Source organism: Trabulsiella guamensis ATCC 49490 (assembly GCF_000734965.1).
GTDB classification, from domain to species: domain Bacteria; phylum Pseudomonadota; class Gammaproteobacteria; order Enterobacterales; family Enterobacteriaceae; genus Trabulsiella; species Trabulsiella guamensis.
In genome coordinates, this window is the sequence record NZ_JMTB01000063.1 from 1 (window position 1) to 57671 (window position 57671).

Here is a 57671-nt window from a genome sequence, read left to right on the forward strand (position 1 = left end):
AGCAGACACAGCAGGGAGGCGATGATCGGCGCACCCATGGCTTCAATCAGGTCGAGAATGTTCGGGTTGGCATACGCCACGACCCAGGTGGAGCCCATGATGAAAATCATGCTGATGGTGTTCAGTTTGCCCATCGACACCTTTGTCTTGTCGCCTTTATAACCGAACTTGAGAATCAAGCCGTTCAGACCTTCCAGCGTCCCCAGGTAGTGGCCGAAGAAGGATTTGAAAATAGCGACCAGCGCAATAATTGACGCGCCAAACTCAAGCACGACAGCAAACGTGGATTTCGTACCGGACAGCGACGCGAAGTGGTTTGCCAGGTAAGACAACACCGGAATGTTCTGCGCTTTGGCTTCCGCCATATTGGCCGGGGACAGCGTGAACAGGCAGCTGAAGGCGAAGAACATGACTACCGCCACCATCAGCATGCTGGCGCGAGAGATGATCTGAGAGCATTTACGCTCGGTGAACTCTCTGCCGAAATCCTGCTCATACTCTTCACGCTTGGACACCACGAAAGAAGAGACGATCGGTGAGAAGTTGAAAGAGAAGACCATGATGGAAATCCCTAACCAGACGGTGACCAGAATGCCGTCATGACCGGTAAAGGAGAGATCGCTCAGGCTCACCTGATCAATCACCGCCGAGTTCCAGTAAGGGATCAGCGACAGTGAAATCAACACCAGGCTGGCAATGAACGGGAAGACCAGATAACTCATGACCTTGACCATCAGATCCTTACCAAACCAGATGACAAATGCCATCAGGAGCAGCAGGAATAAGGCCACTACGCCACGGTTAAGGGCAGCGTAACCCAATTGGTTTTCCCAGAACGTCATGAACGTGTTGGTGATGGTGACACCATAAATCCACAGCAATGGACAGATTGCGAAGAAGTACAGAAAGGTAATCACCACACCGCCAGTTTTTCCGAAATGTTCTTCTACCGTCTCAGTAATGTTGCCCGACGGGTTAGCCCCTGACAGGCACAGACGCGCCAGGGCACGGTGGCATAAAAACGCAATCGGATACGCCAGCACCAGCATAATAAGAATCGGAATTAAACCACCGTAGCCTGCGCGGATCGGGAAGAACAATACCCCGGCGCCGATAGCGGTACCGAACAGGCCAAGTGTCCAGGTCGTATCTGATTTTCGCCATGCCGAGGGCCTTGCCTGGCTGGCAATAATAGTTTCTGAGTTACTCATATCGAGTCCTTAGCAATAATAATTAAGCACCAACAAAACCGGTAATTTGTGAAACGCGGGACAGATCGATATTACCGCCAGAAATAATACTGACGGTTTTACGTTTCTGAATATAATCGTCAAGTTTACCACTCAGTAATGCCGCAGATGCCAGCGCACCAGCTCCTTCGGTAATTACTTTATTTCGCTGAATAAGTGCAATCATGCTGTCGCGAATTTCGTCTTCCGTGACCAGAACAATATCGTCAACCAGTTCAGTCACAATTTCGAACGGTAAAATACCCGGGCGTGACACATCACAACCGTCTGCTAATGTGCCAGTAGTACGATGGTGGGTAATTTCACCGGCATAGAATGACGCTGCCATGCCATGAACATTTTCTGACTGGACGCCAATAATTTTTATTGTCGGGTTAATGGATTTAATCGCTGTCGCAATGCCAGCAATTAAACCGCCACCGCCGATGGGTACAATGACGTTATCAACGTCATACAGATCCTGCAGGATTTCCAGACCGATCGTTCCCTGACCCGCAATCACATGCGCATCGTCGTAAGGCGGAATAAAAATTCGGCCTTCCATTTCGACGATTTCACTGGCTTTGGCGATGGTGTCGTTGAAGCTGTCGCCGTGCAGGATCACTTCGGCGGAGTAATCCTGTGTCGCTGCGACTTTTGACTTCGGCGCGCCCTTCGGCATCACCACTTTGCCATCAATGCCGAGCATCGCGCAGGAGAGGGAAACCCCCTGTGCGTGGTTGCCCGCGGAACAGGCAACCACGCCCTTACGACGTTCCACTTCAGTGAGTGAACTCAGTTTATTGAAGGCACCACGAATTTTAAAAGATCCCGTGCGCTGCATGTTCTCAAACTTGAGATAGATTTCCCCTTTACAACGTTCACTCAAATAATTAGAACGCGGCATGCCCGTCTTATAAATTTTGCCAGCGAGTCTTTGTTTCGCTATTTGAATATCATCAAGAGTGACCGGGAGATCGTATGTAATATGCATTTCATCCTCCACTCATAAAGAGTGATACTAAATTCAGATAATACCGGGCCATCAGAGATTCGTTATAAATCCCCGGGCGGTGTTGTTTTAAATAAAATTAATCAAATGCTTTCTGCAAATCGCCTTCGCCTTGTGCAGTCCTGCGCTGAATATTGTTTTGCTAATTCAACTAATACTGATGCTGATTTTTTAATTCGGTAATTTTTAGACCATATTGCTGCATAACGTGCTACCGGTAATTCATCCTCAACGGGTAAAGTAATAAACTGATTCGATCCAAAGGGTGCGGTCATATCACACGGGATCACCGTCAGGAAATTGGCATTGAGAACCAGGTTATAGATAGTGACGACGGAATCGGTTTTTACTATGTTGTCGGTGCTGATGTGATGGCTTTGGAGGGTGGTGAGCAGTTCTTTGTAGTATCCCATATTAGTGTCCGGCAAAACCCACTGTTCGTTTTTCAACGACGCCAGTGAGGTCGTACCGGTGCATGTTCGGGACTGACTGGCCACCACGGCAAACTCCGATTCAAACAGCGATTCGACATGAAGATCCTGCAATTGCATATCTTCACTTAACGTCCCGATAGCGAAATCCAGCCGCCCGTCGCGAAGCGCGGGCAGGAAGGACGACAGCTGGGCTTCATACATCGAAACCTGGGCTTTCGGGAACACCTCTTTAAACGTCTTCATCATGCCGGATAAAAACGTAAAACCAATGAGTGACGGATAGCCAAACGACACATCAACCACACTGCTGCAGCTGAGGCTGTTCATTTCGCTCACCATATTCTTCATCTCTCGGGTAATGGACTCCGAGTAAGTCAACAACACCTGACCGGCACTGGTCAGTGTGACGCCGGTATTTTTACGGATCATTAACTCGATACCAAAATTGGATTCGATGTCGTTAATGATCTTACTGACCGCAGGTTGAGTCAGCCCAAGCTGTTTGGCCGCCGAGCCAATTGAGCCGCTTCTAATGACTTCCTGAAAAACAACAAGGTGTTGTGTCTTTGGCAGAAGAACATTATCCATATCACTCTTCCTATATTTCATATTTCGGCCGGAATTCTATTAAATAATGCAACCGCGGGTATGTGCGATCACTCACAATTTGCCAGAGCGTATGTTTACCTTGCGTTTAAAAAACATATTAAACGCTTTAATATCAATGTGTTGAATTATTTTTTAAATGACTTTTGTCTGACTTTTATCAATAAAAATAGCGGGAATAACTTTATTTTATGGCAATAACGGTCACTTCCGAAACTATATTTGCACAAAGGAAAGAAGACTATATTTCAATCGATTATCGTATAAATCCTAAACGATTTCAGGTGCATTTATTTTTTAATTTATAAAATAATCTAAGAAAATATATCAATCACGACAATTAAATTCGGCATACGTCACATAAAATTGTTAAATATACATTCGAGTTAATAGGTCATTATCATTTAGCTATGAATTCACCCAACAAAAACGAAACAACACAAACAAGTATGCAACACCTGTTTTTTTGCCATTTTCAGGTAATTTCCAGGGTGACTTCGCGGGCTTGCAGAATAAGAAACTGCGAAAGAAGGTGTTGACGACAGATTTGTGGAGTTTGTCGCAAATGCGGCAAAAAGTCTGAAGGGGAAATGAAAAACCCCGCCGAAGCGGGGTTTTCAAAATGTTCGAAGCTGACCGGTAAGCCGGGTTCTGTCGTGGACAGTCATTCATCTAGGCCAGCAATCGCTCACTGGCTCAAGCAGCCTACCCGGGTTCAGTACGGGCCGTACCTTGTGAACCCCTATTTGGCCTTGCTCCGGGTGGAGTTTACCGTGCCGCGAACTGTTGCCAGCCGCGCGGTGCGCTCTTACCGCACCCTTTCACCCTTACCTGATCCCGCTTGCGCGGGCCATCGGCGGTTTGCTCTCTGTTGCACTGGTCGTGGGCTTGCGCCCCCCAGGCGTTACCTGGCACCCTGCCCTATGGAGCCCGGACTTTCCTCCCCTGCGCCCGTCTCCCCGAAAGGACGACGACACAGCGGCGACTGTCTGGTCAGCTTCGGCGCGCAGTATAGAGGGTTTGCACGCCAATGTCACCCTTCTGTCATCATCCCTACGCGCAGCGTGGCGGCGACATTACGCGACGCGCGATAAATGTTATCAAATGCCCCACGGAACGCCTCTTCCAGCGTGCTGATGCTGGTCAGAACGCTGAATACCGCATCGATGCCGTGTTGATGTACCACGCCCACATCGTGCGTCAGGCTGCCCGCAATACCAATCACCGGCTTATGGTACTTTTTCGCCACGTTCGCCACGCCTACGGGGACTTTGCCATGAATGCTCTGGCTGTCGAGACGGCCTTCGCCGGTAATCACCAGAGAGCAGTCATGTATGTGCTCTTCCAGATTCAGCGCCTGGGTGACAATCTCAATACCGCTTCGTAGTTCCGCACCTAAAAACGCCATCAGTGCCGCACCCATCCCCCCCGCCGCGCCAGCGCCGGGCACCGCTTTCACATCAATGCGCAGTGTTTTTTTGATCACGTCCGCATAGTGTTCGAGGTTGCGATCCAACTCAACGATCATCGCTTCAGAAGCCCCTTTCTGCGGACCGAAGATCCTGGATGCGCCACGATCGCCCGTTAGCGGATTGGTGACGTCACAGGCCACACGGATCGAACAGGTTTTCAGCCGGGCGTCTAACTGCGAAAGATCGATCGCATTCAGGCTCATCAGGCAACCGCCGCCAAAACCGATTGCTGTCCCGTTTGCATCGCACAGCGACGCGCCTAACGCCTGCATCATACCTGCGCCACCGTCATTGGTGGCGCTACCGCCAATGCCGATAATAATGTTCTGCGCGCCATGATCCAGCGCCTGCAAAATGAGCTCTCCCGTTCCGTGCGATGTCGTGAGCAGCGGGTTACGCAGCGCGGGCGGCACCAGCGCCAGTCCGCTGGCGGCAGCCATTTCTATAAACGCCGTATGCCCATCGCCGGAAATGCCCCACACCGCCTCAACGGGTTCACCCAACGGGCCAGTGACACGTGCGCTCATTGCAGTACCTTGCGTGGCGGCAATCATCGCCTCGACGGTACCTTCCCCACCATCGGCGACCGGCACTTTGACATACTGTGCATCAGGAAAGATTTCCCGAAATCCTTTTTCTATTGCCTGCGCTACCTCAGTGGCAGAAAGGCTTTCTTTATACGAGTCTGGGGCGATGACGATTTTCATAGTGAGTAGCCTGTTACCACACAACGCCGAAGGGCGTTTTACTTTTCCGACCTGGCTGTTGACCCGGTAAACGTAGCTCTACCGGGTCATTCGCGCTTAACGCGTAATTTCCACTTTTGCCAGTTTTTCGTAGTAGCACGCCAGCGCGCTGTGGTCGGCGGTGCCAAGACCATCGGCACGCAGCGCCTGCATCATTTCCATGACAGCGGCAGTCAGCGGCAACTGGGCACCTACACCGTGCGAGGTATCCAGCGCATTCGACAGATCCTTAATATGCAGGTCAATGCGGAAGCCCGGTTTGAAGTTACGATCCATCACCATCGGCGCTTTCGCATCCAGTACGGTACTTCCTGCCAGTCCGCCGCGGATCGCCTGATAGACCAGATCAGGGTTAACACCCGCTTTCGTCGCCAGACTCAACGCTTCAGACATTGCTGCGATGTTCAGTGCGACGATGACCTGGTTTGCCAGTTTGGTGACGTTACCCGCACCGATGTCGCCGGTATGCACTACCGAACCCGCCATCGCTTTCATCAGATCGTAATACTTGTCAAAAACAGCTTTATCACCGCCCACCATTACGGAGAGCGTGCCATCAATGGCTTTTGGCTCACCACCGCTGACCGGCGCATCAAGCATCTCAACGCCTTTTGCTTTCAGCGCTTCACTGATCTCACGGCTGGCCAGCGGAGCGATGGAGCTCATGTCGATCAGCACCGTCCCCGGACGCGCGCCTTCGATAATACCGTTTTCACCCAGCGCCACTTCTTTCACATGCGGCGAGTTCGGCAGCATGGTGATAATCACATCGCATTGTTCGGCGATGGCTTTGGGCGTGGCGGCGGTTTCCGCCCCGGCGGCAATCACATCCGCGATGGCGTCAGAATTACGGTCAGAGACCACCAGCGAGTACCCTGCTTTCAGGAGGTTTTTGCTCATGGGTTTTCCCATGATACCGAGGCCGATAAAACCTACTTTCGTCGTCATAACTGTCTCTCTCTGTTTTGTCGGTGGTTATTTTTTGAAGGCATCTGCCAGCTTTTGCGTGGCGGAACGGAACACGCCTAAATCGCTGCCCACGGCCACAAAGGTGGCACCCCATTCCAGATACCGGCGTGCGTCAGCATCCACCGGTGCCAGAATGCCGGATGGTTTTTCGTGCGCTTTGGCGCGGGCGAAAATGTGCTGAATGCACTTCTGCACATCCGGGTGCGAAGCATTGCCAAGATGGCCCAACGCCGCGGCTAAATCACTTGGGCCAACGAAAATGCCGTCCACGCCAGGCGTCGCCGCGATAGCATCAACATTGTCCACGCCGGTCTGGCTTTCAATCTGCACCAGTACCGTGATGTTCCGGTTTGACTGCGCGAAGTAGTCCGCCACGGTGCCAAACATATTGGCGCGATGAGAAACGGAAACACCGCGAATCCCCTCTGGTGGATAACGGGTCGATGCCACCGCGCGCACCGCTTCCTCTTCGGTTTCAACAAACGGGATCAGGAAGTTATAGAAACCGATATCCAGTAAACGCTTGATAATGACCGGCTCATTGGTCGGTACGCGTACTACCGGCGCGCTGGTGCTTCCCTTGAGCGCCATCAACTGCGGAATAAAAGTGGTGACGTCGTTCGGTGCGTGCTCGCCATCCAGAACCAGCCAGTCAAAGCCCGCCAGTCCCAGTACCTCGGTACTAATGGGGTTCGCCAGCGCAGACCAGCAGCCAATCTGTATCTGCTGCGCCGCCAGTGCCGCTTTGAATTTGTTCGGGAAGATATCGTTGTTCATCATCTGTACCTTTTGCTTATTCCTGCAATTCCATACGTTTAATGTCGCCCACCACGAACAGGTAGCAGACCATCGCCATCAGAGCAGAACAGCCGACGAAGACCAGCGCCATGTTGAACGAGTGCAGTTCACTGACCAGATAGCCAATCACCAGCGGCGTGACGATGGAGGCGACGTTACCAAATACGTTAAACACACCGCCGCACAGGCCAACAATCTCTTTCGGCGCGGTATCGGAAATCACCGGCCAGCCCAGTGCGCCAAAGCCTTTACCGAAAAACGCCAGCGCCATCAGAGTCACCACCAGCGTGGTATTATCGGTGTAGTTACACAGAATGATCGTTGATGCTAACAGCATTCCCAGCACAATCGGCAGCTTACGGGCCAGCGTCAGGGAAGCGCCGCGTTTCAGCAGATAATCCGAGAACACGCCGCCCAGCACACCACCGGCGAAGCCACACAGTGCCGGAATCGAAGCAACGAAGCCGACTTTTAAAATCGACATACCCTTCTCTTGTACCAGGTAAATTGGAAACCAGGTGAGGAAAAACCAGGTAATGGTGTTGATAAAGTACTGACCGAAGAACACGCCCAGCATCATGCGGTTGGTGAGCAACTGGCGGATGTAATCCAGTTTTGGGCCTTTTGCCGCGCGCTCACCCGGTTTCTTGTGGTCCATATCCACCACCGCACCGCCTTCAGAGATGAACTTCAACTCTTTTTCCGACATCCGCGGGTGTTCGGTTGGGTTATGAATGAACTTGATCCACACCGCTGTCAGCACAAAGCCAATGACCCCCATGACCGTAAAGACATGTTCCCAGCCCCACGCGAAGGTCAGCCAGCCCAGCAACGGCGAGAAAATAGCCAGCGAGAAGTACTGCGCTGAGTTAAAAATCGCCGACGCCGTGCCGCGCTCTTTGGTCGGGAACCAGGCGGCGACAATACGGGCGTTAGCCGGGAACGACGGCGCTTCGGAGAAGCCGAGCATAAAACGCATGCAGAACATCGAAACGGCGGCCCACGCCATCGGGAACATATCGACGAACCCCTGCAGGAAGGTAAACAGCGACCAGAAAAAGAGGCTCCAGGTATATACCTTTTTTGAACCAAATTTATCGAGCAACCAGCCGCCGGGGATCTGCATCAGCAGATATGCCCAGCCAAACGCGGAGAAGATGTATCCCATTGATACCGCGCTCAGTTGCAATTCTTTCGCCACATCGGTGCCTGCAATAGACAGAGTGGCGCGATCGGCATAGTTAACCGCTGTTACAATAAAGATAATCAACAATATTAAATAACGGGTGTGCATGCCTTTTTTAGTATCTACTTCAGTATCCAGCATCATTTATTTATCCTCGGGTACAACACACCTTTTATTATTTATGTATTACTAAGGTGCTGCTTTTCAGATTATTTATCGATAGCAGGTAATATCTACGTGTAGAACAAAAACCATTAAATCGTGATTCAGTATAATCAGCACCGGCGAGTAAAACACTGTGCAGGTACACAATAAACATGAATATTAAGAACGGGTTTTATGGCAACTGCACACACCTGTGGGCGCTGTTCCACAGATCCAGTGATTGCTCGCCTTGCGGGACATAGCGTCGCCACAATAGGTGATCTCGCTCACACTATTAGCCTTCAACTCCTGACATTCTTATTTTAAAAATACAGAGCCGTTATTTTTAGACATTATATTATCTACCGCTTCGCTGGAGAATACTGGACAATGGCTGATATTGAAATTCGACAAACGCCACCCACAGCGTTTTATATAAAAGTGCACGACACCGATAATGTGGCAATTATTGTCAATGATAATGGCCTGAAAGCAGGCACCCGTTTTTCCGATGGTCTGGAATTAATTGAACATATTCCGCAAGGCCATAAAGTCGCCCTGGTTGATATTCCGCAACACGGTGAAATCATTCGCTATGGTGAAGTGATTGGCTACGCGGTGCGGCCCATCGCCAAAGGCAGCTGGATTGACGAATCGCTGGTCGAGCTCCCGAAAGCGCCGCCGCTGAATACCCTGCCGCTGGCGACCCGCGTGCCGGAACCGCTGCCGCCGCTGGAGGGCTTCACGTTTGAAGGCTATCGCAACGCCGATGGCAGCGTGGGCACGAAAAACCTGCTCGGTATTACCACCAGCGTGCACTGCGTGGCAGGTGTTGTTGATTACGTCGTGAAACTCATCGAGCGCGATTTATTGCCGAAATATCCAAATGTGGACGGCGTTGTCGGGCTGAACCATCTGTATGGCTGCGGTGTCGCCATCAACGCGCCTGCCGCAGTGGTGCCAATTCGCACCATTCACAATATCGCCCTCAACCCTAATTTTGGCGGCGAGGTGATGGTCATTGGCCTGGGTTGTGAAAAGCTACAGCCGGAGCGTTTGTTGCAGGGTACGGAAGACGTTCAGCCCATTCCCGTGGATGACGCCAGTATTGTACGTTTGCAAGATGAACAGCACGTCGGCTTCCGATCAATGGTCGTCGATATTCTGCAGGTGGCGGAACGGCATCTGGCGAAACTCAACCAGCGCCAGCGTGAAACCTGCCCGGCCTCTGAACTGGTAGTAGGGATGCAGTGCGGCGGCAGCGATGCGTTTTCCGGCGTTACCGCCAACCCGGCGGTGGGTTATGCCTCCGACCTGCTGGTTCGTTGCGGCGCCACGGTGATGTTTTCGGAAGTGACCGAAGTACGTGACGCTATCCATTTGTTGACGCCGCGCGCCATTAACGAAGAGGTCGGCAAGCGCCTGCTCGAAGAGATGGCCTGGTACGATAACTATCTCGATATGGGGCAAACCGACCGTAGCGCGAACCCTTCGCCCGGCAACAAAAAAGGCGGTCTGGCCAACGTTGTTGAGAAAGCGCTGGGTTCTATTGCGAAATCGGGTAAAAGCGCCATCGTCGAGGTGCTCTCCCCGGGCCAGCGCCCGACAAAACGCGGGCTGATTTATGCCGCCACACCCGCCAGCGATTTTGTCTGCGGCACCCAGCAGGTGGCGTCAGGCATTACCGTTCAGGTGTTCACCACCGGTCGCGGTACGCCATATGGCCTGATGGCGGTTCCCGTCATCAAAATGGCGACACGCACTGAACTGGCAAACCGCTGGTATGATCTGATGGATATCAACGCGGGAACTATCGCCACCGGTGAAGAAACCATTGAGGATGTGGGCTGGAAGCTGTTCCATTTCATTCTGGATGTGGCGAGCGGCCGCAAGAAAACCTTCTCGGATCAATGGGGCCTGCACAATCAACTGGCAGTGTTTAACCCGGCGCCAGTGACCTGATGATGCTTCGCCGGGTGGCGCTGCGCTTACCCGGCCTACAATCATGACGCCCGGCAACCTCTTTGCCGGGCGTTGCGCGTTTACTCCCGCACCAGCACCACTTCTATTCCTACCCGCTGCAACTCTTTCAGGCTTTCCGCCGGAACGCCATCATCGGTAATGACCATGTCGATGCGCTGCGTATCGATAATCTTATGCAGGCTGGAGCGGTTGAATTTGCTGGAGTCAGTGATCACGATGATGCGATCAGCCACTTCGCACATGCGGCGGTTAAGCCGCGCTTCGTCTTCATTATGGGTGCTCACGCCGCGCTCAATATCAATGGCGTCGACACCAAGAAACAGCATGTCGAAGTGATAATTCAGCAGCGACTGTTCCGCCTGGTCGCCATAAAAGGAGAGCGACTGGCGGCGCAAATGCCCGCCGGTCATGAGCAGTTCCACGCCTTCCGCTTCCAGCAACGCCGTCCCGACGTTCATGCCGTTGGTCATGGCGATAACGTTCTGGTGATGGCGCATGATGCGGGCAAGTTCATAGGTAGTGGTCCCGGAGTCGAGGATCACCCGGTGACCCGGCTGGATCAGCTCCGCCGCAGCGCTTGCGATGCGGCGTTTGAGGGCAGTATTCAGCGAGCTTTTATCTTCAACGGAGGGTTCTATTCCCGACGTAGTGCTGTCGCAAATCAGCGCGCCACCGTACGCGCGAACCGCAATACCTTGTCTTTCAAGAAACGCCAGATCGTTACGGATCGTCACCGTTGATACGCCGAACTGCGCAGAAAGATCGTTCACCTGAACGCTTCCCTGCTGGCGCAATCGCTGGATGATCTGTTCCCGCCGTTCACTGGTCCCGGTGATTCGCTTATCTGCGGAAGAATCGGTGTTACTCATAAATGATCCTTGGGTAGTATCTTTCGTTTCATTTCGTTTTGCCTATTAACACCTTTCCTTTGAAGGAATGCAAGTCCTGAAATCCGGTTTCAGAGCCATTCTCGTTATGCTGAAAGCTTTCATTATGTTTCTTTTGTGAAACAGATCGGAAAATCAGTATCTTTCGTTTTATTTTTTTGGACCTCTGACGCAGTATTAAATGAAACAAAACGAAAGACAAATGCCGAACCCATCCTAAATGGAGAGGAAAGTGAAACATCTAACCGACATGGTGGAACAGCACAAACGCGGGAACGCCAACGGCATCTATGCCGTTTGTTCAGCACATCCTTTAGTGCTTGAATCCGCATTACGCTTCGCTCAACAAAACCAGACCCCCCTGCTGATTGAAGCTACTTCAAATCAGGTTGATCAGTATGGCGGTTATACCGGCATGACGCCCGCCGACTTTCGCGGTTTTGTCTGTCGACTGGCCGACCAGCTTAATTTTCCCTCGTCCATGCTGATCCTGGGCGGCGACCACCTCGGTCCAAACCGCTGGCAAACGTTGCCCGCTGCGGAAGCGATGGCGCATGCCGATGATCTGATCAAAAGCTACGTCGCGGCGGGCTTCAAGAAAATCCACCTCGATTGCAGCATGTCATGCGCTGACGACCCGATTCCGTTAACCGATGCTATCGTCGCCACCCGCGCCGCGCGACTGGCAAAAATCGCCGAAGAGACCTGCCGCGAACATTTTGGCGAATCCGACCTGGTGTATGTCATCGGTACGGAAGTTCCCGTTCCTGGCGGCGCGCATGAAACCCTGACCGAACTGGCAGTAACCACGCCGAAAGCCGCTCAGGATACGTTACAGGCCCACCAGGACGCCTTTGCGGCGCTGGGTCTGAGCGACATCTGGCCGCGGATTATCGCGCTGGTTGTGCAGCCAGGCGTCGAATTTGACCATACCAACGTCATCGATTACCAGCCACAGAAAGCCGTCGCGCTCAGCAAAATGGTCGAAGCGTACGATACGCTCATCTACGAAGCGCACTCTACGGATTACCAGACGCCACATGCGCTGCGTCAGTTAGTGATTGATCACTTCGCCATTCTGAAGGTTGGCCCGGCGCTGACTTTCGCGTTGCGTGAAGCGTTGTTCTCACTGGCCGCTGTAGAAGAAGAATTGTTACCGGCGAAAGCCTGTTCCGGTTTGCGCCACGTACTGGAAAACGTGATGCTCGATCGCCCCGAATACTGGCAAAGCCACTACCACGGCGACGGCAACGCCCGGCGTCTGGCCAGGGGTTATAGCTATTCTGACCGCGTTCGTTACTACTGGCCGGACAAACACATTGATAGCGCCTTTGAAAGCCTGGTGCGCAACCTGGCCGATGATCCTATTCCGCTGCCGCTGATAAGCCAGTACCTGCCGTTGCAATACGCCAAAGTGCGGGAAGGCACGCTGAAGGCCACACCACGGGAACTCATTATCGATCACATTCAGGACATCCTGCGCCAGTACCACGATGCCTGTCAGAGTCGTCATAACCCATAACAAATAAGAGGGAAAAGCTATGCCAAACATCGTCTTAAGCCGTATTGACGAACGTTTAATTCACGGTCAGGTGGGCGTGCAATGGGTTGGATTTGCTGGCGCAAACCTGGTGTTAGTGGCCAACGACGAGGTCGCGGAAGATCCCGTACAGCAAAACCTGATGGAGATGGTGCTGGCCGAAGGGATCGCCGTTCGTTTCTGGACGCTGCAAAAGGTGATCGACAACATTCACCGCGCGGCCGATCGCCAGAAGATCCTGTTGGTCTGCAAATCACCGGCGGATTTCCTCACGCTGGTGAAAGGTGGCGTGCCGATCACGCGAATCAACGTCGGCAACATGCATTACGCCAATGGCAAGCAACAAATTGCAAAAACGGTATCTGTCGACGCCACGGACATTGACGCACTGAACGGCCTGAAAACTGCCGGTGTGGAGTGCTTCGTGCAGGGCGTTCCAACAGAACCCGCTGTCGATATTTTCAAACTTCTCTGAGGGATACGCGATGGAAATCAGTCTGTTACAGGCTTTTTCTCTGGGCTTACTCGCCTTTATCGCTGGACTGGACATGTTCAACGGCCTGACACACATGCACCGTCCGGTAGTGTTAGGTCCGCTGGTGGGTCTGATCCTGGGCGATCTGCATACCGGTATTTTGACAGGCGGTACGCTGGAACTGGTATGGATGGGCCTTGCGCCGCTGGCCGGGGCGCAGCCGCCTAACGTCATTATCGGTACGATCGTCGGCACCACTTTTGCCATCACCACTGGCGTTAAACCGGAGGTGGCGGTAGGCGTTGCGGTACCGTTCGCCGTTGCCGTGCAAATGGGGATCACCTTCCTGTTCTCGGTGATGTCAGGCGTCATGTCACGCTGCGACCGAATGGCTGCCAATGCGGACACTCGCGGTATTGAGCGGGTTAACTATCTGGCGCTGCTGGCGCTTGGTATCTTCTATTTTCTCTGTGCGTTCCTGCCCATCTACTTTGGTGCGGAACACGCCAAAACCGCTATTGATGTGCTGCCGCAGCGTCTGATTGACGGCCTGGGCGTCGCCGGGGGCATCATGCCGGCTATCGGTTTTGCCGTGCTGCTGAAAATCATGATGAAGAACGTTTACATCCCGTACTTTATTGTCGGTTTCGTTGCCGCCGCCTGGCTGAAACTGCCGGTCCTGGCGATTGCCGCCGCGGCACTGGCGATGGCGCTGATCGATCTCTTGCGCAAAGACCCGGAACCTAAAGTGTCTCAGCCACAGAAAGAGGAATTTGAAGATGGCATCTAATCAAACCACCCTGCCGGGTGTTCCGGCGCAGGAAGAGACGCTGCTGTCTGGCGTAAACGAAAATATCTATGAAGATCAGTCCATTGGTGAGGAACTGACGAAGAAAGATATTAACCGGGTGGCATGGCGTTCGATGCTGCTTCAGGCGTCTTTCAACTATGAACGTATGCAGGCATCCGGCTGGCTGTACGGTCTGCTACCCGCGCTGAAAAAGATCCATACCAACAAGCGCGATCTCGCCCGGGCGATGAAAGGCCACATGGGGTTCTTTAACACCCATCCGTTCCTCGTCACGTTCGTTATTGGCATCATCCTGGCGATGGAACGTTCCAAGCAGGATGTGAACAGTATTCAGAACACCAAAATTGCCGTCGGTGCACCGCTGGGCGGGATTGGCGACGCCATGTTCTGGCTGACGCTGCTGCCGATTTGCGGCGGTATCGGCGCCAGTCTGGCGCTGCAGGGTTCGATTCTCGGCGCGGTCGTCTTCCTGCTGCTGTTCAACGTGGTACATCTGGGCCTGCGTTTCGGTCTTGCGCATTACTCTTATCGTATGGGTGTCGCGGCAATCCCGTTGATCAAAGCCAACACCAAAAAAGTGGGGCATGCTGCTTCTATCGTCGGGATGACCGTGATTGGTGCGCTGGTCGCCACCTATGTGCGGCTGAACACCACGCTGGAAATCACTGCTGGTGATGCTGTGGTTAAGCTGCAGACTGACGTTATCGATAAGCTGATGCCTGCTTTCCTGCCGCTGGTTTATACACTGACCATGTACGCGCTGGTGCGTCGTGGGTGGAGCCCGCTGCGTCTTATTGTTATCACCGTCATACTGGGTATTGTCGGCAAGTTTGCCCACTTCCTGTAAGTAAAAAGGAGTCATGATGATAGGCATTATTCTTTGCGGTCACGGTGGGTTTGCCAGCGGTCTGGAAAAGGCTATGAAGCAGATCCTCGGTAGTCAGCCGCAATTCATCGCCGTTGATTTTCCGGAAACCTCGAGCACGGCGTTACTGACGTCGCAGCTGGAGGGCGCAATGGGCGATCTCGATCCAAATGAACAGATCGTGTTCCTGACCGATCTGCTTGGCGGTACCCCTTTCCGCGTCGCCTCAACCCTTGCGATGCAAAGACCGGGTTGCGAAGTGATCACCGGGACCAACCTGCAATTACTGCTGGAAATGGCGCTGGAGCGTGACGGACTGAGCAGCGAAGAGTTTCGTATCGGCGCGCTGGAAAGTGGTCATCGTGGCCTCACCAGCCTGGCCGATGAGTTGAGCCGCAGCCGTGAAGAAACGCCTGATGAAGGAGGCATATGAGCTTTGTGCTACGCGCCAGGCGGCTGTTGAGCGAACAGGGTTGGCTTGACGATCATCAACTTCGCATTGAGGACGGCACAATCGTGGCGATTGAGCCCATTCCGGCAGGCGTCACCGTACGTGACGCCGGGCTGCTCTGCCCAGCGTATATCGACATTCACGTTCATGGCGGCGCAGGCGTTGATGTCATGGATGACGCTCCGCAAACGCTGGATAGTCTGGCAATGCATAAAGCACGTGAAGGGGTGGGGGCCTGGTGCCCCACCACCGTCACCGCGCCGCTGGATGCCATTCATGCAGCCCTGAAGCGCATCGCGGAACGACGCCAGCGCGGCGGGCCGGGCGCGCAGATCCTCGGCAGCTATCTCGAAGGCCCCTACTTTACACCACAGAATAAAGGTGCTCATCCGCCGGAATGGTTTCGCGAGCTGGATATCGCCGAGCTGGATGCGCTCATCGCGCTAGCCCAGGGCTCCCTGAGCGTGGTGGCGCTGGCACCAGAAAAACCGGGTGCGCTGCAGGCCATCAGACACCTGAAACAGCGGGGCGTCCGGGTCATGCTCGGCCACAGCGCGGCCACATGGGCGCAGACCGTCGCGGCGTTTGATGCCGGTGCTGACGGGCTAGTGCACTGTTTCAACGGCATGACGGGGTTACATCACCGCGAGCCGGGCATGGTCGGCGCCGGGCTGACCGACCAACGCGCCAGGCTTGAGCTTATCGCCGATGGTCATCACGTTCATCCTGCAGCGATGCAGCTCTGCGCCCACTGCGCCGGAGAGCGGATCGTGCTCATCACCGATGCCATGCGGGCGGCCGGGATGCCTGACGGGCGCTACGATATTTGCGGTTACGATGTTGAGATGCACGACGGCATCGTACGCACCGCCGCGGGCGGGCTGGCAGGAAGCACACTGTCGCTTGATGCCGCGGTACGAAACATGGTGCAGCAGGTGGGCGTCAGCCCGGAAGAAGCTATCGCTATGGCCTCGCTGCACCCGGCAAAACTCCTGGGCGTTGACGACGAGTTGGGATCGATCCGTCCTGGCAAACGCGCGAGCCTGATCGCGCTCGACAGTAAGCTACATTTGCAACAAACCTGGGTTCAAGGCCTGGCTATTCCCCTATAGCCCTTTCAGTGTGTGTCACTTTAGCCTGCAACGTCTCCATTGCGGGCTTTTTTTTCCTTTCCTCTGCGGAAAAGAGATCCGTCTTTAACAAAATAAAATTGTTTATTTATCAAAACGAAAGCTTTCACAGTCCCCTTTGCGATCACATTTTTCGTTTTATTTTCTTTTCTCACATTGAACTTTCGTTTTCTTTTTTGTAGATTTCAATTAGTAGATTATGCAATTAAGTGAAACGAAACGAAAGAAAATGGCAGATGCCGATTCGTCTTCGGCTTTCACCCGACTAAGGATTGAGTTATGCCTGATACCAACACACTTTCTCACACCCATACCGGAACCTGGACTGAAAAAGAGATCCGCCAGCAGCCTGTAACCTGGCTCCGTTCGCTCGGCCATATCGACAGCATTCGCCGGGCGATCGACAACTTTCTGGCACCACTGCTGCGCAAAGACGATCTGCAAATTGTCCTCACCGGGGCGGGAACGTCGGCATTTATTGGCGATATTATTACGCCGTGGCTTGCACGCCACACCGGGAAAAATTTCTGCTCCGTCCCGACGACCGATCTGGTCACCAACCCCATGGACTATTTCAAAGCCGACAAGCCGCTGCTGCTGGTGTCGTTCGCCCGTTCAGGCAACAGCCCGGAGAGCGTAGCGGCGGTGGATCTGGCAGATCAGTTCGTGCCGGAAAGCTACCATCTGGTGATCACCTGTAACGACGCCGGCAGCCTGTATCAAAACGCGCAACGCAGCGACAACGCCTTTGCCCTGCTGATGCCAGCCGAAACGCACGATCGCGGTTTCGCAATGACCAGCAGCATCACCACCATGATGGCCAGCTGCCTGGCGGTGTTCGCGCCGGAAATCATCAACAGCCGCACCTTCAAAGACGTTGCTGACCGCAGTCAGGCGATCCTCGACTCGCTGGGCGATTTCAGCCACGGCGTGTTTGGTCATCAACCATGGAAACGCATCGTCTATCTCGGCAGTGGCGGTTTGCAGGGCGTGGCACGGGAATCAGCACTGAAAGTGCTGGAGCTGACCGCCGGTAAACTGGCGGCATTCTATGACTCTCCGACCGGTTTCCGTCACGGACCGAAGTCGCTGGTCGACAAAGAAACATTGGTGATCGTGCTGGTTTCGAGCCATCCGTACACCCGCCAGTATGATCTCGACCTGCTGGCCGAATTGCGCCGAGATGGTCAGGCGATGCACGTGGTGGCGATTGCCGCCGACACCGACGCCATTATCCAGGACGGCCCACACATTACGCTGCCGCCTGCCCGCACCTTTATCGACGTTGAACAGGTTTTCTGCTTCCTGATGTACGCGCAGGTCTTTGCCCTGACGGAGTCCATCAGGATTGGCAACACGCCCGACACCCCTTCCGCCAGTGGAACGGTGAACCGTGTGGTTCAGGGCGTTGTTATTCATCCGTGGCTTGCCTGAGAGGATTGAAAAAATGGGTATTATTTCAACGAAGTATCTTCTTCAGGATGCGCAGACGAAGGGTTATGCCGTCCCTGCTTTCAACATCCATAACGCCGAAACTATTCAGGCGATCCTTGAAGTCTGCTATGAGATGCGTTCCCCGGTGATCCTCGCCGGGACACCAGGCACCTTTAAACACATCGCCTTTGAAGAGATTTTCGCGCTATGTGAAGCCTATTCCGCCAGCTACGACATGCCGCTGGCGTTACATCTCGATCACCACGAATCGCTGGCTGATATTCGCAACAAAGTGAATGCGGGCGTGCGCAGCGCCATGATTGATGGTAGCCACTTTCCATTTGATGAAAACGTGAAGCTGGTGAAATCGGTAGTGGATTTTTGCCATCGTCACGACTGCAGCGTGGAAGCGGAACTGGGCCGTCTTGGCGGTGTTGAAGATGATATGGACGTTGACGAAGAGAGTGCGTTCCTCACCGACCCGCAGGATGCCCGTCGCTTTGTTGCAGAGACCGGCGTTGACAGCCTGGCTGTCGCTATCGGTACTGCGCACGGTTTATACACCAAACAGCCGAAGATTGATTTCGCACGGCTGGAAAAAATCCGCGCGGTGGTTGATGTGCCGCTGGTGCTTCACGGGGCGAGCGATGTGCCGGACGAATTTGTTCGCCGCGCCATTGAGCTTGGCGTCTGCAAAGTCAACGTCGCCACCGAGCTGAAAATCGCCTTTGCCGCCGCGGTGAAAAAATGGTTTGCCGACAACCCGGACGGAAACGATCCGCGTTATTACATGCGCGTCGGAATGGAAGCCATGAAAGAGGTGGTAAGAAATAAAATTAACGTTTGTGGCTCGATGAATAAGCTGACCGCGGACAGCGTCACAACATCATAAAAAAATATATCACTATCATAGAATTTGATTGCATCAGACACCCTGATGCAATCAATGTGAAAAATAACAGATGCTATCTGTTATTAGCGGGGGAATGAATCAGGACGATGTTTTCAAAACTCTCATAGAGGATGGGCATAAACGATATTCACGTTATTACAGGAATTCATGATATGAGCAGTCCAAATATTTTATTAACACGCATCGATAACCGTCTGGTGCATGGTCAGGTGGGTGTGACCTGGACCACAGCCATTGGCGCAAATCTGGTTGTGGTTGTTGATGATGACGTTGCGAAAGATGAAATGCAGCAGAAGTTAATGAGTTTTACCGCCGAAAACTATGGTTTCGGCATTCGCTTCTTCAGCATTGAAAAAACCATCAATATCATCGCTAAGGCCGCACCACATCAGAAGATTTTCCTTATTTGCCGTACACCCTCTACGGTCAGAAAACTGCTGGAAGGCGGTGTGCCACTGAAAGATGTGAACGTAGGGAATATGCACTTTTCGGAAGGTAAAAAACAGATTAGCAGCAAAGTCTATGTCGACGAAAGCGATCTGAATGACCTGCGCTTTATTAAAAGCAATGGGGTAAATGTGTTTATTCAGGACGTCCCTGGTGATGCTAAAGAGGGCATTCCTGACTAACAACGCTGTCTCGATAAATTTTCAGGTAATATAATGACGACGAGGCAATAAAATGCATGAAATTACGCTTATTCAAGGCATATCGCTTGCCGCTCTTGTATTTGTTCTAGGGATCGATTTTTGGCTGGAAGCACTTTTTCTTTTTCGCCCCATTATCGTTTGTACCCTCACGGGTGCGATTCTGGGAGATATTCACATCGGTTTAATTACTGGTGGTCTGACCGAACTGGCTTTCGCAGGGTTAACACCTGCGGGCGGGGTTCAGCCGCCTAACCCGATTATGGCGGGGGTAATGACGACCGTCATTGCCTGGTCTACCGGCGTCGATGCAAAAACGGCGATCGGCTTAGGCCTCCCCTTTAGTCTGTTAATGCAGTACGTCATTCTATTCTTCTATTCGGCTTTCTCGCTGTTCATGAACAAAGCTGACAGATGCGCCAGAGAGGCCAATACGGCTGCCTTTGCCCGTCTGAACTGGACAACCACGCTGATTGTGGCGTGTTCCTATTCCATCATTGCTTTCCTTTGTACCTATCTCGCTCAGGGCGCAATGCAGGCGCTGGTGAAATCCATGCCAGCCTGGTTGACGCACGGGTTTGAAGTCGCGGGCGGCATTCTGCCAGCCGTCGGTTTTGGTCTGTTGCTGCGAGTCATGTTTAAAGCCCAGTACATTCCTTACTTCATCGCCGGCTTCCTGTTTGTTTGCTACATCCAGGTCAGCAACCTGCTGCCTGTTGCCGTATTAGGGGCTGGCTTCGCGGTGTATGAATACTTCAACGCGAAAGCAAAAGCTAAAGAAAGCGCGCAAGCTCTGCCTGCCGCCGCCAAAAATGACGAAGAGGACTACAGCAATGGGATCTGAAATCAGTAAAAAAGATATCACTCGCTTAGGGTTTCGCTCCTCATTGCTCCAGGCGAGTTTTAACTACGAACGTATGCAGGCAGGCGGTTTCACCTGGGCGATGCTGCCGCTGCTGAAAAAGATCTACAAAAACGACAAAGCCGGGCTCAGCGCGGCGATGAGGGATAACCTGGAGTTTATTAACACCCACCCCAACCTGGTGGGCTTCCTGATGGGCCTGCTGATCTCCATGGAAGAGAAAGGCGAAAATCGCAACACCATCAAAGGGTTAAAAGTGGCTCTTTTTGGCCCAATCGCCGGTATTGGTGATGCGATTTTCTGGTTCACCCTGCTGCCAATCATGGCGGGTATTTGTTCGTCCTTTGCCAGCCAGGGCAACCTGCTGGGGCCTATTTTGTTCTTCGCCGTTTACCTCGCCATTTTCTTCCTGCGCGTGGGCTGGACGCACGTCGGCTATACGGTGGGGATAAAAGCCATCGACAAGGTGCGGGAAAACTCGCAGATGATTGCCCGTTCGGCGACGATCCTCGGTATTACGGTTATTGGTGGGCTCATCGCGTCGTATGTTCACATTAACGTGGTGACCACCTTCGCCATCGACGCCACCCACAACGTAGCGCTGCAGCAAGACTTCTTCGACAAGGTGTTCCCTAACATTTTGCCGATGGGCTATACGCTGCTGATGTACTACCTGCTGCGGGTGAAAAAAGCGCACCCGGTGATGCTGATTGCCGTGACGTTTGTGCTCGCGATTCTGGGTTCGGCGCTGGGAGTGCTCTAAATGTTCGCCGCAAACCCGACGCGGTTATCTGTCTGGCGACGGGGGCGACGCCTTTGCTCACTTACCATTTATTTGTTCAGGCGGTGAAGGCTCAGCGGCTGGATGTCAGCCAGCTGACCTTCGTCAAACTGGATGAATGGGTCGGATTGCCCGCCGGTGCCGCAGGCACCTGCGAGACCTTCCTGCAAGAGCACATTATTCAGCCACTCGGGATCACCGACGAGCAGTACATTGCCTTCAATGCTGAAACGGCGGATGAGTGCGAGTGTGTTCGCATCGTTGACAGAATTGCACACCGCGGCGGGCTGGATTTGTGCCTGTTGGGTCTCGGGAAAAACGGTCATCTCGGTCTCAACGAACCGGCTGCGTTTTTGCAGCCGTCATGCCATATCACTCAGCTTGATAATCAAACACGCCAGCATGACATGCTTAAGCAGGCTGGTTTACCCATCGAACAGGGCATCACGCTGGGGTTGGGGGATATTCTGGCCGCAAGGGAGGTACTGTTACTGGTTACAGGTGACGGCAAACAGCGCGCGTTTACCGCGTTCTGCGAAGGAAAGGTCACTACCGAACTTCCCGCGTCGCTGCTGTGGCTGCATTCTGACGCCACCTGTCTGTACGATGGCTCGCTGTACGACTGTTAATACGATAAAGGGCATCATTGTGATGCCTTTTATTTTATCTGCCAGTAACCACCCTTGTTGGCACCGACACGTTGCAATTTCTCTTTTTGTTGCAGCACTTTCAGGTGGCGTTCCACGGTTCGGGAAGTCACCCCCAGAATCGTAGCTATTCTGGCCGCGCTCAGTAAGGGATTACCTTCAAGTAAACGCAGGATGTCAGATTCCTGTTCGGTTAAATAGCTGACTTTTTTCTCCGACATTTTCTCCGACATTTCTTCCGACATGTCATTGATCCCGTCTTTCAGCACCGCGATGATATTCGACAGCATAAACTCCACAAATGCCGTGCAGTCGCTGACCTTGTCGCACTCACCTAAAACCTGGTAATAGCGTTCCTGCTGATGATGAATAAGCGTTTCAACCGGCAACCAGGCCAGTTCCGGTCGCCACTCGCTTAAGATCAACGTTTGCCACAAACGCCCCATGCGTCCGTTACCGTCAGCAAACGGGTGAATAAATTCAAATTCGTAATGAAAAACAGAGCTTGCCACCAGCGGATGTAAATCCGTTTCCTGCAGCCAGTGCAGTAAATCCCCCATCAACCGTGGTACTTGCGATGCCGGGGGAGCCATATGAATGAGCTGGCTTCCACGGTAAATACCGACATTGCCATTGCGCAAAGCGCCTGGCGTCTCGACCAGACCCGCCATGAGCGTCTTATGTGCCTCCAGCACATCAGCCAGTTGATAGCTCTGCCAGTGATCCATTTTTTCATAGGCAACGATCGCGTTCCTGACTTCCTGAATATCCTTGAGCGGAGCGAGCACGCGCTTGCCTTCCATAATAGCGGTGACCTGCTCAGTATTGAGGCTGTTATGTTCGATCGCCAGGGACGCCTGAATAGTACGAATGCGGTTTTCTTCCCGCAGTAACGGAGAGACTCGCCCTGCACGCGCGGCCCAGTGTCCCAGCAGTTCCCCAATCTCAGCCACCTGACTGAGCATCGGAGTAGTGATAGTGAACGGCGGCTGATAGCGGCTCATTACGTGATTACCCCTGCTGCTCCAGCGCGTATTTGTACAACGCGTTTTTCTTCACGCCGTGGATTTCTGCAGCAAGCGCCGCCGCTTTTTTCAGCGGTAGTTCGGCCTGCAGCAGCGCCAGCGTACGTAAGGCGTCGGCGGGGAGTGCATCTTCCTGCGCCTTATGACCCTCGACGATCAGCACCATTTCGCCCTTGCGACGGTTTTCATCTTCTTTCACCCAGGCCAGCAGTTCGCCGACCGGCGCACCGTGGATCGATTCCCAGGTTTTAGTTAGTTCGCGCGCCAGCACCACGTAACGGGATTCGCCAAGCACCGCACAGACATCTTCCAGGCTCTCCAGCAGACGGTGAGTGGACTCATAAAAAATCAGCGTGCGCGGCTCTTCTTCCAGCACTTTCAGCGCATCCCGGCGCGCTTTAGATTTGGCAGGCAGGAAACCTTCATAACAGAAACGGTCCGAAGGCAGACCGGCGGCGCTGAGGGCGGCGATGGCCGCGCACGGCCCCGGCAGCGGCACCACGCGGATCCCGGCTTCACGGCAAGTGCGTACCAGGTGATAGCCCGGATCATTAATCAATGGCGTACCGGCATCAGACACCAGCGCGATGTTCTGCCCTTCCTGCAGTTTTGCCAGTAGCGTGTCCGCTTTTTGCTGTTCGTTATGGTCATGAAGAGCAAACAAACGGGCATTAATCGCAAAGTGCTGTAACAGTAAACCGGTATGACGTGTGTCCTCGGCGGCGATAAGATCGACATCCTGCAACACGGTTAACGCACGCTGGGTGATATCAGCCAGATTCCCGATCGGAGTAGGAACAATATAGAGCTGACCTTGAGATTTATCTGCGGAATCGTGTTGTTTCATTGTTTCGTCCGTATAGCCGATTTAATATTGAGCATTGCGTATAAAAATAACCACTGGATACAGTATGGTACCGTCTACTTTTCTTCGTTCGAAAGCCGCGCGCTGTCTGCCTCTTGTTGTTGCAGCGTTACTTTTCGCCGGCTGTGGCACCCAGTCTACTGACCAGAGCACGGCTCACCTTCAGGGCGCCGCGCAGGCAAACTCTGGTTACTATCTGCAGCAAATGCAACAAAGCGCTGATGATAGCAAGACCAACTGGCAATTACTCGCCATTCGTGCATTGCTCAAAGAGGGCAAAAGCCAGCAGGCGAGTGAATTGTTCAACCAACTGCCGCAAGAGCTGAACGACGACCAGCGTCAGGAGCAGTCATTGCTGGCAATTGAGCTGAAGCTGGCGCAGAAAGATTTCATGGGTGCCCAGGCGCTGCTGGCGAAAATCGATGTATCCAGCCTTGAAGAGGCGCAGCAGGCGCGATTCTGGCAGGACAGTATCGTCGCGCAGCAGGGAAAGCCGTCGCTCGCGCTACTGCGGGCGCTGATTGCGCAGGAGCCGCTGTTGGCGACCGCGCAGGATAAACAGAAAAATATTGATGCCACCTGGCAAGCGCTCTCCTCTATGACACAGGAACAGGCGAACGCGCTGGTCATCAATGCCGACGAAAACGTACTACAGGGCTGGCTGGATCTGCAGCGTGTCTGGTTTGATAACCGCAACGATCCCAACATGATGAAAGCAGGCGTTCAGGACTGGCAGACCCGCTATCCTCAGAACCCTGGTGCGAAAATGCTGCCAACACAGTTGGTGAACGTGCAGAATTTCAAGCCAGCGTCAGTGGACACCATCGCCCTGATGCTGCCATTGAATGGCCAGGCCGCTGTCTTTGGCCGGACCATCCAGCAGGGTTTTGAAGCGGCAAAAAACGGCAACATCGGCACTGTTACCGGCAGTGCCGTACCTGAGCAGGTCGCTCAGGTCGCCAGTGCTAATCAGAGCGTGATCAGCCCGGCACAGGCCGAAGTCAGTGATCTGACCGCCGAAGGCACGGCGGAACAGCCTCAGACGCCCGTCCCTGAACAGGCGCAGGCCCCGGTTCAGGCACCCGTCGCCGACCAGGCTCAGCCGCAGGAACAGACACAGGCACCCGCAGCGCCTAATAACGCGCAGCCAGCACCGACCGTTGCCGTCACACCGGCAAACCCGTCCGCTGTGCTGAAAATCTACGACACCACCACTCAGTCGATGGATCAACTGCTGGCGCAGGCGCAGCAGGATGGCGCGACGCTGGTCGTCGGGCCGCTGTTAAAAAATAACGTTGAAGAGCTGCTCAAAACCAATACCTCGCTGAACGTACTGGCGCTGAACCAGCCGGAAAAGGTCGAGAACCGGGCTAACGTCTGTTACTTTGCGCTCTCTCCGGAAGATGAAGCCCGTGATGCGGCGCGCCATATTCACCAGCAGGGCAAGCAGTCGCCATTACTGCTGCTTCCACGAAGCGACCTCGGCAACCGCGTTGCTGCCGCCTTTGCCGAAGAGTGGCAGACACTGGGTGGCGGTATCGTCCTTCAGCAGCGCTTTGGCTCTGCTGCAGAACTGAGAATGGGAGTTAATGGTGGTTCGGGTATCGCGCTGACCGGCACCCCAGTGGCCTCCAGCCTGCCGCAACAGCAGGGCGTGACCATTGGCGGGCTGAACATTCCGGCACCCCCGACCGATGCGCAAATCACCAGCGGCAGCAAAATCGATGCGGCTTATATTATCGCTACGCCTGAAGAGATCGCCTATATCAAACCGATGATCGCCATGCGTAACGGCAGCCAGACGGGGACTACTCTGTATGCCAGCTCCCGCAGCGCCGGTGGTGTCGCCGGGCCGGATTTCCGTCTCGAAATGGAAGGATTGCAGTTCAGCGAGATCCCAATGCTGGCCGGCAGCAACCCGGCGCTGATGCAACAGGCGCTGAGCGCCGTGCGTAATGATTATTCTCTGGCGCGCCTGTATGCGATGGGTGCGGATGCCTGGGCGCTGGCGAACCACTTCTCACAAATGCGCCAGATGCCAGGCTTTGAGCTGAACGGCAATACCGGCGATCTGAGCGCCAACGCCGACTGCGTGATCAACAGGAAGTTATCATGGCTCCAGTACCAGCAGGGACAGGTCGTCCCGGCCAGTTAAGCCGTAAACAGATCGGCGACGCGTGGGAACTTCGCGCGCGTCGCTGGCTGGAAAATCAGGGATTGCGGTTTATCACCGCTAACATACGAGAACGAAACGGTGAAATCGACCTCATTATGCAAGAGGGGCGCGTCACCGTTTTTATTGAGGTTCGCTTCCGGCAATCCGCACATTATGGCGGAGCCGCCGCCAGCGTGACCCGTAGCAAACAACAGAAACTCCTGCAGACGGCCCGTCTCTGGCTCGCCCGTCATAATGGGAGTTTTGATACTGTGGATTGCCGTTTTGATGTGGTAGCCTTCACGGGCAACGAAATCGAATGGCTCCAGAACGCCTTCGACGAATAGCGTCAGCTTGAAATGTTAAGGGAAATCGTGCTCGAAAGAATTAAAGTCTGCTTTACGGAAAGCATTCAAACCCAGATTGCAGCGGCGGAAGCTCTCCCTGATGCTATCTCCCGCGCAGCCATGACGCTGGTACAGTCTTTGCTTAACGGCAACAAAATTCTCTGTTGTGGCAATGGCACATCGGCCGCCAACGCACAGCATTTTGCTGCCAGCATGATCAATCGTTTCGAGACAGAACGACCCAGTTTACCTGCGATTGCACTAAATACTGATAATGTGGTCTTAACGGCGATTGCAAATGATCGCCTGCATGATGAAATCTATGCAAAACAGGTACGTGCGCTGGGCCATGCGGGTGATGTACTGCTGGCTATCTCGACGCGCGGCAACAGCCGCGATATCGTGAAAGCTGTGGAAGCCGCCGTAACCCGGGACATGACCATTGTGGCCTTAACGGGCTACGACGGTGGCGAACTGGCAGGTTTGCTCGGGCAGCAGGATGTCGAAATTCGCATCCCTTCCCACCGCAGCGCGCGCATCCAGGAGATGCACATGCTCACGGTTAACTGTCTGTGCGATCTGATTGATAACACGCTCTTCCCACACCAGGACGATTAAGGAGTACATATGAAGGTGAAGGTATTTTCGCCCCTCGCAGTCCTTATTACCGCGCTGCTGCTTCAGGGATGCGTTGCTGCAGCCGTTGTCGGCACAGCAGCCGTTGGCACCAAGGCCGCCACCGACCCGCGTACTGTCGGCACGCAGGTAGACGATGGCACGCTGGAACTTCGCGTCAACAGCGCCCTGTCAAAAGATGAACAACTGAAGAAAGAAGCCCGTATCAACGTGACGGCGTATCAGGGCAAAGTGCTGCTGGTCGGTCAGGCGCCGAATACCGAACTCGCCTCCCGCGCTAAACAGATCGCGATGGGCGTGGACGGCGCAACGGAAGTGTTTAACGAAATTCGTCAGGGCGCGCCAGTCAGCATCGGCACAGCCTCTTCGGATACCTGGATCACTACCAAAGTCCGCTCTCAGTTGCTGAGCAGCGACCAGGTGAAATCCTCTAACGTGAAAGTGACGACGGAAAACGGCGAAGTGTTCCTGATGGGTCTGGTGACCGATCGTGAAGGGAAAGCCGCTGCCGATATCGCAAGCCGCGTGAGCGGTGTTAAGCATGTCACCACCGCGTTCACCTACCTGAAGTAACGATGAATCGCCCGGTCACGCGATGTGAACCGGGCGTTTTCAGCTTATAGTAACGCAATTCCCCCCGTCACGGCGCCACACAGGGCCACCAGCGTACCGGTTAGCCACAGCGCTTTTGCCGGGAAGGCTTTTCGCAGCATAATCAGCGACGGCACGCTCACGGCCGGCAGCGTAATCAGTAATGCCAGCGCGGGCGCAGCCCCCATCCCCGCAAGCATCATCGTCTGCACAATAGGGATTTCCGCCGCAGTCGGGATGACGAACAGGCAGCCGGCAATCGCCATCGCTACCACCCAGAACAGCGTATTGCTGACTAAACCGTCCGCATGCGGGAACAGCCAGACGCGCGCCGCGCCGAGAACCAGCACCGCCAGAATGTAAACCGGGATGGTACTCCAGAACAGCGACCACAGCGCGTTCAGCCAGCGCGACAGGAAGCTGCCCTGCGGTTGCGTCACCTCCAGCTCTACTGGCGAAGGTTGTTGCGCCGTCTCTTTCACCCATTTCTGCACTAGTGTTGCCACCACCAGCACCGTCGCCAGACCGGCCACAAAGCGAATGAGGGTAAACTGCCAGCCAAGGACAAACCCCATAAATACCAGCGTCGCCGGGTTAAGCAGCGGGTTGCCCATCCAGAACGCCAGTGCACCGCCCATCGACACCTGCTGACGACGCATTCCCGCCGCCACTGGCGCCGCACAACAGGTGCACATCATGCCAGGCAATGAAAATAGTGTGCCCAGCAGCGTGCCGCGAAAACGGCGCTGCCCCAGCGTGCGAATCAGCCAGTCACGTGGGATCAGCACCTGAATTAATGACCCGAGAATCACGCCCAGTACGGCGGCTTTCCAGACGGCAAGAAAATAGACCAGCGCGTAATCCCATGCGGCGCGAAGCGGATTGCTGTCCGCCTGAGCAAGAATGGATTTACCGATGCTGTGTGTTTCGGCGGCGGTAAAGGCTTTGCCGTAATACGGCTGCCATTTCACATACCAGAGACCAACGATAACAACGAGAAAAAAGAGTGCGGGTTTCCACCACTGAAATGGTGTCGCCGCCTGAGATGAAGACTGACCAGCCATAGCATTCCCCAGGGATTTTGAAGTGAAGTCGGGGAATATTACGCCTCGTTTTCGGCAATTTCACGCAGTTTTGCGGAGGAGATAATGTTTACTCCTTCGTGAGAAGGCGAGAGTGCTTCACGCAGCATCGCGCGGGCAACGTCTCTGGCGGCAATCGACTTCCAGTTTCCCGGTAGCAGCGAGAACAGCGGTGCCAGCAGCGACTCATTCAGACGGTGTTTTGTCCTTTCGCCAAGCAACATTGACGGACGCACAATCGTGAGTCGTTCCCAGGACTGCGCCATCAGCGCCGCTTCCATTTCGCCCTTCACGCGATTGTAGAAAAAAGGCGAATGCGCATTCGCGCCCATCGAGCTTACCACCAGCATATGCTTCGCCCCCAGACGCAGTCCGGTCAATGCGGTATCCACCACCAGCGTGTAATCGGCATGTACAAATGCCTCTTTGCTGCCCGCCTCGCGGCGCGTCGTCCCCAGACAGCAAAAAACGATGTCAACAGGGTCGGTCACCTGCGCGAGTGCGTCCGTGAGTTGAGGATCGTGGGGATTGAGCACGCCAGGCATGTTGCTCAGCGGGCGACGCGTCGGTGCTGCGATGGCGTTGATGCGCGGCTCCTGAATCAACATCCGCAGTAAGTGCCCACCAACCAGACCGGTGGCACCGGTGATAAGAACCTGACTCATGCATTACTCCTGACGCAACCAGTGGATTTTTTTACCAAACCCCAGCGTATTGTCAGTGAATTTTAGCTCATCGACACGGATTTCCCACACCGGCGCCGACATCGCTCTGGCAACCGGAAATCGCCGGTTGTAACGTGCGCGCGCTGCCTCGCTCTCTTCCCCCTCCAGCCGCCGGATCTCTCCTGTAAACTGCACACCACGGATCAGCGCCACGGTTTTCGGCTGGCCGTTGACGGTTCCCGCTACCGGCGCTTTGTTGCCCGTCATCTGCGCGTGGCGGGTGTTATCCTCAGTAAGCAGATAAAACACCACGCGTTGCGGATCATAGAGATAAAAGGCGTTGGCACACCAGAGATTGCCCTGGCTTGCAACACACCACGTCACGACATGCTGTTTCACCAGCCAGCGACTGATGGCATCAGGAGTTTCCATCTTATTCTTTCCTTGTGCTAAGGTGCCTTCACCTTAACATACTGACATCTTTCATCGTGCGCTGGTTTCTCTATCTGATTCGTACCGCTGACAATCATCTCTACACCGGGATCACCACCGATGTCGAACGGCGTTTTTTGCAACATCAATGCGGAAAAGGGGCGAAAGCGCTGCGTGGGAAAGGTGAGTTGCGGCTGGTGTTCTCTGGCGAGGTTGGCGAACGCTCACTTGCGTTACGGCTGGAGTACCGGATCAAACAGCTCACAAAGCGCCAGAAAGAGCGCCTCGTGGCCGGAGACGGGACGTTTGAGTCTCTGCTGGCGAGCCTGCAAACGTCAGTGCTTAAAAGCGATTGAAATGGTCGTGATACTCGACGAGACCGTGAACACCGTTCAGGGCGTCATCCGCCAGACGGTGAACAAAGAACGCGTCCTGTGTTTCCGGCCAGCGACAGCGCAAATCATGCTGCGCCGCTAACTCAAAACCGAGTTTTTTATACAACGCCGGCTCGCCCAGCGCCACTACAGCGGCGTAACCAAACTCATTCAGTGAGTCCAGTCCTTCGTAGACCAGTTGCCGCGCCAGGCCTTGTCCGCGGTAATGTTCGTCGACCGCCAGCGGTGCCAGACCGACCCATTGCAGATCATCGCCGTTCACGGTGACCGGACTGAAGGCAACATAGCCCACCACCTGCCCGTCGTCGTCGGTCGCCACTAACCCCAGCGTCACCAGACCATCTTCCCGCAGATCATGCACCAGTGTTGCTTCGTCATCGCGGTTAAATGAACGGCGCAGCAGAGCGTCTATCCCCGGTGCATCGATTCCAATTTCAACTCGAATCAGCATGGCTCACCTACCGATGTGTGTTTGGTTGTCGACTCGCTTTTCAGCCCAGCCTCAACAAAGTCCGCCAGTTGCAACAGCATGATGCGCAACGCTTTCGGCATCTGCTCAAGCTCAATGGCGTCCATCAGGTTTTTGACATACAGCCCCAGTTCCGTATCGCCTTCAATCACTAAGCGACGCTGGAAGAAGAGCGTATCCGGGTCCTGTTTGCGCGCGGCAATCATTAGCAAATCGCTGGCATCCGCACTAAAACTGACATCTGCCTCCGCAGACTGGCTCACGATCAGACGATCGTTTTCTACGGTGGTGAACCACGTCAGGTCGATATCACGCACCGCTATTTTTTAACCAGCGCCCTTCAAGGAACTCCAGTTCCCCGTCGGCCAGCGCCTGGCGGAATTGCCAGCTTAAGACCTGCTCCAGTACCTGACGCTTAAGGGCAAATGGCGTCAGTTTAACCGGCACGCTCATCAGAGACGGACCTAAATGCACCAGGCGTGAACGCAGTTTATCCAACACGAGCTTTACTCCCTGAAATCTGTAGTGCCTCTATTTTGCCATATCCGATAAATGACATAGCGTCGCAAATCAACAAACATCATTACTACTCACTATTGGTGCCATCAATACGCTTTTAACTGCCTCAAATCAAAAATTATTGCTGATGGGTTAACTAAAATCCCAGTTCGTTAACAATTCTTGCGATCCAGCCGATCGCGCTTTCAGGAAATATTATGGAGCTGCTCTGCCCTGCCGGAAACCTCCCGGCGCTTAAGGCGGCCATTGAAAACGGCGCGGACGCTGTTTATATCGGGCTGAAGGATGATACCAACGCCCGACATTTTGCCGGCCTTAACTTCACCGAAAAAAAACTGCAGGAAGCGGTCAGCTTTGTGCATCAGCATCGCCGTAAATTACACATCGCCATCAACACCTTCGCTCACCCGGACGGCTACATCCGCTGGCAGCGCGCGGTGGATATGGCGGCGCAATTGGGCGCAGACGCGCTGATCCTCGCTGATCTCGCCATGCTGGAGTATGCCACAGAGCGTTATCCACATATCGAACGCCATGTCTCGGTTCAGGCATCGGCCACCAACGAAGAGGCGATTCGCTTTTATCACCGTCATTTCGACGTGGCGCGCGTGGTGCTGCCGCGCGTACTCTCCATCCATCAGGTTAAGCAACTGGCGCGGACTACGCCAGTGCCGCTGGAAGTCTTCGCGTTTGGTAGCCTGTGCATCATGGCCGAAGGGCGCTGCTACTTGTCGTCTTATTTAACCGGTGAATCCCCCAATACCGTCGGCGCGTGTTCTCCTGCCCGCTTTGTCCGCTGGCAGCAGACGCCGCAGGGTCTGGAATCACGCCTTAACGAAGTGCTGATCGACCGTTATCAGGATGGAGAAAATGCCGGTTACCCGACACTGTGCAAGGGGCGTTATCTGGTGGACGGCGAGCGCTATCACGCGCTGGAGGAGCCGACCAGCCTCAACACCCTTGAGTTGCTGCCGGAGTTACTGGCGGCAAATATCGCCTCGGTGAAAATCGAAGGTCGTCAGCGCAGCCCGGCATATGTCAGCCAGGTGGCGAAAGTGTGGCGTCAGGCGATCGATCGCTGCATAGCCGATCCGCAGAACTTCGTCCCGCAGGCCACCTGGATGGAAACGCTCGGCGCGATGTCCGAGGGAAGCCAGACGACGCTTGGCGCTTATCACCGCAAATGGCAGTAGGAAATACGATGAAATATTCATTAGGGCCGGTGCTTTACTACTGGCCAAAAGAGACGCTGGAATCGTTCTATCAGCAGGCGGCGAACAGCAGCGCGGATGTCATCTATCTTGGCGAAACGGTTTGCAGCAAGCGCCGCGCCACAAAAGTTGGCGACTGGATAGACATGGCGAAGAGCCTCGCCACCAGCGGCAAGCAGGTGGTGTTGTCGACGCTGGCGCTGGTGCAGGCCTCGTCAGAACTGAGCGAACTGAAGCGCTATGTCGACAATGGCGATTTCCTGCTGGAAGCGAGCGATCTCGGCGTGGTAAATCTGTGCGCCGAGCGCAAACTGCCTTTTGTCGCCAGCCATGCGCTGAACTGCTACAACGCCGTCACTCTGCGTCTGCTGCTCAAACAGGGAATGGTGCGCTGGTGCATGCCAGTTGAACTCTCCCGCGACTGGCTGGCCAATCTGCTTGATCAATGCGATGAGCTGGGCATCCGCCGCCAGTTCGAGGTAGAAGTGCTGAGCTATGGCCATCTGCCGCTGGCGTATTCCGCTCGCTGCTTCACGGCACGCTCCGAAGATCGCCCGAAGGATGAATGCGAAACCTGCTGCATCAAATACCCCAACGGACGCAGCGTACTGTCCCAGGAAAATCAGCAGGTATTCGTGCTGAACGGGATCCAGACCATGAGCGGTTACGTCTACAATCTTGGCAACGAGTTAACCTCGATGAAAGGCCTGGTGGATATTGTCCGTCTTTCGCCGCTGGGCAGCGAGACGTTCGCGATGCTGGATGCCTTCCGCGCCAATGAAAATGGCGCCGCGCCGCTCGCGCTGGCCCCGCTCAGCGACTGTAACGGCTACTGGAAACGCCTTGCCGGTCTGGAGCTACAGGCCTGATAAATAGCTCACTTTGTTAACAGCTTTAGCTAATCTTTAATGCAGTATGAAAAGATTAACCGGTAACAAAGTGAGCCGTTATGACTGACAAAACCATTCCTTTTTCGGTGCTTGATCTCGCACCGATCCCCCAGGGCTCGTCTGCCAGAGACGCCTTTTCACATTCGTTAGATCTCGCCCGTCTGGCGGAAAAACGCGGCTATCACCGCTACTGGCTGGCGGAACATCACAACATGACCGGCATCGCCAGTGCGGCAACCTCGGTGCTGATTGGTTATCTGGCGGCAAATACCTCCACACTGCATTTGGGTTCCGGCGGCGTGATGCTGCCAAACCACTCCCCGCTGGTGATTGCCGAACAGTTCGGCACGCTCAATACGCTCTATCCTGGCCGTATCGATCTGGGGCTGGGGCGCGCACCAGGCAGTGATCAGCGCACCATGATGGCACTGCGTCGCCACATGAGCGGTGATGTCGACAACTTCCCGCGCGATGTCGCGGAACTGGTGGACTGGTTCGACGCCCGCGATCCGAATCCGCATGTACGTCCGGTACCAGGCTACGGTGAGAAAGTCCCTGTATGGCTGCTCGGTTCGAGCCTCTACAGCGCTCAACTGGCCGCACAGCTTGGCCTGCCGTTCGCTTTTGCATCGCACTTCGCGCCGGATATGCTCTTCCAGGCACTGCATCTGTACCGCACCAATTTTAAACCGTCGGAACGGCTGGAAAAACCGTACGCGATGGTGTGCATCAATATTATTGCCGCCGACAGCAACCGTGATGCCGAATTCCTGTTTACCTCAATGCAGCAGGCATTCGTAAAACTGCGTCGCGGTGAGACCGGCCAGTTGCCGCCGCCGATCCAGAATATGGATCAGTTCTGGACGCCGTCAGAGCAGTACGGCGTCCAGCAGGCGTTGAGCATGTCGCTGGTAGGTGATAAAGCGAAAATTCGTCACGGGCTGGAATCAATGCTGCGCGAAACGCAGGCCGATGAAATCATGGTCAACGGGCAGATTTTCGATAATCAGGCACGGCTGCATTCGTTCGAACTGGCGATGCAGGTGAAAGAAGAACTGTTAGGGTAAAACCTCACCCCGGCCAGCAAAAGGCCGGGGGAACCGGCTGATTACGCTTTGCGCATCATCAGCCAGAGGCTTATCAGGAAGAATGAGGCGCTCGGCAACAGGGCGCCTACCACAGGCGGGATCCCATAGACCAGCGTCAGCGGGCCGAAGATCTGATCCAGCACGTAGAACACGAAGCCGAAGCTAATCCCCGTCACCACACGCACGCCCATCGGCACGCTACGCAGTGGGCCAAAAATAAACGACAGCGCCATCAGCATCATCACCGCCACGGAAAGCGGCTGGAAAATTTTGCTCCACATGTTGAGCTGATAACGGCCGGAATCCTGCCCACTCGATTTCAGATACCGCACGTAGTTATGCAGGCCACTGATGGAGAGCGCGTCCGGATCCAGCGCCACCACGCCAAGTTTGTCCGGCGTCAGGTTGGTTTTCCAGGTGCCGCTCACCGTCTGGCTGCCAGTCACCTGCTTCGGGTTGGTCAGGTTGGATTCATCGACCTGTGACAATCGCCAGAGCTTGTTCTGGTTATCAAATTTCGCTGTTGCGGCATAGCGAACGGATTGCAGGCGACGTTCATTGTTGAACGAATAAATACTTACGCCGCCGAGTTCGTCATCACCTTTCACTCGCTCGATATAGACAAAATTGTGTCCGTCTTTCGCCCACAGCCCTTGCTGCGTGGAGAGCAGCGAACCGCCGTACATCTGCTGTGCGCGATAGTTACGTGCCATCTGTTCACCCTGCGGTGCCACCCATTCGCCGATCGCCATGGTCAATAGCACCAGCGGAATCGCGGTTTTCATCACCGACAGCGCCACCTGCATACGGGTAAAACCGGAGGCCTGCATCACCACCAGCTCGCTGCGTTGCGCCAGCATACCGAGCCCCAGCAGCGCGCCGAGTAGCGCGGCCATCGGGAAGAAGATTTGAATGTCTTTCGGGATGCTCAGGAGGGTGTACATCCCTGCGCCCATCGCATCGTAGCTCCCCTGCCCGGCTTTCTTCAGCTGATCAACAAACTTGATGATGCCGGAGAGCGACACCAGCATGAACAACGTCAGCATGATGGTGTTGAAAATGGTTTTACCGATATAGCGGTCAAGAACGCCGAACGCCTGCATTACACGGCTCCTTTATGCATAAAACGGGCGCGCAAACGACGCACCGGCAACGTATCCCACAGGTTCAGCATGACAGCTAAGGCGAGATACAGCAGGTTGACCGCCCACATCCAGATCATCGGATCAAGTTTGCCTTTGCCGCCATTCGACTTAAGCGACGTCTGCAACAGGAAGAACACCAGATACAGCAACATAGCAGGCAGCATCGAGAGCACACGCCCCTGGCGCGGGTTAACTACGCTGAGCGGTACCACCATCAGCGCCATCATAAAGACAGTGAACACTAGCGTGAAACGCCAGTGCAGCTCAGCGCTGGCGCGGTCGTTATCGGTGTTCCACAGTGTGCGCATGTCCATCTGTTCGGTGTCGTCCGGATCCAGCGCCACCGCCTGATGACCGATAATTGCCTGATAATTTTTGAAATCGGTGATGCGGAAGGCGCGCAACATTGCCGTGCCTTCAAACCGCGTCCCTTCGTTGAGCGTCACCACCTGCGAGCCATCTTTGTGCTGCGCCAGTTGGCCGGAATCGGCAACCACGACTGATGGCCGCGCATTGCCCTTCGGGCGCAACTGCGCGAGGAAAACATCTTTAAAACTGCTGCCATCGACGCTTTCGATAAACAATACCGCGTTGCCGTCAGTGGCCTGCTGGAACTGCCCTTGCGCCAGCGCCGCCATACCGGGGTTGGCTTTGGCTTCCGCCAGCACTTCATCCTGATGACGTGAGGACCACGGCCCCGCCCACATCACGTTCACCGCCGCTATGATGCCGGTAAACAGTGCCAGGATCATCGCCGCTTTAATCAATACCGCTTTACTCAGACCACAGGCATGCATCACCGTGATTTCACTCTCGGTGTACAGTTTACCCAGCGTCATTAACAACCCGAGAAACAGGCTCAGTGGCAGGATCAATTGCGCCATCTCAGGGACGCCAAGGCCCAGCAGAGAAAGCACGAGATTTGTCGGGATTTCACCATCAACGGCAGCGCCGAGGATCCTGACCAGCTTCTGGCAAAAAAAGATCAGCAGCAGGATGAAGAGGATGGCAAGCTGGCTTTTCAGCGTCTCCCGCACCAGATATCTTATGATTATCACTATAAATACGCCCGTAAAAACCCGTCTTGTTGCAGGAAAATAGCTTGTTTCATGGCTTAAACGTCATTTATTCTCTTGAGTCGTTGAAAACATCGCTAAGATTAAACTACTCAGCGGCATCACGTTTTCGAACGTGTTCAAACCGTAGACTCAGTAAGAATATCATGAAGTCACCGCAACAGCGGACATGAGTTACGAAAGCTTTCAATTCTATCTGTAGCCACCGCCGTTGTCTTTAAGATTCAGGAGCGTAGTGCATGGAGTTCAGTGTAAAAAGCGGTAGCCCGGAGAAACAGCGGAGTGCCTGCATCGTTGTGGGTGTCTTTGAACCGCGCCGCCTCTCCCCGGTCGCCGAACAACTCGATAAAATCAGCGACGGCTACATCAGTGCCCTGCTGCGCCGTGGTGAACTCGAAGGTAAGCCGGGTCAGACCCTGCTGCTTCATCACGTGCCGAACGTGCTGTCGGAGCGCATTCTGCTGATTGGTTGCGGCAAAGAGCGTGAACTGGATGAGCGTCAGTATAAGCAGGTTATCCAGAAAACCATCAATACCCTTAATGATACAGGGTCCATGGAAGCGGTCTGTTTCCTGACCGAGCTGCACGTCAAAGGACGCAATAACTACTGGAAAGTACGCCAGGCGGTGGAAACCGCCAAAGAGACGCTGTACAGCTTCGATCAGCTGAAAACCAATAAAAGCGAGCCGCGTCGACCGTTGCGTAAAATGGTGTTTAATGTGCCGACCCGCCGTGAACTGACCAGCGGCGAGCGCGCCATTCAGCACGGACTGGCGATTGCCGCTGGTATCAAGGCAGCGAAAGACCTCGGCAATATGCCGCCAAACATCTGTAACGCGGCCTATCTCGCGTCTCAGGCGCGCCAGCTGGCGGATGCCTGGAGCAAAAATGTCATCACCCGTGTCATCGGCGAACAGCAGATGCGCGAGCTGGGTATGCACTCCTACCTGGCTGTTGGTAACGGTTCGCAGAACGAATCGCTGATGTCCGTGATTGAGTACAAAGGCAGCCCGACAGAAGACGCTCGCCCGATTGTGCTGGTGGGCAAAGGTCTGACGTTCGACTCCGGCGGTATCTCCATTAAGCCTGCCGAAGGCATGGATGAAATGAAATACGACATGTGCGGTGCAGCGGCTGTTTACGGCGTGATGCGAATGGTTGCAGAGCTGCAGTTGCCCATCAATGTGATCGGCGTACTCGCGGGCTGTGAAAACATGCCGGGGGGGCGTGCGTATCGTCCGGGTGATGTGCTGACCACGATGTCCGGGCAGACCGTCGAAGTGTTGAATACCGATGCCGAAGGCCGTCTGGTGCTGTGCGATGTACTGACCTACGTTGAGCGTTTCGAGCCAGAAGCGGTGATTGACGTCGCGACGCTGACCGGCGCCTGTGTGATTGCGCTCGGCCACCACATCACCGGTCTGATGTCTAACCATAATCCGCTGGCACACGAGCTGATCAGTGCGTCTGAGCAGTCCGGCGATCGCGCATGGCGTCTGCCGCTTGGCGATGAGTACCAGGAACAGCTGGACTCTAACTTTGCGGACATGGCGAATATTGGCGGCCGTCCTGGCGGGGCGATCACCGCCGGGTGCTTCCTGTCGCGCTTTGCCCGTAAGTACAACTGGGCGCATCTGGACATCGCCGGCACCGCATGGCGTTCCGGTAAAACCAAAGGTGCCACCGGTCGCCCGGTCGCTCTGTTATCGCAATTCCTGCTGAATCGCGCTGGTTTTAACGGCGAAGAGTAATTGCCGTCTGACGCCCGGTGACGCTACGCTTACCGGGCCTACGAATGAGTACCCTATACAGTCCGGGTAAGCGTAGCGCCACCCGGCTTCATATTTAAATTCAGACAAGATGCCCCATATATGAAGAATGCAACGTTCTATCTTCTGGACAATGACACGCAGCAGGATGGTTTAAGCGCCGTCGAACAACTGGTGTGTGAACTTGCCGCAGAACGTTGGCGAAGCGGCAAACGCGTTCTGATCGCCTGTGAAGATGAAGCGCAGGCGGTTCGCCTCGATGAAGCACTATGGACGCGCCCACCCGAAAGTTTTGTGCCGCACAACCTGTCGGGTGAAGGCCCGCGCGGCGGCGCGCCGGTGGAGATCGCCTGGCCGCAAAAGCGCAACAGCAGTCCGCGAGATCTGCTGATTAGTCTGCGTACAGGCTTTGCAGATTTTGCCACCGCTTTCACAGAAGTGATAGACTTCGTCCCCTACGAAGATTCTTTGAAACAACTGGCCCGCGAACGTTACAAAGCGTACCGCGTAGCCGGTTTCAACCTGACCACGGCAACCTGGAAATAATGGAAAAGACATACAACCCACAAGATATCGAACAGCCGCTTTACGAGCACTGGGAAAAGCAGGGCTATTTCAAACCGAATGGCGACGAAAGCCAGGAAAGTTTCTGCATCATGATCCCGCCGCCGAACGTCACCGGCAGTTTGCATATGGGTCACGCTTTCCAGCAAACCATCATGGACACCATGATCCGCTATCAGCGCATGCAGGGCAAAAATACCCTGTGGCAGGTCGGTACTGACCACGCGGGTATCGCGACACAGATGGTGGTTGAACGCAAAATTGCTGCCGAAGAAGGTAAAACCCGTCACGACTACGGCCGCGACGCCTTTATCGACAAAATCTGGCAGTGGAAAGCGGAGTCTGGCGGCACCATTACCCGTCAGATGCGTCGTCTGGGTAACTCCGTCGACTGGGAGCGCGAACGCTTCACGATGGACGAAGGCCTTTCCAATGCCGTGAAAGAAGTATTTGTCCGCCTGCACAAAGAAGATCTGATCTACCGCGGCAAGCGTCTGGTCAACTGGGACCCGAAACTGCGCACCGCCATTTCCGATCTCGAAGTAGAAAACCGTGAATCGAAAGGCTCCATGTGGCACATCCGCTATCCGCTGGCCGATGGCGCGAAAACCGCAGACGGTAAAGATTACTTAGTTGTCGCCACGACTCGTCCGGAAACGTTACTGGGCGATACTGGCGTGGCCGTCAACCCGGAAGATCCGCGTTACAAGAGTCTCATCGGTAAATTTGTGGTGCTGCCGCTGGTTAACCGCCGCATCCCGATCGTTGCTGACGAGCACGCCGATATGGAAAAAGGTACCGGTTGCGTGAAAATCACCCCGGCGCACGATTTTAACGACTACGAAGTCGGTCGTCGTCACGCCCTGCCGATGATCAACATCTTCACCTTTGACGGCGATATCCGTGAAAGCGCGCAGGTGTACGACACCAACGGCGTGGAAAGCGACGTGTACTCGAGCGAGATCCCGGCTGAGTTCCAGAAACTGGAACGTTTTGCTGCGCGTAAAGCGGTGGTTGCTGCCATTGATGCGCTCGGTCTGCTGGAAGAGATCAAACCACACGATCTGACCGTCCCGTACGGCGACCGTGGCGGCGTGGTGATCGAGCCGATGCTGACTGACCAGTGGTATGTTCGCGTTGCGCCGCTGGCGAAACCGGCGATTGAAGCAGTTGAGAACGGTGATATCCAGTTCGTTCCGAAACAGTACGAAAACATGTACTTCTCCTGGATGCGCGATATTCAGGACTGGTGTATCTCTCGTCAGCTGTGGTGGGGTCACCGCATCCCGGCATGGTATGACGAACAGGGCAACGTGTACGTGGGCCGCAGCGAAGCGGAAGTGCGTCAGGAAAACAACATTGCCGCCGACGTTCCGCTGCGTCAGGACGAAGACGTGCTGGATACCTGGTTCTCCTCTGCACTGTGGACCTTCTCCACCCTCGGCTGGCCGGAAAACACCGATGCGCTGCGTCAGTTCCACCCGACCAGCGTGATGGTGTCTGGCTTCGACATCATCTTCTTCTGGATCGCCCGCATGATCATGATGACCATGCATTTCATCAAAGATGAAAACGGCAAGCCGCAAGTACCGTTTAAAACCGTCTACATGACCGGTCTGATTCGCGATGACGAAGGCCAGAAGATGTCCAAATCCAAGGGCAACGTTATTGACCCGCTGGATATGGTTGATGGTATCGCACTTGAGGATCTGCTGGAAAAACGCACCGGCAACATGATGCAGCCGCAACTGGCGGAGAAAATTCGCAAGCGCACCGAGAAGCAGTTCCCGGAAGGCATTGAGCCGCACGGCACAGACGCCCTGCGTTTCACCCTCGCGGCGCTGGCCTCTACCGGCCGCGATATCAACTGGGACATGAAACGTCTGGAAGGTTATCGCAACTTCTGTAACAAGCTGTGGAACGCCAGCCGTTTCGTGCTGATGAACACCGAAGATCAGGATTGCGGTTTCAATGGCGGCGAAAAAGTGCTGTCGCTGGCTGACCGCTGGATCCTCGCAGAATTCAACCAGACGGTAAAAGCCTACCGTGAAGCGCTGGACGGTTATCGTTTCGACATCGCCGCCGGCATTCTGTATGAGTTTACCTGGAACCAGTTCTGCGACTGGTATCTGGAGCTGACCAAGCCGGTGATGACAGGCGGTTCTGACGCGGAGCTGCGCGGCACGCGTAACACGCTGGTGACGGTGCTGGAAGGTCTGCTGCGCCTGGCACACCCGATCATCCCGTTCATTACCGAAACCATCTGGCAGCGCGTGAAAGTGATTTGCGGCATTACCGCCGACACTATCATGCTGCAACCGTTCCCGCAGTTCGATGCGGCGAAGGTGGATGACGTTGCGCTTGCCGATACCGAATGGCTGAAGCAGGCGATCGTTGCCGTGCGTAACATCCGTGCGGAGATGAACATCGCCCCGGGTAAACCGCTGGAACTGCTGCTCCGTGGCTGCAGCACTGATGCTGTACGCCGCGTGAACGACAACCAGAGCTTCCTGCAGACGCTGGCACGTCTGGAAAGCATCACCGTGCTGCCAGCTGATGATAAAGGCCCGGTTTCGGTGACCAAAATCATCGACGGTGCCGAGCTGCTGATCCCAATGGCGGGCCTCATCAATAAAGACGATGAGCTGGCGCGTCTGGCGAAAGAAGTGGCCAAAATCGAAGCAGAAATCGGCCGCATCGAAGGCAAGCTCTCTAACGAAGGGTTTGTGGCTCGTGCACCGGAAGCGGTTATCGCCAAAGAGCGTGAAAAACTGACCGGCTATGCTGAAGCGAAAGCGAAGCTGATTGAGCAGCAGGCGGTTATCGCTGCGCTGTAAGCGCCGTGGGGTTATACCCGCCAGTCGGATAAACGTTGTAGATCCGACGCAGCAGACCGAAAAGCCCCTGATGCTGTTGCTCAGGGGCTTTTTAGTGAATTATCCTCGCTTGCGCTTCCCCTACCCGCAGTGTTATTAACTGCATATGTTTCACGTTGATGTCATGAGCTTGCTATGAGTGTTGTTACGCCCGTTGCGGCGACGCTTCGCCGGATAACCGCTGAAGATAATGCCGCCATCGCCTCCGTTATCCGCCAGGTCTCTGCCGAATACGGTTTAACCGCCGATAAAGGCTACACGGTCGCCGATCCGAATCTGGATGAATTGTTCGAGGTTTACAGCCAGCCCGGCGCAGCTTATTGGGTGGTTGAACGCAATGGGTTGATTGTCGGCGGCGGTGGCGTTGCCCCGTTAAGCTGTAGCGAATCGGGCATTTGTGAACTGCAGAAGATGTATTTTTTACCCACAGCCCGTGGGCAAGGCCTGGCGAAGAAACTGGCGCTGATGGCACTCGAACATGCCCGCGAACAGGGCTTCCAGCAATGTTATCTGGAGACGACTGCGTTCCTGACCGAGGCAATTCGTCTGTATGAGCACCTTGGCTTTGCGCGTATCGCTGAACCGCTTGGCTGCACCGGCCACGTCGACTGCGAAGTGAGAATGCTCAAACCCCTTTGATGGCTCAAAGGGGTTTTCCGGTTTACTGCATTTCCGGCGATAGCGCCAAACGAACAACGCCTGCGGCATTGGCTTCCGGCATTGCCAGAACCTGCGACCAGAAATCCTGCACCAGTCCACAGGCGACTTTCTCTTTGCCTACGCCTTTGCTTGGGTCAGACATGATGTCGATATCCTGCCCATAACGCTGCACCAGCCCCGGGCCAATGGCCTGCATATCTGCCAGCGCCTGCTGTTTTTCCTGCGGCGTGACCGCGTGTTTATTCGGCCCGTAGGCGGCACGCATCATTCGCGCGTCGCTCTCGGTACGGCGAGTGAGAAGCTCATGGGAAATCACTTTCACCGGGTTAATACCGCCTTTCACCGCCGGGAACAGGAAGCGGAAGCAGACGTCATCGCCGCTGGCCTGCGCCTGGGCTATCTGCTCAAGGTTGATTTTCATATACTCAACCACGTTGGCATCAGGTGCCTGCTGTAGCCGGGCCATTTGTAGCTGCAGGATTTGCGGCTGGATGGCATCGATAATCTGCTGCTGATCTTTGCCCGCCTTTTTCATCTGCACCGATAGCTCGAGAATATGCTGCCAGAACGCCGGATCCTGTTCTTTAATGACCTGGAACGTCGGCATGCTCATCATCGCCGATTCAAATTTCTGCTCTTCGGTCTGCCCATAATCCGGGCTCATGCGCGGTATGAGATAGTGCACGTCAAACAGATTCCAACCAATAATCGCCACCACGAAAATGACGCCCCCGGCGGCCTTGCCTACCCAACCCTTTTTACGAAATACGCCGACCAGCACGGCAATCACCGCGCCAATATAGCCTGCCAAAATTACGTGAGCCCAGTTCATTAACCATCCTTATTCCAATCAAGAGTTCTGCCGGGGATTATATTTCCCCTTTATGAGTGTTGATTATTGCGGCAATGGACGGGCATTTCCAGCCACCATATTTTCATTTGCGCAAGGGGTGACGATGAGGGAGGGAGGAAAACGGCGCGAACGCGCCGGGAGCAAGGCTATACAGGTACGCCGCTGTGAAAGCGAAACTCCGCATCAGGCGTTGTGATAAGCAGCGCCTCAACTTCACCAAAGAATTTCACCCGTGGGGAAATGTCCTCCTGTGCCACCTGCTGCGCCAGCATCAGGTAGTCCTGATAGTGGCGCGCTTCTGAGCGCAACAGGGACAGATAGAATTTCTGCAGATCCGCGTCAAGGTACGGTGCCAGCGCGGCGAATCGCTCACAGGAACGCGCTTCGATGTAGGCCCCGCAGATGAGCTTGTCGATAAGCGTCAGCGGTTCGTGAGTGCGCACTTCTTTCAGCATCCCTTTGGCATAGCGACTGGCGGTGATCTTCACGTAGGGGATATCGCGCGCCAGCATGATTTCCCGCACCTGCCAGAAATGGTGAAGTTCCTCTTTGATGAGCAACACCATGCTGTCGATAAGCTGCCGTCCCCAGGGATCGTCGGTTTTCGGCATCACACTTTTGCCAATTAGCTTATGCAACGCGACGAAATCCGGTTCCGGCCCCTCGCGAAAGGTAAAAGCCTCATAAGGTTTCAGCCATTCCAGCAGCGCCTCTGCGCTCTGCTTGTCGGCAATATATTTTCGCACCAGCAGCATCGCGGTTTGCGCGGCTTTCAGCTCGCAGACCATATGATCGGTGAGCAGCAGAGGCAACCGGGCGGGGTTGCGCGCTTCGTCGATCCACGCAGCGGGCGTCGGGCAAGGGAGAAAATCTAAAATGGGGGCGAGTAGTTGCGGGTAATCCATACCTGAATCCTGCAGTGCGGCGGGAAGCCCGCCGCACGGGTTACAACTTAGTGGCGAACGCCGTCATCATCTTCGTCGACGTAGTCTTCGTCATCGTCTTCGCCGTCTTCACCATTGGGATCTTCATAGTAAGTTCCCCAGCCGTCGTACTCCACGTCGTGTTTTTCCGCCAGGTTCATCAGCTGTTCAACCTGCGCATCAATCAGTTCTGCCTTCAGTGCGCATTCGCTGAGGATGTCACAGCAGATCACCACGTCTCCCTCTTCCACTTCCAGCTCTTCCGGCTCAGTCACTTCATAACCCAGCTTGAAAGCCTCTACAGCCACTTTCTCCAGAGTTTCTAAGTCATCAGCGGAAAGATGGTGTTCGATGGTATACAGCGCGTCCGGATCGCTACCGTCTTCCAGTAATTCTTCAATGATGAGACGCGTCTCTTCACGTTGCTCTTCCAGATGTTCCGGGTTTGCCATTGCTCGTTCCTCATAATGTGCGGCAGTCACTCTTATTGTCACATACCGCTGACAATGCCTCCACCTTTGTGAAAAAGATTTGTGATACAGGGTTGCAAGTGAATATTAATACATATAAAGTGAATTTTAATTCAACAAGTGGTCTGTACCATGAGAGGCAAACATGACGTCGTTACATCACAAGCATTTCCTGAAATTACTCGATTTCACCCCTGCACAAATCATCTCGCTCGTGCAGCTCGCCGCAAGCCTTAAAAAAGATAAAAAACAAGGTGTTGAGCAGCAAAAACTGGTCGGGAAAAACATCGCGCTCATCTTCGAAAAAGACTCAACCCGTACACGATGCTCTTTCGAAGTTGCCGCACACGATCAGGGTGCTCACGTCACTTATCTGGGGTCAAACGGCAACCAGATTGGGCATAAAGAATCAATTAAAGATACCGCGCGCGTGCTGGGCCGGATGTTTGACGGCATTCAGTATCGCGGCTGGGGGCAGGAAGTGGTTGAGACGCTGGCGGAATTTGCGGGTGTGCCGGTGTGGAACGGTCTGACGGATGAGTTCCACCCGACGCAACTGCTGGCTGATCTGCTGACCATGCAGGAGCATCTGCCGGGCAAAGCCTTCAATGAGATGACGCTGGTTTACGCCGGGGACGCACGCAACAATATGGGTAACTCGATGCTGGAAGCGGCCGCGCTCACCGGGCTGGATCTGCGTCTGGTGGCGCCGAAAGCCTGCTGGCCGGACGCAGGTCTGGTCGCCGAATGCACTGCGCTGGCGAAGAAACACGGCGGTAATGTTACGGTCACTGAAGACATCGCCGCTGGTGTTAAAGGCGCAGACTTCATCTATACCGACGTGTGGGTGTCGATGGGCGAGCCGAAAGAGAAATGGGCTGAGCGGATTGCGCTGCTGCGCGATTATCAGGTCAATAGCCAGATGATGAAGCTCAGTGGCAACCCGAACGTCAAGTTCCTGCACTGCCTTCCGGCGTTCCATGACGATCAAACCACCGCCGGTAAGAAAATGGCGGAAGAGTTTAATCTGCATGGCGGTATGGAAGTGACGGATGAGGTGTTCGAGTCGCCAGCAAGCATCGTGTTCGACCAGGCGGAAAACCGGATGCATACCATCAAAGCGGTGATGGTGGCGACACTCGGTGAGTAATTTCCTGGCCCGGCGGCGCAAGGTCGCCGGGCTATCTCTTTATTCCACCCGCATTTTTACTACGGCTTTACGCACCTTCGCAGGCGCTCCAACGGCACAAAGAGGTTTATGCACTTCCCCCGGCCAGAACACCACGAAATCCCCTTCACTGAGGATCACCGTTTTTTCCTGCGCCCCTTCCGGCAGGAAAGCGATGTCTTTATCCGCTAACCAGTCAGTCTCCGGCTTGCCATTTGGCAGGGTACTGAACGTCATTCCTTCCTGACCCTTCAACAGGATCTGAATATCCAGATAGCGCGCATGAAACTCTGCCCGACGCGCCGCGAGCGGTTCTGTCATATCTTCTGACAGCAGATAAAACAGGCGACTGCCGTCGATTTCATGCTTACCCAGCTCCGTGGCGGCGGTCACGTTCGCTTTGACGAACTCAATAGCGTCGCGAAGCTCAGTTGGTAGCCAGGGCTGAAGGTGATGGATGTTGCCAACGATCATGATAATTACCTCAATTAAAACACCGTTTCATTTTAATCGTTATACGCAAGACGCCGTTGCCATACCACCCCTTTATGTCACATTTTTGCGTAAGCGCATGTTTATCGTGGAAAGTGTTAATTAACGGTTAATTCGCTGCCGCACCTTATGCAGTAAATATGCATAACTGCCGAATGCCGCCCTGAGAGGCCCCGTCTAAGCGACTGAATTATAACGAGTAAAGCAAATACTCTGTGCTCACTCACAATTTAATCATCCGTCTGAAATGCGTGTCCATTCAATAATTATTTCGAGAAAATTATTACCCGCAAAATAATAAAGTAATAATTATGCATAATCATACCAGAGAAAATAATAATTATTTATTAATCAATAAGTTACATAATATTGTAGTTATTGAAATTATCTACACCCTATTAACAACCAAAAATAACAATCTGCCCTTTTGCTTACTCATTCATTTAAAGAAGACAGCAAAATAAATAATCTCTGACCTTTATCATATAATCAGAATTTGTTTTATTTTCCCGAAGCCACTGTGAGAACTGTCACATTTTACCGCCAGAAAAGCATCGACTATTAGCCGCGAAATCTTTCACCAAAACGACTACGAATTAAATTTCGCAGCCACCCTTTTATTCTAAAAAGTTAAAGGAATAATTATGGAAAAGCATTATGTCGGTTCCGAAGTGGGCCAGTTGCGCAGCGTAATGTTACATCGCCCTAATTTAAGTTTAAAACGACTGACACCGTCAAATTGCCAGGAATTGCTGTTTGATGATGTGCTTTCAGTCGAGCGCGCCGGGGAAGAACACGACGTTTTCGCCAATACATTACGCCAGCAAGGTGTGGAAGTTTTGCTGCTTACCGACCTGCTGACCGAAACGCTGGACATCCCGGATGCCAAAGGCTGGCTGCTGGAAACGCAGGTTTCTGACTACCGCCTCGGGCCAACTTTCGCCGCTGATGTGCGTGGCTGGCTGGCCGATCTTCCGCACCGTGAACTGGCGCGGCATTTAAGCGGCGGCGTCACCTACGGGGAAATTCCCGCCAGCATTAAAAATATGATCGTGGATACGCATGATATCAATGACTTTATTATGAAGCCATTGCCAAATCATTTATTTACCCGCGATACGTCATGCTGGATTTATAACGGCGTGTCAATTAACCCGATGGCTAAACCGGCCCGTCAGCGCGAAACAAATAATCTGCGCGCGCTTTATCGCTGGCACCCGAAATTCGCCAACGGTGATTTTATTAAATATTTTGGCGACGAAAACATTAATTACGATCACGCCACGTTAGAGGGCGGCGACGTGCTGGTCATTGGTCGCGGCGCGGTATTGATTGGCATGTCTGAGCGCACCACACCGCAGGGGGTTGAATTTCTGGCCAGCGCCTTGTTCAGGCATCGCCAGGCGGAACGGGTGATTGCGGTTGAACTGCCGAAACACCGCTCCTGCATGCATCTCGATACCGTCATGACCCATATCGACGTCGACACCTTCTCCGTCTACCCGGAAGTGGTGCGCAAGGACGTGCAGTGCTGGACGCTGACGCCGGACGGTCGCGGCGGCATCAAACGCCTGCAGGAGCGCGATCTGCTGCATGCCATCGAAAAAGCGCTGGGGATCACTCAGGTCAATCTCATCACCACCGGCGGCGACGCCTTCGAAGCCGAACGCGAGCAGTGGAACGATGCCAACAACGTACTGACGATCCGCCCCGGCGTGGTTATTGGTTACGAGCGCAACATCTGGACCAACGAGAAATACGACAAAGCCGGGATCACCGTCCTGCCCATTCCTGGTGACGAACTGGGACGCGGACGCGGCGGCGCACGCTGCATGAGCTGCCCGCTGGAACGCGACGGAATTTAAGGAGATGAGCATGACGAAACCCACACTGGTCGTCGCCCTGGGCGGCAACGCGCTGCTGAAACGCGGCGAACCGCTCGAAGCTGACATCCAGCGCAAGAACATTGAACTTGCCGCAAAAATTATCGCCCGGCTGACGCAGAACTGGCGCGTCGTGCTGGTACACGGCAACGGCCCGCAGGTTGGTCTGCTGGCGTTGCAGAACAGCGCTTACGAAAAGGTCACGCCCTATCCGCTCGATATCCTCGGTGCGGAAAGCCAGGGAATGATTGGCTACATGCTGCAGCAGGCACTGAAAAATCAGCTGCCGCAGCGCGAAATCAGCGTCCTGCTGACCCAGGTGGAAGTAGATGCGAACGATCCCGCGTTCAGCAACCCCACCAAATACATCGGCCCGGTCTACGACCGCGGGCAAGCCGACGCCCTGAAAGCGGAAAAAGGCTGGGTGTTTAAAGCCGACGGACCGTATTTCCGCCGCGTGGTGCCGTCACCACAACCGCAGCGCATCGTCGAACACGATGCCATCAGCGCGCTGATCGCCCGTGACCATCTGGTCATCTGCAACGGCGGCGGCGGTGTGCCGGTGGTGGAACAGGCCGATGGCTACCGCGGCATTGAAGCGGTGATCGACAAAGACTTGTCCGCCGCGCTGCTGGCGCGCCAGCTCAACGCCGACGCGCTGTTGATCCTCACCGATGCCGACGCCGTTTATCTCGACTGGGGCAAACCCACCCAACGCCCGCTGACGCAGGTCACCCCGGAACTGCTGAGCACATTGTCATTTGATGCAGGCTCCATGGGGCCGAAGGTCGCCGCCTGCCGCCATTTCGTTGTGCAGTGCAACGGCATTGCCGGTATCGGCTCGCTGGCTGATGGCCCGGACATTCTGGCGGGTGGAAAAGGCACGCTAATTCGTAATGAACACGCCCCGGTGCTGCCGGTTTGCTGAGAAATACAAAGGATTTCTTCATGACTATCAATTTGAAAAACCGCAATTTTCTGAAACTGCTGGACTACAAACCTGCCGAAATTCAGTACCTGATCGATCTGGCGATGGAACTGAAAGCGGCGAAAAAAGCGGGACGCGAAAAGAAAACGCTGGTGGGCAAAAACATCGCGCTGATCTTTGAAAAAACCTCCACCCGTACCCGCTGCGCGTTTGAAGTCGGGGCGTTCGACCAGGGCGCACAGGTGACCTATCTCGGCCCAAGCGGATCGCAAATCGGCCACAAAGAGTCGATGAAAGACACCGCGCGTGTTCTGGGCCGCATGTACGACGGCATTGAATATCGCGGTTACGGCCAGTCGATCGTCGAAGAGCTGGGTGCGTTTGCCGGGGTACCGGTCTGGAACGGGCTGACCGATGAATTCCACCCGACCCAGATCCTCGCAGATCTGATGACCATGCTGGAACACGCGCCGGGCAAAACGCTGCCAGAGCTCAGCTTCGCCTACCTGGGCGATGCCCGCAACAACATGGGCAACTCGCTGATGGTCGGCGCGGCAAAAATGGGAATGGACATTCGCCTCGTGGCGCCGCGCGCATTCTGGCCGGACGAAGCGCTGGTGAAACAGTGTGTCGCCATTGGTGAAGAGACTGGCGCACGCATTCTGTTAACGGAAGACGTTGAAGACGGCGTTCATGGCGTGGATTTCCTCTACACCGATGTCTGGGTGTCGATGGGCGAACCGAAGGAGGCCTGGGCCGAACGCGTCAGCCTGATGACCCCCTACCAAATCAACCCGCGCGTCATCGCCGCGACGGGAAATCCGAACGTCAAGTTTATGCACTGTCTGCCCGCGTTCCACAACGCGCAGACCACTATGGGTCGCGAAATCGAAATCGCGTATGGCCTGGCCGGACTGGAAGTCACCGAAGAGGTGTTCGAGTCGGCGCACTCCATTGTGTTCGATGAAGCGGAAAACCGCATGCATACCATTAAAGCCGTCATGGTTGCCACGCTTGGCGAGTAATGCCTGAGAAGGGATGCCGCCCGGTGCGGCGTCTTTTCCTCTGCGCAACCAGACAGGAGGATAATACGATGACTGATTTAACGAAGGACGACGCAACAGCCGCCAGTAGCGGCGAGAAAAAGCTCGGGCTGAGCGCGCTGGTGGCGCTGGTCGTAGGATCTATGATTGGCGGCGGCGTATTCAGCCTGCCGCAGAACTTTGCCTCGGTCGCTTCACCCGGCGCGCTGATGATCGGCTGGGTGATCACTGGCATCGGCATGCTGTGCCTGGCGTTTATTTATCAGAACCTGAGCGCCCGCTGCCCGCATCTCGACGGCGGTATCTACAGCTATGCCAGAGCCGGATTTGGCGATTTCATCGGCTTTCAGGCCGCATGGGGTTACTGGTTTTCGGCCTGGCTCGGCAACGTTTCCTACGCCGTGCTGCTGTTCAGCGCCGTGAGTTTTTTCATCCCCGTTTTTGGTGATGGCAACAACCTGGTCTCGATCATCGGCGCGTCGGTGGTGCTGTGGCTGGTGCATACACTGGTGATGCGTGGTGTCAGGGAAGCGGCGTGGATCAACACCATTCTCACGGTGGTGAAAGTGCTGGTGCTGATTATTTTCATCATCGCCGTGCTGATCGCCTTTCGTCTGGGCGTACTGACCGCCGATTTCTGGGGGCGCATGATGCGTGTCGATGGCACCGCGCCTGAGCTGTTCAGTCAGGTGAAAAACACCATGCTGGTCACTACCTGGGTGTTCATTGGTATTGAAGGGGCCACCGTGGTTTCCGCTCGCGCAGCAAAACGCAGTGATATCGGTAAAGCGACGGTTGTCGGTCTGCTGGGCGCGCTGGCTATTTATGTGCTGGTCAGCGTGCTGTCGATGGGGATCCTTGATCAGGCGACGCTGGCGGGTTTAAAAAATCCGTCAATGGCCGGGGTGCTGGAAAGCGTCGTCGGGCCGTGGGGCGCGAAATTTGTCGCGGGCGGCGTGATTTTCTCCGTCGCCGGGGCGCTGCTGGCGTGGACGCTGTTCGCCGCCGAACTGCCGAAAGTCGCCGCGCAGGATGGCGTTTTCCCGTCACTGTTCGCCCGTGAAAACAGCCGCAATTCTCCGTCAGTTTCCCTGTGGATCACCAACGGTCTGGTGCAACTTTTTCTGCTGCTGGCACTGTTTTACCAGGCAGGCTATCAGGTGCTGTTTTCCATTGCGACAGCAGCGATCCTGCCGCCGTATTTGTTCAGCGCTGCATACGGTCTGAAGCTGGTAATGACGCGGGAACATTATCAGACGGATGAGAAAACCCTGCGTGACGGCATTATTAGCGTCATTGCCACGCTGTATGGTTTCTGGCTCTGTTATGCCGCAGGCGATTCCATGTTGCTCAGTTCGCTGTTATTCATTCCGGGCGCTGCGGTTTATATCTGGAAGAAAAAAACCAGCCAGCAACGTTGTTTCAATACGCTGGAGTGGGGCGTTCTGGTGCTGCTACTGCTGATGGCAGTCTACACACTAATGCTGATTGCAGCGGGTACCATATCTATCACATGATGGAATAACCATATTAGTGATGGGTCTATTTATCTGGGTAAACAATAAATAACCAATAAAATCGGCACGTAAGTTATTGATTGTTCAAAAACGTTTGTTTTATCAACATGGAAACTGAAATCCGATGATGAAATTTGACCAACCCACCAGTGATAAAGAGCAGCTTCAGCTTGCCGTTTGTCAGCGCCTGATAGGTGAAAAAAGTTATTTATCCCAGGAAGAGCTTCGCCGCGATCTGCAGCGCCACGGCTTTGACAGCATCAGCCAGTCAACGGTGTCCCGCCTGCTGAAATTGCTTGGCGTCATAAAAATAAGAAATGCCAAAGGACAAAAAATTTATTCTGTGAATCCTCAATTGCGCCCGGCCCCTAACGCCGCACGTTCGATTGCCGAAATGGTGGTGAGTGTCGAACACAATAGCGAATTCATCCTTATCTACACCGCAGCGGGGTACGGGCGTGCAGTGGCGCGAATTCTCGATTATCACGCCTTGCCTGAAATCCTCGGCGTGGTGGCAGGTAGCAGCATTGTCTGGGTTGCCCCGCGCGATGTTAAGCGCACAGCGCTGGTACACAAACAGATTAATTATTTACTTATGATGAATTGATATGCGCAGATAACCGTTTACCTTCGCAAATTTGTGCATTAATCGCTTGATCCGAAAATGCAGCTGCGTATAATGCCGGACAATTTGCCGGGGGGAAGCATGGTCCAGAGTGTACGACATACTGTCTTACCGCGTCTGAAAAAGGGCGCAGGCCTGCCGTTTTTCTTCCCGTTGATCATTCATTCTCAAAGCCCCTTATTTAAGGGGCTTTTTTTTGCCCAGCGATCAGGAGATAAACATGGCTAACCCGCTATATCAAAAACATATCATTTCCATAAACGATCTTAGTCGCGAGGACCTTGAACTGGTGCTGGCGACCGCGGCGAAACTGAAAGCAAACCCGCAGCCGGAGCTGTTGAAGCATAAGGTGATTGCCAGTTGCTTCTTCGAAGCCTCGACCCGCACCCGACTGTCGTTCGAAACCGCAATGCATCGCCTCGGCTCGAGCGTGGTCGGTTTCTCCGACAGCGCCAACACATCGCTGGGCAAGAAAGGGGAAACCCTCGCCGACACCATTTCGGTCATCAGCACCTACGTTGACGCCATCGTCATGCGTCACCCGCAGGAAGGTGCGGCGCGTCTGGCGACCGAATTTTCCGGCAAGGTGCCGGTACTGAACGCTGGTGACGGCTCCAACCAGCACCCGACGCAGACGCTGCTGGATCTGTTCACCATTCAGGAAACCCAGGGACGTCTGGAGAACCTCAACGTGGCGATGGTCGGCGATCTGAAATATGGCCGTACCGTACACTCGCTGACCCAGGCGCTGGCGAAATTTAATGGCAACCGCTTTTACTTTATCGCGCCGGATGCGCTGGCGATGCCGCAGTACATCCTCGACATGCTGGACGAAAAAGGCATTGCCTGGAGCCTGCACAGCGCCATCGATGAGGTGCTGAACGAGGTGGACATTCTGTACATGACCCGCGTGCAGAAAGAGCGTCTCGACCCGTCGGAATACGCAAATGTCAAAGCACAGTTTATTCTTCGCGCCTGTGATCTGGAGAATGCCCGCAGCAATATGAAAGTGCTGCACCCACTGCCGCGCGTCGATGAAATCGCCACTGATGTCGACAAAACCCCGTATGCCTGGTACTTCCAGCAGGCAGGCAACGGGATTTTCGCACGCCAGGCGTTACTGGCACTGGTACTGAATAGCGAACTGGTTCTGTAAGGGGAAATGACAATGACACACGATAATAAACTTCAGGTTGAAGCCATCAAATGCGGCACCGTAATTGACCACATCCCTGCGCAGATCGGCTTTAAGCTGCTGACGTTATTCAAACTGACCAAAACCGACCAGCGCATCACCATCGGTCTGAACCTGCCATCCGGCGAGATGGGACGCAAAGATCTCATTAAAATTGAGAATACATTCCTGACCGACGAGCAGGTAAATCAGCTGGCGCTGTACGCACCGCAGGCTACCGTCAATCGTATCGACAACTATGAAGTGGTTGGCAAATCGCACCCGAGCCTGCCGGATCGCATCGACACCGTGCTGGTGTGCCCGAACAGCAACTGCATCAGCCACGCAGAGCCGGTCTGCTCCAGCTTTGCCGTGAAAAAGCGTACCAGTGATATCGCCCTGAAATGCAAATACTGTGAGAAAGAATTCTCTCATCATGTTGTACTGGCTAACGATTTCTGACTGGTAATGGCGGGCCTGGCCCTTATAATGACCAGGACCCTAATTACCGCTGTATTCAGGAGATAACATGAGCAAAACTATCGCGACGGAAAATGCACCCGCAGCTATCGGCCCGTATGTTCAGGGCGTTGATCTTGGCAGCATGATCATCACTTCCGGTCAGATCCCGGTGGATCCAAAAACCGGCAGTGTACCGGAAGCCGTTGCCGCACAAGCGCGTCAGTCGCTGGAAAACGTGAAAGCGATCGTTGAAGCAGCAGGTCTGAAAGTGGGCGATATCGTGAAAACGACCGTTTTCGTTAAAGATCTGAATGATTTCGCGACCGTAAACGCCACGTATGAAGCCTTCTTCACGGAGCACAATGCCACTTTCCCGGCACGATCTTGTGTTGAAGTCGCGCGTCTGCCGAAAGATGTGAAGATCGAAATCGAAGCTATCGCAGTTCGTCGCTAATCGCGGTGCCGGGTCACGAAGACCCGGCTAGTGTTTTCACCGCACCGGGTCCAGGGAGGATTAATAGAGCGTCACGCGTTCGAGGATTTCCTGCGTATACGGTGCCGCATGCGGCCACGGTTGGCTGCTGCCCAGCGCGATGTTGGGTTTGTTTTTGCCATGGAAGTCGCTGCCGCAGGTCGCCAGCAGCGAGTTATCCAGCGTGTACTGGTAAAGCGCATGGCGAAGCGCCTCGTCATGATAGCTGGAGAACACCTCCACCCCCTGCACACCGAGCGGCCGCATTTGCTCAATCACCGACAGATGTTTTTCCTTCACGTTGGCACCGATATGCGCAATCACCGGAATGCCGCCGTTGTCGATAATCAGCGCCGCCATTTCTGCCATCGGCGGGAGATCAACCGTCACATGACAGGGCTTGCCTCTGCCGAAAAAATCCCAGAAAAAGTTAATCAGCGGCATATCGCTGCGCGCGTTTCCGGCCCGGTAAGGCAGTAACAATGCGTGATTCGCGTTACGCTCATCGTCTAAAATCAGCTCCGCCATCTCCTCTTCCTGTGGGATGCGGTCGCCCGCCATGGCATACAGGCGCTCTTCGTCGAAATGAAACCCGAGCGCCCGCAGTTTGCTGAGTTTCAGCGGCGTCGCCGCGCGTTCAAGCTGGTGGAAATTCTGTTCAACGGCGTCAAAATCCCGGCTGTCGCGCCGAAAGCCGTAGCCCAGCAGGTGGTAATTATTTCCTTCAAACGAACAATCAATTTCGATCCCCGTCATCACACTGACGCCATTCGTTTTGCCGTAGCGAATGGCCCCTTCCACTGATCGTGCGGAGTTGTGATCGGTGACCGCCAGCACCGACACCTCTGCCGCTTTCGCCATCATGAGCAGGTCGCTGACAGCGAAATCGGCATCATCGCTGTACGCCGAATGGGTATGCAAATCGATACGTTTCATCATCTTCTCCTTAAGCTGATAATCATGTACTGACAGGCACTATACCGGACGGCGTAACCGGAAAATTTGCGCTCGCATAATAACCGGTTGCAATTTACTGCCAGCCGTAACGACGGCTGTAAAATCCTTTCACCAGTTGGGTGAGAGTCATATATCCCGCCAGAATCGCCACCAGCCATGGAAAATAGCTCAGCGGCAGCGCCTGTAACTGCAGATACCCCGCCAGCGGCGAGAATGGCAGCGCGATGCCCGCGACCATCACCACCAGCGTCATCGCCAGTAACGGCCATGCGGCGCGGCTCTGAATGAACGGAATGCGGCGCGTGCGGATCATATGCACGATCAGCGTCTGCGACAGCAGCCCCACCACGAACCAGCCGGACTGGAACAACGTCTGGTGTTCCGGCGTGGTGGCATGGAACACAAACCACATCAGGCAGAAGGTGAGGATGTCGAAGATCGAGCTGATCGGCCCGAAGAACAGCATGAAACGCCCCAGATCACGCGGGTTCCAGCGCTGCGGTTTCTGTATTTGTTCGTCGTCCACATTGTCGAACGGGATCGCCACCTGTGACACGTCGTACAGCAGATTCTGAATCAGCAGGTGCAGTGGCAGCATCGGCAGAAACGGCAGGAATGCGCTGGCGACCAGCACGCTGAAGACGTTACCGAAATTCGAACTGGCGGTCATTTTGATGTATTTCAGCATGTTGGCGAAGGTGCGACGCCCTTCGATCACCCCCGCTTCCAGCACCATCAGGCTCTTTTCCAGCAGAATGATATCCGCGGCTTCCCGGGCGATATCCACGGCCCCCTCCACCGAAATACCAATATCCGCCGCGCGCAGCGCGGGTGCATCGTTAATGCCGTCGCCCATAAAACCCACCACATGTCCTTCGCGCTTCAGCAGCGTCACGATGCGCTCTTTGTGCAGTGGTGTCAGGCGCGCGAACAGCGTTGTGTGGCGGGCAAGCTGTGCCAGTTCATCGTCGCCAAGTCGCTCGATGTCGCTGCCGATCACCACCTCGCCGGGATCAAGCCCGACGTCATGGCACACTTTCGCCGCCACCAGCTCGCTGTCGCCGGTGAGGATTTTGACGGTGATCCCGCTGGCTTTCAGCGCATTCAGCGCCGGGGCTGTGCTCTCTTTCGGTGGGTCAAGAAACGCGATGTACCCTTCGAGGATCAAGTCAGATTCATCAATACGTTGATAATCCCCTTCCCGCGCCGGCAGCGTTTTGCTGGCAACCGCCACCACACGCAGCCCCTGACGGTTGAGCGTGTCGGTTACCCGGGTGATGCGGCGCAGCATAGTGTCGTCCAGCGGCACGATGTCGTCGTTGTAGCGCACCTGCGTGGAGACGCGGAGGATCTCCTGCAACGCACCTTTGCAGATCAACCGATGAATGTGTTCCTGTTCTGCAACCACCACCGACATCCTGCGGCGCTCAAAATCAAACGGGATCTCATCCACTTTCTGCCAGCGTTCCGCCAGACTGCGCGCGGCGTCCTGACCGACACCCTCCAGTACCGCCGTGTCGAGCAAATTTTTCAACCCGGTCTGATAATGGCTATTGAGCCAGGCGCAATGCAGCACGCGCTCGCTGGGCTTGCCGGAGACATCGGTATGGTTTTCCAGCACGATTTTGTCCTGTGTCAGGGTGCCGGTTTTGTCGGTACAGAGAATATCCATCGCGCCGAAATTCTGGATCGCATCCAGATGTTTGACGATCACTTTTTGTTTCGACAACTTCACCGCACCGCGCGCCAGCGTGGAGGTGACGATCATCGGCAGCATTTCCGGCGTCAGCCCCACGGCCACAGAGAGCGCAAACAGCGCCGCTTCCCACCAGTCGCCTTTGGTATAGCCATTAATCAACAGCACCACCGGCGTCATCACCAGCATAAAACGGATGAGCAGCATACTGACGCGGCTGATGCCTTTCTGAAACGCATTCGGCTCGCTCACCTGCTCGCTGACGCGCCCGGCCAGTTGCCCGAACCAGGTTTTTTCGCCAGTGGCGAACACGACAGCCTGCGCTGTACCGCTGACCACGTTAGTACCCATAAAGCAAAGGGTGTCGCACTCAAGCGGATTGCTTTGCTGTGGTTCACGGCTGCGGACAACTTTCTCTACTGGCAGTGATTCGCCGGTCAGCGACGCCTGGGCGACGAACAGATCGCGGGCCTGAAAAACGCGCAGATCAGCAGGGATCATGTCGCCCGCAGACAATTTCACCACG

At 54.6% G+C, this 57671-nt stretch carries 55 protein-coding genes, 1 other RNA gene and 3 pseudogenes (1 of these 59 running past the window's edge); 35 read left to right on the top strand and 24 right to left on the bottom strand.

Annotation, left to right across the window (positions count from 1 at the left end; genetic code table 11):
• The 8 genes from tdcC to GTGU_RS09360 form a co-directional block, all read right to left on the bottom strand.
• Positions 1-1211: threonine/serine transporter TdcC (gene tdcC, locus GTGU_RS09330; RefSeq protein ID WP_038156047.1), on the bottom strand; the 1211-nt coding region annotated here is incomplete at its 3' end.
• A 22-nt stretch (positions 1212-1233) separates the two neighbouring features.
• Positions 1234-2223 carry a bifunctional threonine ammonia-lyase/L-serine ammonia-lyase TdcB gene (tdcB, locus tag GTGU_RS09335; RefSeq protein WP_038156049.1) on the bottom strand — a complete coding sequence of 330 codons (990 nt, stop codon included), beginning with the start codon at positions 2221-2223 and terminating at the stop codon, positions 1234-1236.
• 101 nt (positions 2224-2324) lie between these two features.
• A complete protein-coding gene (gene tdcA, locus GTGU_RS09340) occupies positions 2325-3263 on the bottom strand; it encodes a transcriptional regulator TdcA (protein ID WP_038156050.1) in 939 nt (312 codons plus the stop codon).
• A 642-nt stretch (positions 3264-3905) separates the two neighbouring features.
• An RNA gene (rnpB, locus tag GTGU_RS23975) (RNase P RNA component class A) lies at positions 3906-4282 on the bottom strand.
• Between the two features lie 32 nt (positions 4283-4314).
• Positions 4315-5460 (bottom strand): glycerate 2-kinase, encoded by a 1146-nt coding sequence (gene garK / locus GTGU_RS09345; RefSeq protein ID WP_038156053.1) that lies wholly within the window; start codon positions 5458-5460, stop codon positions 4315-4317.
• A 96-nt stretch (positions 5461-5556) separates the two neighbouring features.
• On the bottom strand, positions 5557-6447 hold the full coding sequence (garR, locus tag GTGU_RS09350) for a 2-hydroxy-3-oxopropionate reductase (RefSeq protein WP_038156055.1): 891 nt from the start codon (positions 6445-6447) through the stop codon (positions 5557-5559).
• Positions 6448-6474: 27 nt separating this feature from the next.
• Positions 6475-7245, bottom strand: a complete 771-nt coding sequence (garL, locus tag GTGU_RS09355) for a 2-dehydro-3-deoxyglucarate aldolase (protein WP_038156146.1) — start codon at positions 7243-7245, stop codon at positions 6475-6477.
• Between the two features lie 16 nt (positions 7246-7261).
• Positions 7262-8596: an MFS transporter gene (locus GTGU_RS09360; protein WP_038156057.1), complete on the bottom strand. Its 1335-nt coding sequence runs from the start codon at positions 8594-8596 to the stop codon at positions 7262-7264.
• Between the two features lie 390 nt (positions 8597-8986).
• Between GTGU_RS09360 and garD the strand changes: the two genes are divergently transcribed.
• Positions 8987-10558: a galactarate dehydratase gene (gene garD / locus GTGU_RS09365; RefSeq protein ID WP_038156058.1), complete on the top strand. Its 1572-nt coding sequence runs from the start codon at positions 8987-8989 to the stop codon at positions 10556-10558.
• Between the two features lie 80 nt (positions 10559-10638).
• Here the strand turns inward: garD and GTGU_RS09370 are convergent, their stop codons facing one another.
• Positions 10639-11448, bottom strand: a complete 810-nt coding sequence (locus GTGU_RS09370) for a DeoR family transcriptional regulator (RefSeq protein WP_038156059.1) — start codon at positions 11446-11448, stop codon at positions 10639-10641.
• A 238-nt stretch (positions 11449-11686) separates the two neighbouring features.
• Here GTGU_RS09370 and kbaZ point away from each other — a divergent pair, with 238 nt between their 5' ends.
• The 12 genes and pseudogenes from kbaZ to GTGU_RS09430 form a co-directional block, all read left to right on the top strand.
• Complete coding sequence (gene kbaZ / locus GTGU_RS09375) at positions 11687-12988, top strand: tagatose-bisphosphate aldolase subunit KbaZ (RefSeq protein ID WP_072011945.1); 1302 nt, start codon at positions 11687-11689, stop codon at positions 12986-12988.
• A gap of 19 nt (positions 12989-13007) precedes the next feature.
• Positions 13008-13481 (top strand): PTS N-acetylgalactosamine transporter subunit IIB, encoded by a 474-nt coding sequence (gene agaV / locus GTGU_RS09380; RefSeq protein ID WP_038156060.1) that lies wholly within the window; start codon positions 13008-13010, stop codon positions 13479-13481.
• A 10-nt stretch (positions 13482-13491) separates the two neighbouring features.
• Positions 13492-14271, top strand: coding sequence for a PTS N-acetylgalactosamine transporter subunit IIC (gene agaW, locus GTGU_RS09385; RefSeq protein WP_038156061.1), 780 nt, complete (start codon positions 13492-13494; stop codon positions 14269-14271).
• Positions 14261-15139, top strand: coding sequence for a PTS N-acetylgalactosamine transporter subunit IID (gene agaE / locus GTGU_RS09390; RefSeq protein ID WP_038156062.1), 879 nt, complete (start codon positions 14261-14263; stop codon positions 15137-15139). The genes agaW and agaE overlap by 11 nt, the downstream gene beginning before the upstream one ends.
• Positions 15140-15155: 16 nt before the next feature.
• Complete coding sequence (gene agaF / locus GTGU_RS09395) at positions 15156-15590, top strand: PTS galactosamine/N-acetylgalactosamine transporter subunit IIA (protein ID WP_038156064.1); 435 nt, start codon at positions 15156-15158, stop codon at positions 15588-15590.
• Positions 15587-16720: an N-acetylglucosamine-6-phosphate deacetylase gene (nagA, locus tag GTGU_RS09400; RefSeq protein ID WP_038156066.1), complete on the top strand. Its 1134-nt coding sequence runs from the start codon at positions 15587-15589 to the stop codon at positions 16718-16720. The genes agaF and nagA overlap by 4 nt, the downstream gene beginning before the upstream one ends.
• Before the next feature lie 297 nt (positions 16721-17017).
• Complete coding sequence (locus tag GTGU_RS09405; protein ID WP_038156068.1) at positions 17018-18172, top strand: SIS domain-containing protein; 1155 nt, start codon at positions 17018-17020, stop codon at positions 18170-18172.
• Positions 18173-18185: 13 nt separating this feature from the next.
• Positions 18186-19064, top strand: a complete 879-nt coding sequence (kbaY, locus tag GTGU_RS09410) for a tagatose-bisphosphate aldolase subunit KbaY (protein ID WP_038156070.1) — start codon at positions 18186-18188, stop codon at positions 19062-19064.
• A 173-nt stretch (positions 19065-19237) separates the two neighbouring features.
• Entirely contained in the window at positions 19238-19714 is a 477-nt protein-coding gene (agaB, locus tag GTGU_RS09415; protein WP_038156072.1) for a PTS galactosamine transporter subunit IIB, read from the top strand.
• Between the two features lie 52 nt (positions 19715-19766).
• On the top strand, positions 19767-20576 hold the full coding sequence (gene agaC, locus GTGU_RS09420; protein ID WP_038156073.1) for a PTS galactosamine transporter subunit IIC: 810 nt from the start codon (positions 19767-19769) through the stop codon (positions 20574-20576).
• Complete coding sequence (agaD, locus tag GTGU_RS09425; protein ID WP_038156075.1) at positions 20566-21357, top strand: PTS galactosamine transporter subunit IID; 792 nt, start codon at positions 20566-20568, stop codon at positions 21355-21357. Before agaC ends, agaD begins: the two co-directional genes overlap by 11 nt.
• 2 nt (positions 21358-21359) lie before the next feature.
• A pseudogene (locus GTGU_RS09430) lies at positions 21360-22004 on the top strand (galactosamine-6-phosphate isomerase); the annotation flags it as partial.
• A gap of 29 nt (positions 22005-22033) precedes the next feature.
• Here the strand turns inward: GTGU_RS09430 and GTGU_RS09435 are convergent.
• Positions 22034-23026, bottom strand: coding sequence for a Fic family protein (locus GTGU_RS09435; RefSeq protein ID WP_038156076.1), 993 nt, complete (start codon positions 23024-23026; stop codon positions 22034-22036).
• 7 nt (positions 23027-23033) lie between these two features.
• A complete protein-coding gene (gene rsmI, locus GTGU_RS09440; protein WP_038156078.1) occupies positions 23034-23894 on the bottom strand; it encodes a 16S rRNA (cytidine(1402)-2'-O)-methyltransferase in 861 nt (286 codons plus the stop codon).
• 64 nt (positions 23895-23958) lie between these two features.
• Here rsmI and GTGU_RS09445 point away from each other — a divergent pair, with 64 nt between their 5' ends.
• From GTGU_RS09445 to dolP, 4 genes are read left to right on the top strand one after another with little or no spacing between them, the layout of a single operon-like run.
• Positions 23959-26067 (top strand): penicillin-binding protein activator, encoded by a 2109-nt coding sequence (locus tag GTGU_RS09445; protein ID WP_038156080.1) that lies wholly within the window; start codon positions 23959-23961, stop codon positions 26065-26067.
• A complete protein-coding gene (locus GTGU_RS09450; protein WP_038156082.1) occupies positions 26025-26414 on the top strand; it encodes a YraN family protein in 390 nt (129 codons plus the stop codon). Before GTGU_RS09445 ends, GTGU_RS09450 begins: the two co-directional genes overlap by 43 nt.
• Before the next feature lie 27 nt (positions 26415-26441).
• Entirely contained in the window at positions 26442-27032 is a 591-nt protein-coding gene (gene diaA, locus GTGU_RS09455; RefSeq protein ID WP_038156084.1) for a DnaA initiator-associating protein DiaA, read from the top strand.
• A 15-nt stretch (positions 27033-27047) separates the two neighbouring features.
• Positions 27048-27623 carry a division/outer membrane stress-associated lipid-binding lipoprotein gene (gene dolP, locus GTGU_RS09460; RefSeq protein WP_038156151.1) on the top strand — a complete coding sequence of 192 codons (576 nt, stop codon included), beginning with the start codon at positions 27048-27050 and terminating at the stop codon, positions 27621-27623.
• 44 nt (positions 27624-27667) lie between these two features.
• Here dolP and GTGU_RS09465 read toward each other — a convergent pair whose 3' ends face one another.
• The 3 genes from GTGU_RS09465 to GTGU_RS09475 are packed head-to-tail and all read right to left on the bottom strand — an operon-like array spanning position 27668 to position 29820.
• Entirely contained in the window at positions 27668-28705 is a 1038-nt protein-coding gene (locus GTGU_RS09465; protein WP_038156087.1) for a permease, read from the bottom strand.
• A gap of 38 nt (positions 28706-28743) precedes the next feature.
• Positions 28744-29388: an NAD(P)H-binding protein gene (locus GTGU_RS09470; protein WP_038156089.1), complete on the bottom strand. Its 645-nt coding sequence runs from the start codon at positions 29386-29388 to the stop codon at positions 28744-28746.
• Between the two features lie 3 nt (positions 29389-29391).
• The gene (locus tag GTGU_RS09475) at positions 29392-29820 is read right to left on the bottom strand and encodes a YhbP family protein (protein ID WP_038156091.1); all 429 of its coding nucleotides are present in this window, start codon (positions 29818-29820) and stop codon (positions 29392-29394) included.
• A 56-nt stretch (positions 29821-29876) separates the two neighbouring features.
• Here GTGU_RS09475 and GTGU_RS09480 point away from each other — a divergent pair, with 56 nt between their 5' ends.
• Complete coding sequence (locus tag GTGU_RS09480; protein WP_038156093.1) at positions 29877-30176, top strand: GIY-YIG nuclease family protein; 300 nt, start codon at positions 29877-29879, stop codon at positions 30174-30176.
• Here the strand turns inward: GTGU_RS09480 and GTGU_RS09485 are convergent.
• Both GTGU_RS09485 and ubiT read right to left on the bottom strand, forming a co-directional pair.
• Entirely contained in the window at positions 30163-30666 is a 504-nt protein-coding gene (locus tag GTGU_RS09485; protein WP_038156095.1) for a GNAT family N-acetyltransferase, read from the bottom strand. The two genes, GTGU_RS09480 and GTGU_RS09485, sit on opposite strands and share 14 nt — an antisense overlap.
• Positions 30660-31185 (bottom strand): annotated as a pseudogene (gene ubiT, locus GTGU_RS09490) (ubiquinone anaerobic biosynthesis accessory factor UbiT). The gene GTGU_RS09485 and the pseudogene ubiT overlap by 7 nt, the downstream one beginning before the upstream one ends.
• Before the next feature lie 215 nt (positions 31186-31400).
• Between ubiT and ubiU the strand changes: the two are divergent.
• From ubiU to GTGU_RS09505, 3 genes are all read left to right on the top strand, one after another.
• Entirely contained in the window at positions 31401-32396 is a 996-nt protein-coding gene (ubiU, locus tag GTGU_RS09495) for a ubiquinone anaerobic biosynthesis protein UbiU (RefSeq protein WP_038156097.1), read from the top strand.
• An 8-nt stretch (positions 32397-32404) separates the two neighbouring features.
• Positions 32405-33283 (top strand): U32 family peptidase, encoded by an 879-nt coding sequence (locus GTGU_RS09500; protein ID WP_038156099.1) that lies wholly within the window; start codon positions 32405-32407, stop codon positions 33281-33283.
• Between the two features lie 80 nt (positions 33284-33363).
• Positions 33364-34371: a luciferase-like monooxygenase gene (locus tag GTGU_RS09505; RefSeq protein ID WP_038156101.1), complete on the top strand. Its 1008-nt coding sequence runs from the start codon at positions 33364-33366 to the stop codon at positions 34369-34371.
• Positions 34372-34412: 41 nt separating this feature from the next.
• Here GTGU_RS09505 and lptG read toward each other — a convergent pair whose 3' ends face one another.
• Both lptG and lptF read right to left on the bottom strand, forming a co-directional pair.
• A complete protein-coding gene (lptG, locus tag GTGU_RS09510) occupies positions 34413-35495 on the bottom strand; it encodes an LPS export ABC transporter permease LptG (protein ID WP_038156103.1) in 1083 nt (360 codons plus the stop codon).
• Complete coding sequence (gene lptF, locus GTGU_RS09515; protein ID WP_038156105.1) at positions 35495-36595, bottom strand: LPS export ABC transporter permease LptF; 1101 nt, start codon at positions 36593-36595, stop codon at positions 35495-35497. The genes lptG and lptF overlap by 1 nt, the downstream gene beginning before the upstream one ends.
• A gap of 257 nt (positions 36596-36852) precedes the next feature.
• Here lptF and pepA point away from each other — a divergent pair, with 257 nt between their 5' ends.
• The 4 genes from pepA to GTGU_RS09535 all read left to right on the top strand — a co-directional run bounded on the left by pepA (position 36853) and on the right by GTGU_RS09535 (position 42461).
• Positions 36853-38364 (top strand): leucyl aminopeptidase, encoded by a 1512-nt coding sequence (gene pepA, locus GTGU_RS09520; RefSeq protein ID WP_038156107.1) that lies wholly within the window; start codon positions 36853-36855, stop codon positions 38362-38364.
• A 120-nt stretch (positions 38365-38484) separates the two neighbouring features.
• Positions 38485-38928, top strand: coding sequence for a DNA polymerase III subunit chi (gene holC, locus GTGU_RS09525; RefSeq protein ID WP_038156108.1), 444 nt, complete (start codon positions 38485-38487; stop codon positions 38926-38928).
• On the top strand, positions 38928-41783 hold the full coding sequence (locus GTGU_RS09530) for a valine--tRNA ligase (RefSeq protein ID WP_038156110.1): 2856 nt from the start codon (positions 38928-38930) through the stop codon (positions 41781-41783). Before holC ends, GTGU_RS09530 begins: the two co-directional genes overlap by 1 nt.
• Positions 41784-41957: 174 nt before the next feature.
• Complete coding sequence (locus GTGU_RS09535) at positions 41958-42461, top strand: GNAT family N-acetyltransferase (RefSeq protein WP_038156111.1); 504 nt, start codon at positions 41958-41960, stop codon at positions 42459-42461.
• A 22-nt stretch (positions 42462-42483) separates the two neighbouring features.
• On the opposite strand, the gene GTGU_RS09540 is transcribed toward GTGU_RS09535, so the two are convergent.
• The 3 genes from GTGU_RS09540 to rraB form a co-directional block, all read right to left on the bottom strand.
• On the bottom strand, positions 42484-43314 hold the full coding sequence (locus GTGU_RS09540) for a hypothetical protein (protein ID WP_038156113.1): 831 nt from the start codon (positions 43312-43314) through the stop codon (positions 42484-42486).
• A gap of 167 nt (positions 43315-43481) precedes the next feature.
• Positions 43482-44240: a tRNA isopentenyl-2-thiomethyl-A-37 hydroxylase MiaE gene (gene miaE, locus GTGU_RS09545; protein WP_038156115.1), complete on the bottom strand. Its 759-nt coding sequence runs from the start codon at positions 44238-44240 to the stop codon at positions 43482-43484.
• 47 nt (positions 44241-44287) lie between these two features.
• Entirely contained in the window at positions 44288-44710 is a 423-nt protein-coding gene (gene rraB, locus GTGU_RS09550; protein ID WP_038156116.1) for a ribonuclease E inhibitor RraB, read from the bottom strand.
• Between the two features lie 163 nt (positions 44711-44873).
• Here rraB and argF (GTGU_RS09555) point away from each other — a divergent pair, with 163 nt between their 5' ends.
• A complete protein-coding gene (gene argF, locus GTGU_RS09555; RefSeq protein ID WP_038156118.1) occupies positions 44874-45878 on the top strand; it encodes an ornithine carbamoyltransferase in 1005 nt (334 codons plus the stop codon).
• A gap of 39 nt (positions 45879-45917) precedes the next feature.
• Here argF (GTGU_RS09555) and GTGU_RS09560 read toward each other — a convergent pair whose 3' ends face one another.
• Positions 45918-46370, bottom strand: a complete 453-nt coding sequence (locus GTGU_RS09560; RefSeq protein ID WP_038156120.1) for a YhcH/YjgK/YiaL family protein — start codon at positions 46368-46370, stop codon at positions 45918-45920.
• Positions 46371-47032: 662 nt separating this feature from the next.
• Between GTGU_RS09560 and arcA the strand changes: the two genes are divergently transcribed.
• The 9 genes and pseudogenes from arcA (at position 47033) to ridA (ending at position 54474) form a co-directional block, all read left to right on the top strand.
• Entirely contained in the window at positions 47033-48253 is a 1221-nt protein-coding gene (arcA, locus tag GTGU_RS09565) for an arginine deiminase (RefSeq protein WP_038156122.1), read from the top strand.
• Between the two features lie 10 nt (positions 48254-48263).
• On the top strand, positions 48264-49199 hold the full coding sequence (arcC, locus tag GTGU_RS09570) for a carbamate kinase (protein WP_038156124.1): 936 nt from the start codon (positions 48264-48266) through the stop codon (positions 49197-49199).
• 20 nt (positions 49200-49219) lie between these two features.
• Positions 49220-50224: an ornithine carbamoyltransferase gene (argF, locus tag GTGU_RS09575; RefSeq protein WP_038156127.1), complete on the top strand. Its 1005-nt coding sequence runs from the start codon at positions 49220-49222 to the stop codon at positions 50222-50224.
• Between the two features lie 68 nt (positions 50225-50292).
• Positions 50293-51759, top strand: coding sequence for a basic amino acid/polyamine antiporter (locus tag GTGU_RS09580; RefSeq protein ID WP_038156128.1), 1467 nt, complete (start codon positions 50293-50295; stop codon positions 51757-51759).
• A gap of 127 nt (positions 51760-51886) precedes the next feature.
• On the top strand, positions 51887-52366 hold the full coding sequence (locus GTGU_RS09585; RefSeq protein ID WP_419096672.1) for an arginine repressor: 480 nt from the start codon (positions 51887-51889) through the stop codon (positions 52364-52366).
• Positions 52367-52465: 99 nt separating this feature from the next.
• A pseudogene (gene pyrL / locus GTGU_RS24520) lies at positions 52466-52602 on the top strand (pyr operon leader peptide).
• A gap of 2 nt (positions 52603-52604) precedes the next feature.
• Positions 52605-53540, top strand: a complete 936-nt coding sequence (gene pyrB / locus GTGU_RS09590) for an aspartate carbamoyltransferase (RefSeq protein ID WP_038156133.1) — start codon at positions 52605-52607, stop codon at positions 53538-53540.
• 12 nt (positions 53541-53552) lie between these two features.
• On the top strand, positions 53553-54020 hold the full coding sequence (gene pyrI / locus GTGU_RS09595) for an aspartate carbamoyltransferase regulatory subunit (RefSeq protein ID WP_038156135.1): 468 nt from the start codon (positions 53553-53555) through the stop codon (positions 54018-54020).
• A 67-nt stretch (positions 54021-54087) separates the two neighbouring features.
• Positions 54088-54474, top strand: a complete 387-nt coding sequence (ridA, locus tag GTGU_RS09600) for a 2-iminobutanoate/2-iminopropanoate deaminase (protein WP_038156138.1) — start codon at positions 54088-54090, stop codon at positions 54472-54474.
• Positions 54475-54534: 60 nt separating this feature from the next.
• Here the strand turns inward: ridA and GTGU_RS09605 are convergent, their stop codons facing one another.
• Positions 54535-55428, bottom strand: coding sequence for a PHP domain-containing protein (locus tag GTGU_RS09605; RefSeq protein WP_038156140.1), 894 nt, complete (start codon positions 55426-55428; stop codon positions 54535-54537).
• Positions 55429-55522: 94 nt separating this feature from the next.
• Positions 55523-57671 carry the 3' portion of a magnesium-translocating P-type ATPase gene (gene mgtA / locus GTGU_RS09610; RefSeq protein WP_038156142.1) on the bottom strand. Its footprint extends 560 nt past the window's final position, so 2149 of the gene's 2709 nt are visible here — the last part of the coding sequence; its start codon lies beyond the right edge, outside the window; it ends in the stop codon at positions 55523-55525.

What these genes read in the sequence shown, in the direction of transcription:
- tdcB (WP_038156049.1), bottom strand. Translation starts at nt 2,223, where the DNA reads ATGCATATTACATACGATCTCCCGGTCACTCTTGATGATATTCAAATA.
- tdcA (WP_038156050.1), bottom strand. Translation starts at nt 3,263, where the DNA reads ATGGATAATGTTCTTCTGCCAAAGACACAACACCTTGTTGTTTTTCAG.
- garK (WP_038156053.1), bottom strand. Translation starts at nt 5,460, where the DNA reads ATGAAAATCGTCATCGCCCCAGACTCGTATAAAGAAAGCCTTTCTGCC.
- garR (WP_038156055.1), bottom strand. Translation starts at nt 6,447, where the DNA reads ATGACGACGAAAGTAGGTTTTATCGGCCTCGGTATCATGGGAAAACCC.
- garL (WP_038156146.1), bottom strand. Translation starts at nt 7,245, where the DNA reads ATGAACAACGATATCTTCCCGAACAAATTCAAAGCGGCACTGGCGGCG.
- GTGU_RS09360 (WP_038156057.1), bottom strand. Translation starts at nt 8,596, where the DNA reads ATGATGCTGGATACTGAAGTAGATACTAAAAAAGGCATGCACACCCGT.
- garD (WP_038156058.1), top strand. Translation starts at nt 8,987, where the DNA reads ATGGCTGATATTGAAATTCGACAAACGCCACCCACAGCGTTTTATATA.
- GTGU_RS09370 (WP_038156059.1), bottom strand. Translation starts at nt 11,448, where the DNA reads ATGAGTAACACCGATTCTTCCGCAGATAAGCGAATCACCGGGACCAGT.
- kbaZ (WP_072011945.1), top strand. Translation starts at nt 11,687, where the DNA reads ATGGAGAGGAAAGTGAAACATCTAACCGACATGGTGGAACAGCACAAA.
- agaV (WP_038156060.1), top strand. Translation starts at nt 13,008, where the DNA reads ATGCCAAACATCGTCTTAAGCCGTATTGACGAACGTTTAATTCACGGT.
- agaW (WP_038156061.1), top strand. Translation starts at nt 13,492, where the DNA reads ATGGAAATCAGTCTGTTACAGGCTTTTTCTCTGGGCTTACTCGCCTTT.
- agaE (WP_038156062.1), top strand. Translation starts at nt 14,261, where the DNA reads ATGGCATCTAATCAAACCACCCTGCCGGGTGTTCCGGCGCAGGAAGAG.
- agaF (WP_038156064.1), top strand. Translation starts at nt 15,156, where the DNA reads ATGATAGGCATTATTCTTTGCGGTCACGGTGGGTTTGCCAGCGGTCTG.
- nagA (WP_038156066.1), top strand. Translation starts at nt 15,587, where the DNA reads ATGAGCTTTGTGCTACGCGCCAGGCGGCTGTTGAGCGAACAGGGTTGG.
- GTGU_RS09405 (WP_038156068.1), top strand. Translation starts at nt 17,018, where the DNA reads ATGCCTGATACCAACACACTTTCTCACACCCATACCGGAACCTGGACT.
- kbaY (WP_038156070.1), top strand. Translation starts at nt 18,186, where the DNA reads ATGGGTATTATTTCAACGAAGTATCTTCTTCAGGATGCGCAGACGAAG.
- agaB (WP_038156072.1), top strand. Translation starts at nt 19,238, where the DNA reads ATGAGCAGTCCAAATATTTTATTAACACGCATCGATAACCGTCTGGTG.
- agaC (WP_038156073.1), top strand. Translation starts at nt 19,767, where the DNA reads ATGCATGAAATTACGCTTATTCAAGGCATATCGCTTGCCGCTCTTGTA.
- agaD (WP_038156075.1), top strand. Translation starts at nt 20,566, where the DNA reads ATGGGATCTGAAATCAGTAAAAAAGATATCACTCGCTTAGGGTTTCGC.
- GTGU_RS09435 (WP_038156076.1), bottom strand. Translation starts at nt 23,026, where the DNA reads ATGAGCCGCTATCAGCCGCCGTTCACTATCACTACTCCGATGCTCAGT.
- rsmI (WP_038156078.1), bottom strand. Translation starts at nt 23,894, where the DNA reads ATGAAACAACACGATTCCGCAGATAAATCTCAAGGTCAGCTCTATATT.
- GTGU_RS09445 (WP_038156080.1), top strand. Translation starts at nt 23,959, where the DNA reads ATGGTACCGTCTACTTTTCTTCGTTCGAAAGCCGCGCGCTGTCTGCCT.
- GTGU_RS09450 (WP_038156082.1), top strand. Translation starts at nt 26,025, where the DNA reads ATGGCTCCAGTACCAGCAGGGACAGGTCGTCCCGGCCAGTTAAGCCGT.
- GTGU_RS09465 (WP_038156087.1), bottom strand. Translation starts at nt 28,705, where the DNA reads ATGGCTGGTCAGTCTTCATCTCAGGCGGCGACACCATTTCAGTGGTGG.
- GTGU_RS09470 (WP_038156089.1), bottom strand. Translation starts at nt 29,388, where the DNA reads ATGAGTCAGGTTCTTATCACCGGTGCCACCGGTCTGGTTGGTGGGCAC.
- GTGU_RS09475 (WP_038156091.1), bottom strand. Translation starts at nt 29,820, where the DNA reads ATGGAAACTCCTGATGCCATCAGTCGCTGGCTGGTGAAACAGCATGTC.
- GTGU_RS09485 (WP_038156095.1), bottom strand. Translation starts at nt 30,666, where the DNA reads ATGCTGATTCGAGTTGAAATTGGAATCGATGCACCGGGGATAGACGCT.
- ubiU (WP_038156097.1), top strand. Translation starts at nt 31,401, where the DNA reads ATGGAGCTGCTCTGCCCTGCCGGAAACCTCCCGGCGCTTAAGGCGGCC.
- GTGU_RS09500 (WP_038156099.1), top strand. Translation starts at nt 32,405, where the DNA reads ATGAAATATTCATTAGGGCCGGTGCTTTACTACTGGCCAAAAGAGACG.
- GTGU_RS09505 (WP_038156101.1), top strand. Translation starts at nt 33,364, where the DNA reads ATGACTGACAAAACCATTCCTTTTTCGGTGCTTGATCTCGCACCGATC.
- lptG (WP_038156103.1), bottom strand. Translation starts at nt 35,495, where the DNA reads ATGCAGGCGTTCGGCGTTCTTGACCGCTATATCGGTAAAACCATTTTC.
- pepA (WP_038156107.1), top strand. Translation starts at nt 36,853, where the DNA reads ATGGAGTTCAGTGTAAAAAGCGGTAGCCCGGAGAAACAGCGGAGTGCC.
- holC (WP_038156108.1), top strand. Translation starts at nt 38,485, where the DNA reads ATGAAGAATGCAACGTTCTATCTTCTGGACAATGACACGCAGCAGGAT.
- GTGU_RS09530 (WP_038156110.1), top strand. Translation starts at nt 38,928, where the DNA reads ATGGAAAAGACATACAACCCACAAGATATCGAACAGCCGCTTTACGAG.
- GTGU_RS09535 (WP_038156111.1), top strand. Translation starts at nt 41,958, where the DNA reads ATGAGTGTTGTTACGCCCGTTGCGGCGACGCTTCGCCGGATAACCGCT.
- GTGU_RS09540 (WP_038156113.1), bottom strand. Translation starts at nt 43,314, where the DNA reads ATGAACTGGGCTCACGTAATTTTGGCAGGCTATATTGGCGCGGTGATT.
- miaE (WP_038156115.1), bottom strand. Translation starts at nt 44,240, where the DNA reads ATGGATTACCCGCAACTACTCGCCCCCATTTTAGATTTTCTCCCTTGC.
- rraB (WP_038156116.1), bottom strand. Translation starts at nt 44,710, where the DNA reads ATGGCAAACCCGGAACATCTGGAAGAGCAACGTGAAGAGACGCGTCTC.
- argF (WP_038156118.1), top strand. Translation starts at nt 44,874, where the DNA reads ATGACGTCGTTACATCACAAGCATTTCCTGAAATTACTCGATTTCACC.
- GTGU_RS09560 (WP_038156120.1), bottom strand. Translation starts at nt 46,370, where the DNA reads ATGATCGTTGGCAACATCCATCACCTTCAGCCCTGGCTACCAACTGAG.
- arcA (WP_038156122.1), top strand. Translation starts at nt 47,033, where the DNA reads ATGGAAAAGCATTATGTCGGTTCCGAAGTGGGCCAGTTGCGCAGCGTA.
- arcC (WP_038156124.1), top strand. Translation starts at nt 48,264, where the DNA reads ATGACGAAACCCACACTGGTCGTCGCCCTGGGCGGCAACGCGCTGCTG.
- argF (WP_038156127.1), top strand. Translation starts at nt 49,220, where the DNA reads ATGACTATCAATTTGAAAAACCGCAATTTTCTGAAACTGCTGGACTAC.
- GTGU_RS09580 (WP_038156128.1), top strand. Translation starts at nt 50,293, where the DNA reads ATGACTGATTTAACGAAGGACGACGCAACAGCCGCCAGTAGCGGCGAG.
- GTGU_RS09585 (WP_419096672.1), top strand. Translation starts at nt 51,887, where the DNA reads ATGAAATTTGACCAACCCACCAGTGATAAAGAGCAGCTTCAGCTTGCC.
- pyrB (WP_038156133.1), top strand. Translation starts at nt 52,605, where the DNA reads ATGGCTAACCCGCTATATCAAAAACATATCATTTCCATAAACGATCTT.
- pyrI (WP_038156135.1), top strand. Translation starts at nt 53,553, where the DNA reads ATGACACACGATAATAAACTTCAGGTTGAAGCCATCAAATGCGGCACC.
- ridA (WP_038156138.1), top strand. Translation starts at nt 54,088, where the DNA reads ATGAGCAAAACTATCGCGACGGAAAATGCACCCGCAGCTATCGGCCCG.
- GTGU_RS09605 (WP_038156140.1), bottom strand. Translation starts at nt 55,428, where the DNA reads ATGAAACGTATCGATTTGCATACCCATTCGGCGTACAGCGATGATGCC.